The sequence below is a fragment of the Streptomyces sp. NPDC028298 genome (genome assembly GCF_055565895.1).
The window spans coordinates 171,264-228,308 of record NZ_JBVHTL010000008.1; the positions used below are offsets into that span (position 1 = coordinate 171,264).

Annotated in this window: 47 protein-coding genes (2 of these 47 running past the window's edge); 27 read left to right on the plus strand and 20 right to left on the minus strand. The window is 70.5% G+C overall.

All coding sequences use genetic code 11. The features are described from left to right. The 3 genes from ACZ4TO_RS31400 to ACZ4TO_RS31410 all read left to right on the plus strand — a co-directional run. Positions 1–741, plus strand: the 3' portion of a protein-coding gene (locus ACZ4TO_RS31400) for a hypothetical protein (RefSeq protein ID WP_468025995.1). Its footprint begins 141 nt before the window's first position; only the last 741 of its 882 coding nucleotides appear in the window; its start codon lies beyond the left edge, outside the window; the stop codon is at positions 739–741. 1,190 nt (positions 742–1,931) lie between these two features. Beyond that, the gene (locus ACZ4TO_RS31405; protein ID WP_468026144.1) at positions 1,932–6,719 is read left to right on the plus strand and encodes an RICIN domain-containing protein; all 4,788 of its coding nucleotides are present in this window, start codon (positions 1,932–1,934) and stop codon (positions 6,717–6,719) included. 119 nt (positions 6,720–6,838) lie between these two features. Continuing rightward, a complete protein-coding gene (locus tag ACZ4TO_RS31410; protein WP_468025996.1) occupies positions 6,839–8,173 on the plus strand; it encodes a hypothetical protein in 1,335 nt (444 codons plus the stop codon). On the opposite strand, the gene ACZ4TO_RS31415 is transcribed toward ACZ4TO_RS31410, so the two are convergent. Next, positions 8,161–8,511 carry a hypothetical protein gene (locus tag ACZ4TO_RS31415; RefSeq protein WP_468025997.1) on the minus strand — a complete coding sequence of 117 codons (351 nt, stop codon included), beginning with the start codon at positions 8,509–8,511 and terminating at the stop codon, positions 8,161–8,163. The two genes, ACZ4TO_RS31410 and ACZ4TO_RS31415, sit on opposite strands and share 13 nt — an antisense overlap. Positions 8,512–8,633: 122 nt before the next feature. On the opposite strand from ACZ4TO_RS31415, the gene ACZ4TO_RS31420 reads away from it, so the two are divergent. The 4 genes from ACZ4TO_RS31420 (at position 8,634) to ACZ4TO_RS31435 (ending at position 12,747) form a co-directional block, all read left to right on the plus strand. Beyond that, positions 8,634–8,831 (plus strand): hypothetical protein, encoded by a 198-nt coding sequence (locus ACZ4TO_RS31420; RefSeq protein ID WP_468025998.1) that lies wholly within the window; start codon positions 8,634–8,636, stop codon positions 8,829–8,831. A 564-nt stretch (positions 8,832–9,395) separates the two neighbouring features. After that, positions 9,396–9,581: a DUF4259 domain-containing protein gene (locus tag ACZ4TO_RS31425; protein ID WP_468025999.1), complete on the plus strand. Its 186-nt coding sequence runs from the start codon at positions 9,396–9,398 to the stop codon at positions 9,579–9,581. A gap of 378 nt (positions 9,582–9,959) precedes the next feature. Then, positions 9,960–11,144 (plus strand): DUF6236 family protein, encoded by a 1,185-nt coding sequence (locus tag ACZ4TO_RS31430; RefSeq protein WP_468026000.1) that lies wholly within the window; start codon positions 9,960–9,962, stop codon positions 11,142–11,144. A gap of 70 nt (positions 11,145–11,214) precedes the next feature. After that, on the plus strand, positions 11,215–12,747 hold the full coding sequence (locus tag ACZ4TO_RS31435; RefSeq protein WP_468026001.1) for a hypothetical protein: 1,533 nt from the start codon (positions 11,215–11,217) through the stop codon (positions 12,745–12,747). Positions 12,748–13,161: 414 nt separating this feature from the next. Here ACZ4TO_RS31435 and ACZ4TO_RS31440 read toward each other — a convergent pair whose 3' ends face one another. Together ACZ4TO_RS31440 and ACZ4TO_RS31445 are read right to left on the minus strand one after the other, a co-directional pair. Next, complete coding sequence (locus ACZ4TO_RS31440; protein WP_468026002.1) at positions 13,162–14,850, minus strand: protein kinase domain-containing protein; 1,689 nt, start codon at positions 14,848–14,850, stop codon at positions 13,162–13,164. 51 nt (positions 14,851–14,901) lie between these two features. Then, on the minus strand, positions 14,902–15,987 hold the full coding sequence (locus ACZ4TO_RS31445; RefSeq protein WP_468026003.1) for a DUF6215 domain-containing protein: 1,086 nt from the start codon (positions 15,985–15,987) through the stop codon (positions 14,902–14,904). Positions 15,988–16,196: 209 nt separating this feature from the next. Here ACZ4TO_RS31445 and ACZ4TO_RS31450 point away from each other — a divergent pair, with 209 nt between their 5' ends. From ACZ4TO_RS31450 to ACZ4TO_RS31460, 3 genes are all read left to right on the plus strand, one after another. Then, positions 16,197–16,637, plus strand: coding sequence for a VOC family protein (locus ACZ4TO_RS31450; protein ID WP_468026004.1), 441 nt, complete (start codon positions 16,197–16,199; stop codon positions 16,635–16,637). 210 nt (positions 16,638–16,847) lie between these two features. Further along, on the plus strand, positions 16,848–17,210 hold the full coding sequence (locus ACZ4TO_RS31455) for a MazG-like family protein (protein ID WP_468026005.1): 363 nt from the start codon (positions 16,848–16,850) through the stop codon (positions 17,208–17,210). A gap of 68 nt (positions 17,211–17,278) precedes the next feature. Further along, complete coding sequence (locus ACZ4TO_RS31460; protein WP_468026006.1) at positions 17,279–17,902, plus strand: SMI1/KNR4 family protein; 624 nt, start codon at positions 17,279–17,281, stop codon at positions 17,900–17,902. Between the two features lie 95 nt (positions 17,903–17,997). Here the strand turns inward: ACZ4TO_RS31460 and ACZ4TO_RS31465 are convergent, their stop codons facing one another. Further along, positions 17,998–19,620 carry a glycoside hydrolase family 76 protein gene (locus tag ACZ4TO_RS31465; protein ID WP_468026145.1) on the minus strand — a complete coding sequence of 541 codons (1,623 nt, stop codon included), beginning with the start codon at positions 19,618–19,620 and terminating at the stop codon, positions 17,998–18,000. Positions 19,621–20,122: 502 nt separating this feature from the next. Here ACZ4TO_RS31465 and ACZ4TO_RS31470 point away from each other — a divergent pair. Next, positions 20,123–20,683, plus strand: a complete 561-nt coding sequence (locus tag ACZ4TO_RS31470; protein WP_468026007.1) for a hypothetical protein — start codon at positions 20,123–20,125, stop codon at positions 20,681–20,683. Here ACZ4TO_RS31470 and ACZ4TO_RS31475 read toward each other — a convergent pair. After that, positions 20,619–21,938 carry a hypothetical protein gene (locus ACZ4TO_RS31475; protein ID WP_468026008.1) on the minus strand — a complete coding sequence of 440 codons (1,320 nt, stop codon included), beginning with the start codon at positions 21,936–21,938 and terminating at the stop codon, positions 20,619–20,621. The two genes, ACZ4TO_RS31470 and ACZ4TO_RS31475, sit on opposite strands and share 65 nt — an antisense overlap. A gap of 147 nt (positions 21,939–22,085) precedes the next feature. Between ACZ4TO_RS31475 and ACZ4TO_RS31480 the strand changes: the two genes are divergently transcribed. The 4 genes from ACZ4TO_RS31480 (at position 22,086) to ACZ4TO_RS31495 (ending at position 26,353) form a co-directional block, all read left to right on the plus strand. Then, the gene (locus ACZ4TO_RS31480) at positions 22,086–23,309 is read left to right on the plus strand and encodes a S1 RNA-binding domain-containing protein (RefSeq protein WP_468026009.1); all 1,224 of its coding nucleotides are present in this window, start codon (positions 22,086–22,088) and stop codon (positions 23,307–23,309) included. Between the two features lie 193 nt (positions 23,310–23,502). Continuing rightward, positions 23,503–24,015: a GNAT family N-acetyltransferase gene (locus ACZ4TO_RS31485; RefSeq protein WP_385047279.1), complete on the plus strand. Its 513-nt coding sequence runs from the start codon at positions 23,503–23,505 to the stop codon at positions 24,013–24,015. 123 nt (positions 24,016–24,138) lie between these two features. After that, positions 24,139–25,851, plus strand: a complete 1,713-nt coding sequence (locus ACZ4TO_RS31490) for a serine/threonine-protein kinase (RefSeq protein WP_468026010.1) — start codon at positions 24,139–24,141, stop codon at positions 25,849–25,851. Between the two features lie 142 nt (positions 25,852–25,993). After that, complete coding sequence (locus ACZ4TO_RS31495) at positions 25,994–26,353, plus strand: hypothetical protein (protein WP_468026011.1); 360 nt, start codon at positions 25,994–25,996, stop codon at positions 26,351–26,353. Between the two features lie 119 nt (positions 26,354–26,472). On the opposite strand, the gene ACZ4TO_RS31500 is transcribed toward ACZ4TO_RS31495, so the two are convergent. Both ACZ4TO_RS31500 and ACZ4TO_RS31505 read right to left on the minus strand, forming a co-directional pair. Then, positions 26,473–27,351 (minus strand): phosphotransferase family protein, encoded by an 879-nt coding sequence (locus tag ACZ4TO_RS31500; RefSeq protein WP_468026146.1) that lies wholly within the window; start codon positions 27,349–27,351, stop codon positions 26,473–26,475. A 230-nt stretch (positions 27,352–27,581) separates the two neighbouring features. Further along, positions 27,582–28,709, minus strand: coding sequence for an FAD-dependent oxidoreductase (locus ACZ4TO_RS31505; protein ID WP_468026012.1), 1,128 nt, complete (start codon positions 28,707–28,709; stop codon positions 27,582–27,584). Positions 28,710–28,904: 195 nt separating this feature from the next. Between ACZ4TO_RS31505 and ACZ4TO_RS31510 the strand changes: the two genes are divergently transcribed. Further along, the gene (locus tag ACZ4TO_RS31510; protein ID WP_382778621.1) at positions 28,905–29,513 is read left to right on the plus strand and encodes a TetR/AcrR family transcriptional regulator; all 609 of its coding nucleotides are present in this window, start codon (positions 28,905–28,907) and stop codon (positions 29,511–29,513) included. A gap of 36 nt (positions 29,514–29,549) precedes the next feature. Here the strand turns inward: ACZ4TO_RS31510 and ACZ4TO_RS31515 are convergent, their stop codons facing one another. The 3 genes from ACZ4TO_RS31515 to ACZ4TO_RS31525 form a co-directional block, all read right to left on the minus strand. Further along, a complete protein-coding gene (locus ACZ4TO_RS31515) occupies positions 29,550–32,861 on the minus strand; it encodes an NACHT domain-containing protein (protein WP_468026013.1) in 3,312 nt (1,103 codons plus the stop codon). Further along, positions 32,858–33,208 (minus strand): trypco2 family protein, encoded by a 351-nt coding sequence (locus ACZ4TO_RS31520; protein WP_382778623.1) that lies wholly within the window; start codon positions 33,206–33,208, stop codon positions 32,858–32,860. The genes ACZ4TO_RS31515 and ACZ4TO_RS31520 overlap by 4 nt, the downstream gene beginning before the upstream one ends. 160 nt (positions 33,209–33,368) lie before the next feature. Then, positions 33,369–34,112: an alpha/beta fold hydrolase gene (locus ACZ4TO_RS31525; protein WP_468026014.1), complete on the minus strand. Its 744-nt coding sequence runs from the start codon at positions 34,110–34,112 to the stop codon at positions 33,369–33,371. Positions 34,113–34,349: 237 nt separating this feature from the next. On the opposite strand from ACZ4TO_RS31525, the gene ACZ4TO_RS31530 reads away from it, so the two are divergent. Continuing rightward, positions 34,350–35,198: a GNAT family N-acetyltransferase gene (locus ACZ4TO_RS31530; RefSeq protein WP_468026015.1), complete on the plus strand. Its 849-nt coding sequence runs from the start codon at positions 34,350–34,352 to the stop codon at positions 35,196–35,198. A gap of 88 nt (positions 35,199–35,286) precedes the next feature. On the opposite strand, the gene ACZ4TO_RS31535 is transcribed toward ACZ4TO_RS31530, so the two are convergent. Together ACZ4TO_RS31535 and ACZ4TO_RS31540 are read right to left on the minus strand one after the other, a co-directional pair. Next, entirely contained in the window at positions 35,287–35,805 is a 519-nt protein-coding gene (locus ACZ4TO_RS31535) for a P-loop NTPase family protein (protein ID WP_468026016.1), read from the minus strand. 31 nt (positions 35,806–35,836) lie between these two features. Continuing rightward, positions 35,837–39,598, minus strand: coding sequence for a BTAD domain-containing putative transcriptional regulator (locus ACZ4TO_RS31540; RefSeq protein WP_468026017.1), 3,762 nt, complete (start codon positions 39,596–39,598; stop codon positions 35,837–35,839). A gap of 202 nt (positions 39,599–39,800) precedes the next feature. On the opposite strand from ACZ4TO_RS31540, the gene ACZ4TO_RS31545 reads away from it, so the two are divergent. Together ACZ4TO_RS31545 and ACZ4TO_RS31550 are read left to right on the plus strand one after the other, a co-directional pair. Beyond that, positions 39,801–40,493: a hemerythrin domain-containing protein gene (locus tag ACZ4TO_RS31545; protein WP_468026018.1), complete on the plus strand. Its 693-nt coding sequence runs from the start codon at positions 39,801–39,803 to the stop codon at positions 40,491–40,493. 4 nt (positions 40,494–40,497) lie between these two features. Further along, positions 40,498–41,424: a pyridoxamine 5'-phosphate oxidase family protein gene (locus ACZ4TO_RS31550; RefSeq protein WP_468026019.1), complete on the plus strand. Its 927-nt coding sequence runs from the start codon at positions 40,498–40,500 to the stop codon at positions 41,422–41,424. A gap of 30 nt (positions 41,425–41,454) precedes the next feature. On the opposite strand, the gene ACZ4TO_RS31555 is transcribed toward ACZ4TO_RS31550, so the two are convergent. Next, complete coding sequence (locus tag ACZ4TO_RS31555; RefSeq protein ID WP_468026020.1) at positions 41,455–42,987, minus strand: MFS transporter; 1,533 nt, start codon at positions 42,985–42,987, stop codon at positions 41,455–41,457. Between the two features lie 316 nt (positions 42,988–43,303). Between ACZ4TO_RS31555 and ACZ4TO_RS31560 the strand changes: the two genes are divergently transcribed. Together ACZ4TO_RS31560 and ACZ4TO_RS31565 are read left to right on the plus strand one after the other, a co-directional pair. Beyond that, positions 43,304–43,678, plus strand: a complete 375-nt coding sequence (locus ACZ4TO_RS31560; RefSeq protein WP_382778630.1) for a hypothetical protein — start codon at positions 43,304–43,306, stop codon at positions 43,676–43,678. Positions 43,679–43,863: 185 nt separating this feature from the next. Beyond that, on the plus strand, positions 43,864–44,898 hold the full coding sequence (locus tag ACZ4TO_RS31565; protein ID WP_468026021.1) for a helix-turn-helix transcriptional regulator: 1,035 nt from the start codon (positions 43,864–43,866) through the stop codon (positions 44,896–44,898). 28 nt (positions 44,899–44,926) lie between these two features. Here the strand turns inward: ACZ4TO_RS31565 and ACZ4TO_RS31570 are convergent, their stop codons facing one another. Next, a complete protein-coding gene (locus ACZ4TO_RS31570) occupies positions 44,927–46,438 on the minus strand; it encodes an MFS transporter (RefSeq protein WP_468026022.1) in 1,512 nt (503 codons plus the stop codon). Between the two features lie 246 nt (positions 46,439–46,684). On the opposite strand from ACZ4TO_RS31570, the gene ACZ4TO_RS31575 reads away from it, so the two are divergent. Together ACZ4TO_RS31575 and ACZ4TO_RS31580 are read left to right on the plus strand one after the other, a co-directional pair. Then, on the plus strand, positions 46,685–47,626 hold the full coding sequence (locus ACZ4TO_RS31575; RefSeq protein WP_468026023.1) for a helix-turn-helix domain-containing protein: 942 nt from the start codon (positions 46,685–46,687) through the stop codon (positions 47,624–47,626). A gap of 53 nt (positions 47,627–47,679) precedes the next feature. Next, positions 47,680–48,249 carry a DUF4760 domain-containing protein gene (locus ACZ4TO_RS31580; RefSeq protein ID WP_382778634.1) on the plus strand — a complete coding sequence of 190 codons (570 nt, stop codon included), beginning with the start codon at positions 47,680–47,682 and terminating at the stop codon, positions 48,247–48,249. A gap of 76 nt (positions 48,250–48,325) precedes the next feature. On the opposite strand, the gene ACZ4TO_RS31585 is transcribed toward ACZ4TO_RS31580, so the two are convergent. Next, complete coding sequence (locus ACZ4TO_RS31585) at positions 48,326–49,615, minus strand: hypothetical protein (RefSeq protein ID WP_468026024.1); 1,290 nt, start codon at positions 49,613–49,615, stop codon at positions 48,326–48,328. Positions 49,616–49,772: 157 nt separating this feature from the next. Here ACZ4TO_RS31585 and ACZ4TO_RS31590 point away from each other — a divergent pair, with 157 nt between their 5' ends. After that, positions 49,773–50,129, plus strand: coding sequence for a PRC-barrel domain-containing protein (locus ACZ4TO_RS31590; RefSeq protein WP_382778636.1), 357 nt, complete (start codon positions 49,773–49,775; stop codon positions 50,127–50,129). A 29-nt stretch (positions 50,130–50,158) separates the two neighbouring features. Next, complete coding sequence (locus ACZ4TO_RS31595) at positions 50,159–50,332, plus strand: hypothetical protein (RefSeq protein WP_468026025.1); 174 nt, start codon at positions 50,159–50,161, stop codon at positions 50,330–50,332. 102 nt (positions 50,333–50,434) lie between these two features. Here the strand turns inward: ACZ4TO_RS31595 and ACZ4TO_RS31600 are convergent, their stop codons facing one another. The 3 genes from ACZ4TO_RS31600 to ACZ4TO_RS31610 are packed head-to-tail and all read right to left on the minus strand — an operon-like array spanning position 50,435 to position 53,951. After that, positions 50,435–51,937, minus strand: coding sequence for a pyridoxal phosphate-dependent decarboxylase family protein (locus ACZ4TO_RS31600; protein ID WP_468026026.1), 1,503 nt, complete (start codon positions 51,935–51,937; stop codon positions 50,435–50,437). Next, a complete protein-coding gene (locus ACZ4TO_RS31605) occupies positions 51,934–53,301 on the minus strand; it encodes an MFS transporter (protein ID WP_382778639.1) in 1,368 nt (455 codons plus the stop codon). Before ACZ4TO_RS31605 ends, ACZ4TO_RS31600 begins: the two co-directional genes overlap by 4 nt. Continuing rightward, complete coding sequence (locus ACZ4TO_RS31610) at positions 53,298–53,951, minus strand: TetR/AcrR family transcriptional regulator (RefSeq protein ID WP_382778640.1); 654 nt, start codon at positions 53,949–53,951, stop codon at positions 53,298–53,300. Before ACZ4TO_RS31610 ends, ACZ4TO_RS31605 begins: the two co-directional genes overlap by 4 nt. A 224-nt stretch (positions 53,952–54,175) precedes the next feature. Here ACZ4TO_RS31610 and ACZ4TO_RS31615 point away from each other — a divergent pair, with 224 nt between their 5' ends. Both ACZ4TO_RS31615 and ACZ4TO_RS31620 read left to right on the plus strand, forming a co-directional pair. Next, the gene (locus tag ACZ4TO_RS31615; RefSeq protein WP_382778641.1) at positions 54,176–54,916 is read left to right on the plus strand and encodes a DUF4142 domain-containing protein; all 741 of its coding nucleotides are present in this window, start codon (positions 54,176–54,178) and stop codon (positions 54,914–54,916) included. A gap of 232 nt (positions 54,917–55,148) precedes the next feature. Further along, a complete protein-coding gene (locus ACZ4TO_RS31620) occupies positions 55,149–55,895 on the plus strand; it encodes a hypothetical protein (RefSeq protein ID WP_468026027.1) in 747 nt (248 codons plus the stop codon). A gap of 34 nt (positions 55,896–55,929) precedes the next feature. Here ACZ4TO_RS31620 and ACZ4TO_RS31625 read toward each other — a convergent pair whose 3' ends face one another. Together ACZ4TO_RS31625 and ACZ4TO_RS31630 are read right to left on the minus strand one after the other, a co-directional pair. Next, positions 55,930–56,583 (minus strand): nitroreductase family protein, encoded by a 654-nt coding sequence (locus tag ACZ4TO_RS31625; protein WP_468026028.1) that lies wholly within the window; start codon positions 56,581–56,583, stop codon positions 55,930–55,932. Continuing rightward, positions 56,580–57,045: the 3' portion of a hypothetical protein gene (locus ACZ4TO_RS31630; protein ID WP_468026029.1), read on the minus strand. The gene runs 434 nt beyond the window's last position; the window shows 466 of its 900 coding nt (coding positions 435–900); its start codon lies beyond the right edge, outside the window — the gene reads right to left on this strand; the stop codon is at positions 56,580–56,582. Before ACZ4TO_RS31630 ends, ACZ4TO_RS31625 begins: the two co-directional genes overlap by 4 nt.

Below are 57,045 nucleotides of genomic sequence, written 5' to 3' on the forward strand. Positions count from 1 at the left end.
CGGCGCTTGTGGAAGCGGCGCACCATCGGCCCTTTCCTCGTGGACTACCGCCAGGCGAAAGCCGGCCAGTCCACCGTGCGCCACAGCCTCCTCGATGGACCCCGGGACGAGTTGCTCTCGACGTCCGACGTGGCCAAGGCCCTCGGTCACAAGAGGACCGTCACCGTGCTGGCCTGGCTGAGGGACAAGCCCGGGTACTTCCCCGAGCCCGACGTCGCGGAGACGACCGAAGGCGGCCGGCTGCGCCGTCAGTGGTACCGGGGGACCATCCTCGACTGGGTCGGTCAGCGGCCGGGTCCGGGCAACACCCAGAACAAGGGCCGCTCCCCGGCGGCCGCGCCGGTGGAGGAGGGGAATCCCGAGGAGTTGCTGGACACCAAGCAGGCTGCGCCGATGCTCGGCTACAGCAGTCACCTGGAACTCAACCGTGCCATCGTCCGCGGCATGCTGCCGGAGCTTGCCGAGCCCGACGAGGTGGTGCGCAACGAGCGGGGCCTCACCAGCAACCGCTATGCCCGCCGGCGTGTGGCCGCCCTGGCGCGAGCCCGCCGTGAGGCGCCGTCCAGCCCCCAGCTGACGGAGCAGCGGCTGACCGCTGCGCGTGCGGCGTTCCGTGAGACCAGCGACCCGGACCGGGTCACCGTCGATGCGCTGGCTCAGGCGCACCCCGGTCACGGCAGCGCCACCACGTGGCAGAAGACGATCGATGAGGTCCGCCGCGAGGTCGGCCTGGCGGGCTGAGGAAGGAAGCCGCGGGAAGCGTCTCTGAGGAGGCTATTCTGGCGGTGTACGGCACCTGGCTGTGGGCTCTCTTCGTGTAGCCCCGGCGGGCCGGTGTGTCGGCCGATGGCCGGAGGAGGCTGTCAACCTCCTACCGGGGCCTCCGGGACCCGGGCCGGCCATCGCTTCAGCAGGTCCAGTACGGGCGAGAGGAAGCCGCCCGACAGCTGAACTAGCTGCGGCGCATGGAGCACAAAACGCAGTTCATGGACCTGGTCGCAGCCTGCACACAGTTCATCGTCACTGCGGGGAAGAATCGTGCCGAACATGCGCGGCGCCTTGCGACGACGCCGACCACGAGACGACCCCGCGGGCCTCGTACAGGTGCGGACATATTGGCGGACTGGTTCAAGGGCTCAGGCGAGTAGCGATGGAGCGGAGCGTTCCCGCTCACGTCCACGCCGAAGCCGTCCCGTCCGACCCGATGGAGGCCCGTCCCGCCAGTCTGACGATCCTCGGCTGCCTTTTGTGCGCCTGGGGCCCACGCAGACCACTCGGGCAGAGTCGAAAACCAGCCATATTTTGTCTGACGGCCGCTAACACACTCCACCTCCGGGGCACATGAAGCACGCAGGAAATCCATGCGGCGCCGGGCCGCCAGGCCCCCGCCCGGGGACCGTTGGGGCGGCACGAGGTTCCACGCCAACACCTCACGAGCGCATCGAATCTTTGTGCTGGTCTGTGTGTCCTGCATAAGGTGGAGCCGCGCATGACGTGGAACCTGACCAGTTTCGTGTTCGCGCATGTCATTCGGCGGCCGGGGGAACACCGTCGCTCACGGGGATGGGTTTATTTGCCATGCCGTCATACGGCTTGGCGCATGTATCGATGCGGTTGGTTCAGCGTGCTTCTGAGCAACCCTCAGGATCGGAATCATCGCTCCCCTTTCGTTCGACCGTTCCTCGGGCTCGTACCCCCCAGAGAACGCAGAAAGGGATGCCTTCTTGCACCCCAGACCATGGTTCCGGCTACCCGCGGCGCGAAGATCGCGGAAGCGCACCTCCGCCGTCACCTCAGCGGCTGCGCTGGCCGTTCTGGCCGCTCTCGCGGTGCAGCCCGGCTCGATCAGGCCCAACAGCGAGCCGGTAGCCGACTCCTATCCCTGGTACGACGACACCACTGCCGAGCAACTGCGCCAAGACCAGTGCCTGATGGCCGACGTGCTGCGTCTCGGTGGCCCGTCGATGGCCGCGACCGCCCAGGACGGCCTCAACCAGGCGCCCGACAAGCTCCACGTCCTGGCCGACCGCAAGAACTGGGAACGGACACCGCTGGCCGTCGCGTACAACAACGACCGCAACGCGGCGGGCAAGGAGATGGACGCCCTTTCCTCTCAGCGCGACGGGTGGAAGAAGCCTCTGGACGGTCTCGCGACTCCAGGCGGATTCACCGACACCGACTTCCACCAGCCGCCCGACGGCGACAAAAGCTTCTACTCCCAGACCGGCCTGTCCGCCTGGGTCGCCGACCGGTTCTGGAAGACCGACTCCGACTTCTACGACGACGCCACCCCGAAAGCTGACGACACGACCCTCAGGGCCGTCGACCAGATAGGCAACCCCCTCTACGGGAAGGACCCCAACCCCACCGGAACGACGCAGGCGGAGTGGAACCGCGCGCTCGCCGAGCGCAGCGCTTTTCAGTGGATGCACGGGGGTCCCGCGGCGAACGCCGGCACGGACGACGCCCGTCTCTTTCTGTCCTCCGGTGGTTTCCCGCACAGTGCGCCGCAGCCGGGCACGGCGGAGTACCGCATAGCCGTCGAGGACGTGAAGTCCCGCTTCGCCGCGTGTGGCTGGCGGGATCCGCTCGACCCGGACGGCGTGCTGGGCGACATCACCTCCACAGCGGCCGGCGAGTGGCAGCAGGAGGTCACTTCGCAGGCCGCGCAGCGCAACCAGATCCTGGGCGCGAACAAGGACGCGGTCAACGCCCTTTCCAAGGGTGCGAAGGCCTTGAGCGACATGCTGGGCCAGTCCTGGAGCGCCGACCGTCTCACCCGGTGGCAGGACTACTGGATGCCGGGCGGTCTGGGCTGGGTGGGCGACAGCCCCACCGTCATCGAAGTGCACGCCGCGAAGGACAAGTGCCTCGACGTCCAGGGCGGTAAGAAGGACAACGGCACGCCGGTCCAGGTCTACACCTGCAACGGCTCGGCAGCGCAGAAGTGGGTGCTCCTGGGCAGCGAGGACAAGCTGCACCTGCAGAACGTCAACTCGCTCAAGTGCCTGGACGTGGCCGGAAACGACACGGCGAACGGGACGAAAATCCAGATCTCGTCGTGCAAGGAGTCCACGTCGCAGACCTGGGCGTCCGAACTGCGCGGCGCCACCAGCCTGAAGAGTGTCGGCACGGGCAAGTGCCTGGACCTGCACACCTTCGACAACGGCAACGACGCCAAGCTCTACACCTGCAACGACAGCGCCGCGCAGCAGTTCGACATCAAGCCGTCCGGCCACAACGGCACCGGACAGCTGGACTACCCGGACAAGGCGCAGTTCGACAAGGCGAAGGCCGGTGTCGCCGCGGCGCAGGCCGGTGCGAAGAAGCAGCTCGCTGTCCTGAAGGCCCAGCTGGCCGCCGTGCAGAAGGCTTCGGCCACCTCGGACACGGCTGTCCAGGACGCCTACAGTATTGCTGACGCCAATGGTGCGCCGCGTGGGCGTGGTCTGCTGGTCGGGCAGCAGAAGGACCAGGTCACCAAGGGGGCCGCTGCCGCTCTCGCAGCGCTGGTGAAGGCGGGTGAGACGGCCGAGGCTGCCACCCGTGCCTCCGCCGAGGACAGTGCGACGCTCGCGCAGCGGGCGCTGGCACAGGCCGCCCAGTCGAAGGCGGAGTTCCGCAAGAAGGCCGCCGAGACGGCCGAGCTTCAGGCGAAGGCCGCAGCCGACGCCGCCAAGGTTCACCGGGACAACGCCAAGAAGGACAAGGAGACCGCGCAGGCCAGGCTCGCCGACGCACTGAAGGCCGAGGGGGACGCCAAGGCGGCGGCCGCCGACGCGCACGCCAAGCGGCTTGCGGCGGAGGCCGAGGAGAAGACGGCCAAGGCGGAGAAGGAGACGGCCGCCGTCAAGCGGGCCGAAGCCGCCAAGCACAGGAAGAACGCCGAGTCCGAGGCAACGAAGGCGAAGGACGCCAAGGACAAGGCGGAGACCGCGGAGAAGACCGCCGGGGACCGGCGCGACGACGCGGTCAAGGCGAAGGACCACGCCAAGTCCATGCGCGACGACGCCTGGGACGCCGAGCAGAAAGCCGACGCCGCCCGCGCCAAGGCCGACGCCAAGGACGCCTACGCCGACTCCCTGGATTCCGGTGACGCGGCGACCGCGGCCCGGGCTGCTGCGAACGACGCGGACGCGGCGGCCGACGACGCCGAAACTGCCGCGGGCAAGGCTCGCTCCGAGGCTAACGACGCCACCAAGGCGGCAGCCGACGCGGATTCTGCGGCCACCCGCGCCGAGGCCGCTGCCAAACGCGCTCGCTCCGACTCTGATGCCGCCCAGGCTGACAAGCTGAAGGCCGACGCGGCCGTCAAGACCTCCACCAGCGCGGTCGCCGATGCCATCAAGGCCTCCAAGGATGCCTCTGGCGAGGCCAAGGCCGCGGTCAAGCTCGCCGATGAAGCCGAACAGCACGCCAAGGATGCCAAGACCCAGGCCAAGGGTGCCAGCGCGGAGGCCGTCAAAGCAGTCGCAGCCTCGGCGAAGGCCGCCGGCTACGCCTACGTCACCGCCCAGGCCGCCATCGACGCCGGCGCAGCCGCCAAACGGGTCGCCGACCCGGCCAACGACGCCATCCAGCTCGGCTCCGCCTACGTCGACACCGACTCCGCCGCGGGCCTGGTCGTCCTGACCGGACAGGGCTCGAAGTCGATCGCCGACCAGCAGCAGGCGGTCGCCGAGGCGCACGCCACGAACGCTGCTGCCGAGGCCCAGGCCGCCAAGAACCTCGCCGACCAGGCCAAGGGCGACTCCAAGGAGGCGTACCAGCACGCGGCCGGCGCCGCCGGATACGCGGCGGACGCCCGCACCTACTCCAAGGACGCCCTCGGCTACGCAGCAGGCGCAGCCAAGGCCGCCTCATCCGCCGCGGCCTCACTGGCCCGCACCATCGACTACGACACGCAGGCGACCACCGACGCAGACGCCGCCGACACGGCAGCCGGCAATGCCGAGGGCTATGCCAAGGACGCCCGCGACAGCGCCGACGCAGCCGAACTCGACGCCTCCGCCGCCCGCTCAGCGGCCGCCCAGGCCGAAGAGGACGCCAAGGACGCCCGAGCAGCCGCCACTCGCGCCGACACAGCCGCGACCGAAGCCGAACAGGCGGCCAAGGACGCCAACAAATACGCCGAGGAAGCCCAAGAAGCGGCCGACAGGGCCGAAAAGGCGGAGAAGGCGAAGCAGATCAACGACGGAACCGTCCCCGACGAGAACGGCCACTCGATCGGCAACGTCTTCCACGTCATCGACCACATCGAGAAGATCGGCAATCCGGAGGTCATCAGCAAGAGCGGCGGCTGCGACCACTGGTGGGACCACCTCGCCTACAGGGGCAACTGCACGATCACCTCGAAGATCAAGTACAAGGCCGTTGTCGACCTGTACCTGTGCAGTGCCGAGGGCATCGACCCGCAGAAGCTCATGTGCCCGACCGAGGCCACAACGTATCTCGGCGAAATCACAACCGACGAACAGTCCCAGGAGGTCACGCACACCATCACGATCGCCGAGTGGCAGGACGGCGTCGATCCCATCGACATCCTCTTCGGCAGCTGGATCAAGTGCGCCCAGAAGTTCACCTCCGGGTTTCAGAGCGGCAGCTGGACCGGATGCGCCTGGGCATCCCTGGACGTCGCAAGCCTGTTCATCGGCAAGCTCATCGCACCCATCGCGAAAGCAGTGCGCGCCGTGGACGCCGCGTTCGTCACCGGCATCGGCGTCCGGGAAGCGTTCAATGCGCTCAAGGCCATCGAGGGCATAGACACGGCGGCAGTCGCGGCGATCGAGAGGGAGGTCGACCTCTACGAGGAGCTTGTGACCTCGTGCTCGCGCAACAGTTTCCCGGGCAGCACGCAGGTGCTGATGGCCGACAGGACACGCAGACCGATCGAAGACGTCCGCGTCGGGGACCTGGTGCTGGCCAGCGACCCTGGCTCCGGCAAGACACGACCGGAGCCGGTTACCGACACCTTTCGGCATGACACGAACCGTCTGGTCGACATCACCCTCGCCGGCGATAACACGCTGACGAGCACGACCGGACACCGTGTCTACGTGGCTGACCGTGGCTGGGTCCACGTGTCCGACCTGCGCGTCGGGGAAAGGCTGCGGGCAGCCGACGGCTCCCTGCGGACCGTGACCGTCCTGAACGACCGGCTCGGCATGGCCTCTGAGCGGGTCTATGACCTGACCGTCGAGGATCTGCACACGTTCTACGTGCGCTCCGAGGGTCCGCACGCGGCGGATCTGCTGGTCCACAACTGTGTGAGTCTGAGCGATGAAAAGCTCTTCCCGGAATCGGGTGCCCACACCCTTTCGAGGCACGTTGAGCGCTCCCCGGCAGGGGCTGTCGAAGACGCCGAGGAGAACCTGCGCAAGGGGCTGGCCCCGATCAGCACACTGTGGACCAACGCCGACATTGCACAGCAGGCCGTGGACCGGACCCTCGCCCAGTACTTCTTCCCCAACGGCAAAAAGAACACCGCCCGACGCGCGGCCTTGGACAACTTCTTGGCCAAGCGGGGACAGTGGGCCCAAAAGACCGAGTTCGTGATCACCGGCAAGTGGACCAAGTATGAATCGCTGGGCACCGTGTACAAGGCAAATGGCCCCGCTGAGGCCGCAGGGAACGGGGTGCGAGTGGTCCTAAAGAGGCTTCCGGGCAAGAACGGCCACGACGGCTTCATCGTGTTCGATTCGTATCCGTTGCCCAAGTAAAGGCACCCAACGCCCCAACAGGCACACGGTGTGAACGGCTTGAATCCACCACGGGTGGGTCCGTCCCGCAAAGGGACGGACCCACCCGCCAACGTCACTCGAAGGCAGGACACAGCACCATGGCGAGACAGCGTGAGCAGTACGGCATTCTCTACGAAGGCGACTTCGGCCTCAGCGCACTCGCCGAAAAGCTGTCCGAGACGACTGGATCGCCCGACGAGGCACAGAGACTGCACCTCGCGTCCGTAGTCGCGACTGCCGCCGAGGGCGAGGGTGCGGTCGAGTTGGGCATCGACGTGCACTGTCTCCTGGACTCCGCGTTGCCGGACGACATCATCCGCACCGCGTGGCTCGCTGCCACGCGCGGGCGCTTCGATCCGGCGGCGTGCGAGTCGGGCGTCCGAGGCTGGCTGGGCCGTCTCGCCGAGCGCTGGCCGCAGATCGAGCGCAGGAACGCACCCGGACACAGCGATGCCCGGCCGGACATCAAGGAGGAGGAACTACGTACGGCAGTCATCGCGGAGATCCGCGCATCGGCAATGGCGATCGACTCAAGCGCTGCCAGCAGCGACCAGGCCGCACTGCCGGCCAGCTCGGTCGCCGAGTCGCTGGAGGCCATCGCCCGACACGGCGACGGGGACCTCGGACTCCGGCTGTTCCTGCGCGTGTTGAAGGCCTACGACGTACCGGTCGGCAAGGAGCAGTACGACCGTCTCATGGCCTTGGACACCGTCCTCGGCTTTCCCGGACCGCTGGTGTACGACGGCCTGAACGTGCTCTGGCCCCCCATCGATACGGCGCGCAGCGATGCCTCGGGCGACTTCGGGCTCTCCGCTCTCACGTCGTGGTTCGAAGGAGACTGGCAGGAGAGCACCGCACACGAACGTGTCCGCCATGCCGCAGCCGCCGACGACAGTGCACAGACCCCGGGCTCGGCAGCGGCACTGCTGCTCACGGACGCACGCCGCCTGCGCCATTCCGCTCTGCGCACCGAGACGATCAAGGTGCTGTGGCTGTCCGCCACGGGCCGCGGCTACAACATCGACCACCTCGGTATCAACGCGCGGGACTGGCTCCGGATGATCGAAGGCATCTGTGAAGAGCGCCTGAGAAAGATCGCCTCCCAGTACCGCCCCGCCGAGCCACTTGACCGGAGCGACCTGCGGAGCGCCGTGCTACAAGCCGTCCGGGAGGCTGCACCGCTCCTGAAGGATGCGGTCATCAGCCCACACTGGGAACCGATTCCCGGCGCGAACGCGCTGGCCGCCGTCGAGGAGGTCGTCACCGACACGGATGCCGACCTCGGATTCAGGCTATTGCTGCGGTTGCTCGACCAGGTGTCCCCGTCTCTCACTCTGGAGCAGTACAGCCACTACCAGGCACTCGGCAGGCGGTTCGGCTACGGCGAGGACCACGTCACCGAGAAACTGGAACACCTCGTTCAGCAAGGCTGACCACCGGGCGGCGAGAGCGGGCATGTCCGCCCCACCCACTCGGTCAGCGGCTGTCCCGGCCCGCAGGCATCCTCTGCTGCCGTCTCTGCACGCCGGCTGGACTGACGCTGAAGATCCAGCAGTTCCGGGACGGGCAGTTTCAGGGCGGCCCCCAGCCCGGCCACCGTCCTGGCCGTCGGAACAGGGGCACCGTCCTTCAACGCTGCAAACACCGTGGTACGGGCGATGCCGACCCGCGCGACCAACTGCGCCTTGTCCAGACGCGCTTCGGCCAGACCATCCTGCAGACGGCGCCTCAATTCCGCCAACGCCTCATCCGGGCCCATGTATCCGTGCACCCCGCAGTCCCCCAACACCTCAGTGTCCGCAATCGTTCATCATCGTCCGATCCGAACCCCGACGTACTCCAAAACCGGCACAACGGTCGTGTCAACATCCCGCTCGCCCATGGGAGCCTGCCATGACCATCGTCCTCGTCCTCCTCATCACCACCCTTGTGATCACCCTGGCGCTGCTGGCCGCGATGACGACCGGGATTCTCGCCCGCATCGACGGCGCCACCTACCCGGCCGCCTTCATGCGGGGTGCCGCAACGTTCACCACCGTCCTCACACTGGCCAGCGCCGTCACCGCCGCACTAGCCGCGGCGACCCACTGAGCTGGCTCTGGCGAACCATCCCGGCGCATGCGGGTAGCAGATGAGCCGGTGGAGAAACAGACGGATGCGGGGAGGACCATCCCCGCGGGTGCGGGAAGTAGCGCTGGCAGGACCTGCAGACGTGGGCGCAGCCGGGACCATCCACGCGGGTGCGGGGAGCAGCTGGGGGCCCAACTCGCCTACAAACCACCGGGTGGGGCCATCCCCGCGCGTGCGGGGAGCAGGCTGAATGACCTGCAGCTTTACCCGAGCCGTAGTCGATTTCTGGGCACTTTCATTGATTCCGACATAAAGCTCGATTCGCGCGATCTGCCTGCCTCCGTAGAAGCCTCAGTAGCTCGAAGCCCCGCTCCACAGACGATAGTCCGCCCCTAGAAGCCAGGACGGCGCGGTGGCAACGCTGTTGGGAAAACAGGGGAACGAGCGCTGTCGGCCCTGCCGACTACCTGGACACCTCCGTCGCCGAGCAAGCCGTTGCCGCAGCGGCCCCTGGTGGTCGCGCAGCACCCTGACGGCGAGCCCGGGTGCTCAACGAACTACGGCCCACCGGAGCCGCTGCCGGAGATGCCCGCAGACCTTCGAACGCTCGCCGTCGACGCCCTGAATCGAGTAGTCGCTGAGCTTTCTGAACTCGTCGAGCTGTGGGGTGAGACCGCGGATGGGCCGAAATGGCGTCAAGGCATCACCCGCCTCCGCGATGTCCTCGACCCTCCGGTCCCACCACAAGAGGAAGTCCTCTTCGAGATCTAACTGGTGACCTGCAGTCACGGGCCGCAGAAGTTGAGTCAGGAGCCATGCTCGTGAGCGACGCCAGCCGGGTCGGAGCGAGAGAGGGAGGTCTGTCGGTGAAGGAGTCGCGTCCGATGGGGTTGACCTTCGCGAGGGGGCGGACGTCGCCTTCCGCTGGGGACTCATGATCGTAAATGCGGTCGGCTCGCTGATAAGCAGGCTCTGGTCGTTCCTCGGCGTCCGGGTGTCACTGCGGCCGGTGTTCCGCGTGTGCCTTGGTCCACTACGGTTCCCTGGCGGGACTGCCGAGGGGGCGGTCGTCGATCAGGAGTCGTCATGCTGCCGCAAGTCGGTCTGTACTACCCGTTCATCCACTTCCGCGACGAGCGATGGCTGTAGATGGCCGCTCTGTACTGGCGAGAACTGGCGCGAGTTGTGCCGGACGGCTACCGGTTGTCGGACTCGCGGACCGCCCGCGTCCTGAGTGAAGAACTCGGTTTCATCCAGCCAGTGAATCCAGCGGAACCCGCTCGGCAGGTGGCGCCCATGTTCCTCGAAGTCCTCACCCGTCATGCAGAGGCCTTACACGCTGCGGGCTACGGTGTGTCGCTGGCGTGGGACGACTGGGACCACCGTGCGAGGAATCCTTTCGATCCGGCCTCTCCGCCCTCGTTCGGGCACGGGTCGAGGCGCACCCACGGCGCGGGACCGGCACGCCCAGGCGTCGCAGCCGCCTACTGGGAGGAGTTCACCCCCGAACTGCGAGAGGCGCTCGTGGACTCCGGGTTGGCAACCGATGTGCGGCGCAGTCCGGGGCTTCAGGATCGGCGTTCCCTCGCGGACGGTCGCTGGATGGCGATGGATGCGGGGCTCGCCTGGGTCTACAAGTGTGCGTTCATCGAAGTACTCGCCCGCCAGGGCCGGTACACGCCCACGACGGACCAACCCGACGCGCACCTGGCGTCGGCCGGCTGGGATGCCGACCGGGTTGCCCAGACCTTGCTCGGCACCACGGCACCGGCAGTGACTGCCCGGCCGGACGACTTCGCCGACGCGGTCGGCCTGTTGGCCGTCCGCCTGGCCGTGCCGGCCGGACTGGACAACGTACCAGTCGAGAAGATCGTCAAGCTGCGGGAGAATCACCGCGACGAGTTCGCCGCATTCAACGCCGCCCTGTCGCAGACCGTGGACGAACTGCGCCAGGAACTCGCCGGGGTGACGCTGGCGGTGGCGCGTGAGCGCTACCTGCGGATGGCAATAGAGGACCGTTTCCATGCTCCCTTGAGGACCTTGCGCGACGCAATGAAAGCACAAGGCCTCAGCACGGCGTACGGTCTGGCCAACGTCAAATTCGAAATGCCTTCCGTGGTGGGCGCCTTGGGTTCTGCGGTCGCTGGCGGCTTGCTCGGCCAGCCTGCGGTGGGTACAACGATCGGTGCGGCGCTCGCCGTCGTGAACGCCCGCCACACGCACAAACAGCAGGTCAAAGAACTGAAAGCCGGGAATCCCGCCGCCTACCTGCTCTCGGTGCAACGGGGCCTCCAGCCACGGTCCCTCCTACGGAGGATCACCCGGCTCGCCTGACCGGGCACACCGACCAAACCTCCGCCACCCTCAGTCTTCCGCGTTCCGGCGGAAGCTGTGGATGTACAACATGGCTCACCACACCATCTGGACCAGCAACGGCACGCGCACCCTTCTCCATCAACCGCCCGGAGTCTCCTGGCCTTACGCCTCCACTAAGGAAGAACTGCGCTTCCTGCCCGCACGTGACCGCTGGCAAGCCACGCTCAGCTCGCGGCTCCAGAGCATCTCACCGAGGGAGCGCACCCAGGTCAAGGTCCAGACCAGGATCCTCGCCAGCGCGCTCACATCGGGAACCGTCGACCTCGCCTCGCTGGCCTTCGCTTGCGCCTTGAATCGCGTGCGCACGCACAGCCTCGCTTCCTTCCCCTACGACAGCTCCGACCTCGACCACAGGTACGACCTCATTCGCGTGTTGACCCTTGCCAGCGGCCTCGCCCGCACAATCGGCCTTTCGCACGCCCCCAACCACGGCCTCGCCCTTGACGTCAACCTCGACCTCGACCGCCCCGGCGCTCATGCCCGCGCCAGCAACCTCTCCAACGCACGTGCCCTCAAACTCGCCCACGACCTCGCCCGAGTCTTCGACTTCCATCTCGGTACACCCCTCGACCTCGCCGGCAACGGCACCCAGCCCGGCGCCCGCGACCGCGCCGTCGCACTCGCCCGCGCCCTCGAGCGCAACCTCGATCTCGTCAATGCCCGCGACCTCGCCCTCACTCCTAACCTCGCCCGCGACCTCGACCTCGTCCACGCTCGACACCTCGACCGTGAACTCAACCGAGCGCTCGCCCCATCGCACAACCACGACCTCTACCGCGTGCTCGCCGAATCCCTCAACCTCGACCGTGACCTCGACCGAGCGCTCGCCAAGTCCCTCGACCGAGCCTCCAGCAACGGGCGGGGCTCCGATCTCGACCTGGACCCGGGCTCCGATCTCGACCTGGACCCGGGCTCCGATCTCGACCTGGACCCGGGCTCCGATCTCGACTTGGACCCGGGCTCCGATCTCGACTTGGCCTTCGCTCTCGATCTTGGCCTCGACCTCGCCATCGACCTGACGCACGCCCTTGGCTCCGACACAGAGCGGCGCAACGCCGGAGGGACGGAGATATTGTTGGCGGCCTTCCGTATCTTGTTCAGCGTTGGGAAGCCGCGTTCACCCCAAGGCCAAGCATCCGTGCTCAATGGATTCGACGTTCTCCTGACCACCGAAGGAGCCAATTCCGTCCTTTTGGCGCAGCGGGAATCAGAAGATCCGGCCAGCCTTCTGCGCCAAGCCCTCTTTCGTCTTCCCCCATCACACAACGGTGGCCCCCATCAGGGATTGCTCGAGGCAGTACACGAGCTCGTGAACGGTTCCCTCGATCATCTGACTGCGCTACGTAATCGAACGAGTCCCGCGAACTCCCAAACGCTGGCCTGTACCCGTACGGCTCTGCTGATCGCCACCGCCGTTCTGCGCAGGACGGGCCACGAGCACCATGCAGCGACTCGGCTTCTGCATCTGACCTGGCTAAGCCTGACTACATACTCTCAGTCCAATCCTGACCGACCGTCTTCCAATCAGATCCTCCTGATCGCTCGTCGTTCCCAGCCCTGACAACCAGAGTTACTTCGGCACGGGAGCAGTTGACGTGCTGCCGGCGCGCCTATGAACGCCCGACGACCATCCCCCGGAGGCGCGGAAAGCAGAAGCTGACCAAGGAAATCCCCGCAGGCGCGAAGCAGAGTTGCGGTCAGTCATCGGTCCCGGGACCATCCGCGCGGGCGCGGGGAGTGAGGTGATCTTGCCGGCCTATCCCATGAGGTACGGACCATCCCCGCGGGTGCGGGGCGCAGGAAGTGTCGGTTGCACACCGACAGACACCGGCACCCGGACCAGCCCCTGGCGCCCCCACCATGTGGCGCTGGCAGGCATCGTCTACGCGCTACCTAGAAGGGGTGTGGTCTGGCGAGCGCTCTCGCCCCGGAGGGTGGCTGCACGGGCGTGATCGCATGGCGCCGCCTGTGCTAGTCACGACGGTCGTACTGCCTGACGAATCTGGGAGTCAACCGTCAGATCGTCAGCGAGGTGGCGGAAGTGAGCCGCTGACCTGGGGTGCTCGCGGAGAACTGCTGCAACGGCGGCTGCAGCCTCGTGTTGGAGGCTGGCCAGCCAGGAGCCGATCGGCCTTTGTGCGTTCCATTGATCCCACACGCCGTCCCAAGTGCACATCGCTTGCGTGGCCTCTTCGAGGAGGTCCCACTGTCGTTCAGAGGCTGAATAGGCGGCGATCTCATAGAGCCAGACCGTCACACGGGATGCCTCTCCGAATTGGACCCAGCGTCCAGTGGCGCCGTCTACATGCGCGCTCAGTGCCCCGAGGACCTCCTGCGCCTGGGCATCGTTCCGGGTGAGCGCTGGTCCGGCTTCGCGAGGGGTGAGCGCGGTGAGCGATCCAGTGTAGAGGTCGTAGTTGCCCGTGTGATCTGTGAGCAGCGTGAGGAAGGTGTCCGTAGCACCGGTAGCGCCGGCCTTGGCCTGAGCCAGAAGCGCAGCGGCTCGTTCGAGGGGATCCATCGGAACCGCTTCGTGTTCCCGGTTGATGAGATTCACAAGCTCGATGACGCTCTGAGGGCGTTGCACGGGATTCTCCTGTGATGCCGCTCTGACAATGTTGCGCCACGGGCCGGGGTCAGAAGCAGTTGTTTGTTCGGCAGTGGCATGTGGCCGGTCAGCGCCCAGGCAATCACTCTGCCGATGCTGTAGATGTCGCCGAATGCCTCGGGACGTTCCTGGCCGGCAAGTACCTCGGGCGCTGAGAAGCCTTCGGTGCCGATACCGACCGCAGTTCGGTCGACTTTGGTGGTCTGGCCACGAGGGCGTCGGACGGCTCCCCAGTCTGCTAGGACCCATCTGCCGCCCAGGCGGGGGATAGTTCGGCGGCTTGATGTCCCGATGGATCCATCCGTACTGGTGGGCCGCGTGCAGCACTGATGTCAGGGCGTCGACCAGGATGCGAAGCCCCTCGGGCTCTTTGAGGAGTTCCTTGTGCTCCTCAGCTGTGCCATCGGCCCAGGGCATCACGAACCATGTGTGATCGGCACCATGGTCCAGGATGGGCATGGCGTGCGGGTGTCCCTTGAGGGCAGTCCCCGCCTCGATTTCCCGCCTCATGCGGGCGATCTTCTGCTCCCGTGGGTACTTCTCGTGCAGCTGCTTGACCGCCACGGTGATTTCAGTGGTTTTGTGCATCGCCTTGAAGACGTCGGCCTGATTGCTGTCGGGCAGAGGGTAGGTGTCCCGCCGGTAGGCCTTGGGGCCACCGCACGCCTGGCTGCGCACTTGCTCGTATCCGTCCGGCTTGGCATTGGAGCTCCGGGTGCCAGTATCGGTCATCTCGTACGGGGCACCGCCCCGACCCTGTCGGTGGCCCGTAGGGTGAAGAGGTGAGCTGCCGGTTGTGGCGGTGGCGTCCACGCCCTGGCCGCCGGGCGTCTTCTGCTCCCGATGCCGGGTACCCGCACTGTCCACGTGCACGTCAGTTCGGTCCTGTACACGATCTCCCGAGAGGACATGCCTGATGCCTTCGCGGGATATCGCGACTACGGAATAGTCGGCATCCCTACGTTCGATGAGACTGCGTTCTTCCAGGTAGACGAGAGACTGGAGTTGTTCGCGCGATCGCATTGATCGAGTTGATCGCGCGATCGCCTTGACCACGTCCCCCGTCCTGGTGCGCACGTCTGTCCTTCAGGCGTGTCGCCCGCGGGCTCAACGGCCCCGTCGTTCGGGGATCTTCGGAAGGACCTTCTTGGCGATGTCGAGGAGAGCGGTGTCGTTCGGGAGGGCTCCGGACTCGCTCCACACGGTGATCTCGCAGTAGCCGCCGCGGTCACCACGGTCGAGGGCCACGGACAGCGTCCTCTCCAGGGGACCTTGTTCGACCGGTCCACCGGATCCGCCGCTGCCCCCGAGATTGAACTCGAGCTTCATGGTGTGGTCCGTCGAGAAGACCGCGGACCGGCCGTGAACCTTGAGCTTCTTGACGTCGGTCTCCTCCCCGTACTTCATCAGCTTCACGTACTGGTCGATCGACAGATCGTTGTACGTGGCCGAGACGTTCACGGTGTACGTGTCGAAGGCGACCTGGGCTTCCGGTCGGGCCACCTTCCCGTCCGTCAGCGGCGCGGTGTTGTCGCTGCCGGAAGCGGTGGTCGCCTTCTCGCCAGGGGTTCCGAGGAGCTCGGCCAGGTCCGGCCCGTTGAGCACCTCGCACAGCTCCTCACCGGTCACGGGCCGGGGCTTCTGCTTGAAGGCCTTCGGCAGTGCCTCGTGGGTCTCGTCCGAACACGAGGCGGGCGGCGTGGCGCTGACGTCGTCGGACGGCATGAAGCGCGGGCCCAGCCACAGCACCGCGCCGAGTACCCCGAAGAGGGCCACGGCGCCGACGGCCTGGGCCCACGGGTTGTGGTCCTTCTTGGGGGCGCCCGCGCCGGGACGCGGCCCGGTTCCGGCCAGGGCCTGCGCCTGCGCCTCCGCCTGAGACGGGGCCTGAGGCTGAGCCTGGGCCTGTGACATCGCAGGCTGAGGCCGATCCTGGGCCGGGGTGGCCGCATCGGCGGTCGCCCCGCCCGCGGCCGCCGCCGGGTTCGTGTTCCGACGCGCACGCAGCGCCTGGACCACCCCGTGGACACGTATCGCGGTGAACACGAGGAACACCAGACCGAACCCCGCCGCGACCAGACCGTGACCGGTCGCGGCGAGATACATGAGGCGTACGCCGAGAACGGAGCCGATCACGATGAGGAGGGGTTCGCGAACCCAGAACGGCAGGAGACGGATGAGGAAACCGAGCATCCGGAGATCTCATCAGACCATGATCGGATTCGCCATGACGGAAGCCACAATTCCGGGCATGTACAGGACCAAACAAGCGAGAAATGCCGAGCCGACGATCCCGAGGGGCGGGCTGGGCATCTGATCCGATCAGCGGGTGCGCGGACCGGCGCGGCCGTCGTCACGGTCGGTCCCGCGCCACCGCGTATCGAGTCGTTAGGCTGGGAGACATGACTGTTCTGCGGATGGACAACGTCGCCATCGTCGTCGACGACCTGGACGCGGCTGTCGCCTTCTTCACCGAGCTCGGCATGGAGCTGGAAGGCAAGGCGCAGATCGAGGGCCTCTACGCGGACCGCACCGTCGGACTCGACGGCGTCCGGAGCGACATCGCGGTCGTGCGGACCCCGGACGGTCACAGCAAGCTGGAGCTGACCAAGTACAACGCTCCGGCGTTGTCCGACGCCGGGCCGCGGAACCCGCCGCCCAACACCCTGGGCCTGCATCGCGTCATGTTCGCCGTCGACGACATCGACGCCACCATCGCCCGCCTGCGCGCCCACGGCGCCGAACTCCTCGGCGAGGTGGCCCAGTACGAGAACATCTTCCGGCTCTGCTACCTCCGCGGCCCCGCGGGGATCATCGTCGCCCTGGCCGAACAGATCGGCTGAGGCGGGCCCGTCGCGCGGAGGGTGTCGGCGGTCAGGACCGCTGCGACGCATGCGCGACAGAGGCAGTACGGAATGCTGTACGAGCCCGGGGTTCCGTCGGTGGACCGTTGCCGCGCAGGGTTCGTACGGTCTGCCGGTCGGATGCTGGGATCATCGGGCACGTGGCGGCCGACCGGTCCGGCCCGTAGCCCCCGAAGGAGACACCACGCCGTGGACGGCAACGTCTGGGACACCATCGAGCAACTCGCCCGCCGCTTCGAGGAACACGACACCGCGCTCGGCCTGGACCAGGCGGAGCAGTGGAGCCTGCAAGTGCTCAAGATCGCCGAGGAGACCGGGGAGGCGTCCCAAGCCGTCATCGGAGCCCGTGGCACCAACCCCCGCAAGGAGACCACGCCCTGGGCCGACGCCCACGCCGAGGTCGCGGACGTGGTCATCACGGCCCTGGTCGCCCTGGCGCGCATGCGCCCGGACGACGCCCCCGAGTACCTGGCCCGGCATCTGGCCGCCAAGTCGGCCAAGTTCCTCTCCCCGGGCCCCGTGGCGGTGCCGGCTCCGACGGACTCGGCATGACGGACGGACTGGCGAACGGAGGCGACGATGCCGCCGCCACGTCGCTCGCAGGACCAGGCGGCCACGTCATGACGACCGATTGGATCGCGGAAGCCCGACGCGTCGCTCGCGGAAGGCGCTTCGAGGAGCTCGGTTCTCCACCCGCGCGGCGGGATCCCGCTCCGCCGCCCCTGTCCGAAGCGGAGATCCGTGCCGCGGAGGCGGAGTTGGGCGTCACGTTCCCCGACCAGTACCGCGATCATCTGCTCCGGCACAGCGCCGGCGGTGCCGTGAACCGCCTCCGCCGATCCGCGGCGGGCTGGGGCTGGCAGGGGGATTCGACCACCAACTACGCCTTGCTCACGTCCGACTTTCCCCATCCCGACTCCTACCGCGCCTACGAGGACGAGCTGGACGAACGCGAGCCGCAGGCTCAAGACTTCGCGGATCCCGCCTGCCACCAGACGGCCTGGGACCAGTGGGACGCCGAGTACGAGGTGTTCCAGGAGCTCAAGACGTCCGGCGCCGTCTTCATCCAGGAGAACGGCTGCGGCTTCTCGACCCTGCTCGTCGTCACCGGTCCGCACCGGGGCTCACTCTGGTTCGACGGCCGGGCGACCTGCGACCGGATCCTTCCCATGAAGCTGGACGGCCGGCCCGTGTCGTTCACGGACTGGCTCCCGCGTCAGTGGCCGGACCTGGTCCAGTGGTGAACACGTCCGGCCCGGCACCGCGTTGAGCCGGACCGGCCGTCGGCTCACGGCAGGCCGGCCCGTGCACCGCGTACGGCGGCTGCTGGGACTCGGCGTCAGCCCGCGGCGGCGGTGAGTGCTCCGAGGGCGCTCGCCTGGGTCCGCCAGTCGGTCTGGTTGGGGAGGGTGCCGGCCCAGCGTTCACCGAGGGCGTTGAGGGAGGTGCGGTCCTGCGCCCACAGGGTGTCCGCCTGCTTCTGGACGTAAGCCTGGTAGGTGCTGGAACCGGTGGCCTTCGCGAGGTCGGCGAGGTTGCGCATGAAGATGCCCTTGAACTGCTTCTGGTTGTCGTCGCAGGAGGCCGAACCGAGGTCGCAGGACTCGGTGAGCACGCCGTCCCGGGTGAGCGCGGGGTTGCCGATGGCGGCATCGGCCAGGGTCCGCGCGGTGGCCAGCAGTGAACTGTCCCCGGTCGACTTCCACAGCTCGGTGAAGGCGCCGATGGCCAGTCCCTGGTTGTAACTCCACACGGTCCCACCGTTGTTGGCGCAGGCGGAGGTCAGCCCGTCGTTCACCAGCCCGGATGAATCGATCATCCCGCTGGACCTGTACCAGGCGGCGGCGGTCCTTGCTCGCTGGAGCCAGACCGTGTCGCCCGGGATGCGCTGGTGCAGCGCGGTGGTCAGCCAGAGGTACTGGCCGTTCGTGACGGCGTTCTTGTAGGTGCGTTCCCGGTCCCACCACACGCCGCCTCCGCAGGTGCCGGTGTCCCAGTACTGCTGGACGTACCCGGCGATGGTCACGGCCTCGTCGAGATAGCGGGAGTCGCCCGTGTGGTCGTACGCGTCGATCCAGGCGATGGCCCACCAGCCCGAGTCGTCGATGGAACGGCTGATGAAGTGGCCCTCGATCGTGTCCGAACTGCGCACGCCGGCGGCGAAGTTGCCCTTGTTCTGGTCGAAGGTGCGCGCGACGGCCCAGTCGTAGTCGTGTGTGCCGGTCGTCCTGGCGAAGTCGACGAGCGCGGTGAGCGTGGCGGCGGAGTTCCACCAACTGCTGGGCCACCAGCCGTTGTAGGGGTCGTACGAGGACATGAGCGCGTCCGCCGCGGCGCGGGCCCGGGTCGGCGCGGGCCTGACCCACGCGGTGCAACTTCCCTCCTGATGGCCGGCCTCGCGGCCGCACGCGCGGACCGCTCCGCCGTAGAGGAGGCCGCGTGGATCCCGGGTGGCGTACATCGTCGTACGGATGCCGGTGGCGCCCTGCGGCACGGCGGTGCGGCCGAGGGAGGAGCCGTCCGGCCAGGTCGAGCCGCCGTTCCAGGATCGGTCCAGCCAGATCTCGTCGCCGCCGGCACCGGATTCGATGCTCGCCCAGGCCATGGAGTTCTTCTGGTCGACGTGCAGGCGGATCGTACGGCCGTAGAGGGTGGCGGACGGCACGGGTTGGCCGTCGCCGGCCGCCTGGCCCGCGTCGGTGCGGTCGCAGAGCGTGTCGCATACGGTGGGGTAGACCCAGTCGGTGCAGCCGACGGCGGCGGCGTCGCCGCAGGCCCGCACCAGTCCGCGTCGGTGGTTGCGGGGATCGGTGATGTTGTACATCAACGTCCTGGTGCCGGTCCACGTACCGGGTATGGCGGCCTTGCCGAGCAGTCCGTCCCAAGTGGCACCGCCGTCCCAGGAACGGTCGAGCCACACCGAGTCGCCGGTCACGCCGCCGTCGATGCTGGCCCACGCCATGTCGTCCGCGTCGGAGACGTGCAGTTCGAGGCGGCGGCCGTTGAGGTTCTTGGCCGGGACCGGAAAGCTCTCCTGCCGCGCCTGCGAGGGGTCCAGGGTGTCGCAGGCCAGTACGCACACCTGGGTGGCGGCGGCCGCGGGAGACGCGGCCGGGAGGAGCACCGCACACGCGAGAACGGCCGCCAGGAGGAAACTGAGGAACCGCGATCCGACAACGATGTCGGCGCTGCGCAAGGTCACCGGAACTCGCCTCGATTTCACGATGGGGGATGCCGGGCGGCGGGCTCGCCCGAGGCCGACGGCGGCGTGGCGAGCCGTGCGGGCGGCGGTCGAACCTGGTCCGTACCTTCTTCAAGGAAGTGAATCCAGTTGGCGCGTTCCTGTCAATGTCACCAACAAGGCTTTCCCGTAAGGGAGTTCATGATGTCGGCGACCTCGACTCACGACCCACGGCCGGAGAACCGGGAGCCCGCGATCGGCGAAACGCCTACCATCACCTCCCATGCTCACCATGATCGTCACTGTCGGGCTGGCATTCCTCGGCTACCTCGCGACGTACGCCAACGGCCTGCGCCTCACTCAACGGCAGGCCCGACTGGACCGGGTCAACGCGCAGTTGAACAACTTCTACGGCCCTCTGTTCGCGCTGATGGAGTCCAACAGCCGCGTCTACGACACCTTTTCGGCGATGTACGCCCGCGAGGACGGCCGGGACCCGTTCGACCACGACATACCGCCGACCGAGGAGGAGCTCGTCCAGTGGCGCACCTGGGCCACGAGCGTGTTCATCCCCAACATCCGGGCGATGCGGGACGTCGTGGTCACCAGGGCGGACCTGCTCATCGAGGAGGAGATGCCCGAGGCGCTGCTGGACCTCTGCGCGCACGTGTCCGGCTACGAGATCACCGCCGCGCGCTGGGCACAGGGCGACTTCAGGGAGCATCTGTCGGTGGTGACCTTCCCCGGCCGCGGGCTGCGGGAGTACACCCGCGATCGCTTCACGCGGTTGAAGAGTGAGCAGGCCAGGCTGTTGGGGAACACCGCCCGTCGGCCGCGTCGGTGACCACGGGGGTGTGCGCTCCTGCCGCCCGGAGCAGCCGGATCGCCGCGATCCGCTGGTGGCGCGGACGATCCTCGGTCAGTCGTGCGCGGAGCAGTTCCAGCGGTACGCGGTCGGCCCACGGAAGCAGAGCCGCGGTCGCCTGCCTGACCACGACCGCCGACGGGTCGTCCAGCAGCGGCCGTACGTCGTCGATACGCACGGCGTCGAGCGCTCGAAGTCCCGCCACGGCGGAGGCACGCACCCCGGGTGCCGGGTGCGTGAGCAGCGGCCGGATCAGCTCCGCGTCCTCCCGGACCCCGCACTCGCCGAGTCCCGCCGCGGCGGCGGGACGGTTCGCCGGGTCGGCGCAGAGGGCGCGGTACAACGGTGCCGGGTCGGTGCCTTCTTGCCGCAGCACCCACCGGGCGCACGCCCGGACCACGGCGGACCGGTCGGTGAGATACGGCTCGGCGTCGGGGTGCCGCCCGGTGCGGCGCAGCGCCGTCACCCCCGCCGACCTGACCCGGGGCTGCCGGGACTCCAGCAGCGGCGCGACGACCTCGGCGGACCCCTCGGAGGTGCCTTCACCGAGGGTGGCCACGGCGGCTTCGGCGCACAGGGTCTGCACCACGACGTCAGGGTGGTGGGCGGCGGTCCGAGCGAGCCGCGGCGCGGGGAGCAACCGTCGCTCGACGGCGACCCGGTGCGCGAGGCGGGAAGTGGCCCGGTCGCGGCTGTCGAACAGCGCCTCGGTTCGAGCGGCCGGGCCCCCGCGCAGTGCGTCGGTCAGGAGTTCCTGGGCGAAGCCGCCCCTGGAGCGCCGACCGACGCGCAGGATCAGCGGGGCGTGCGCGGCCAGCCGGTCCGGGGGTGTCTCGGCCAGGATCCCGCGAGCCCGTTCGCGTACCGGTCCCACCCAGTCCGCGCAGCGGATGACGATCAGCGAGAGCAGGGCGGGCCGCCCCTCTGCACGGCTCAGCGCGGCGTCCCGGATGAGGCCGCTGGGGTGGCAGAGGGCGATGGCGATCTCGGCGTCGCCCGGCTTCCGGGACCACGTGACGGTGGGCGCGGACGACTCCGGGTCCCAGTACATCCGCCGTCCGGAGGGCGACGCGTTCGAGTGGAACAGCTCCGGCCGCCGCCGGGCCAGTCCGCGGACCTCGACGTCGAGATCGATCCAGGAGTCCGGCTCCGTCGCATCGAGCACCTGGTCCAGAGCAACCCCGGCAGCCAGTCGCCTGGCGCTCTCGTACGACTCGACGTCACTGGTCAGCATGGCCGAAGCCTAGACACCATCCAGTTGATCATGGTGGGGAGTGTGCCGGGGCACACTACGCTCCTGCCTGCTGCCAGGTCGATACGCTCCTGCTGCCAGGTCGATCGCCAGCCGGCCGGCTTCGTGAACGACCACAGGAGCATCATCGTGCCGCCCTTCGCCTACCGGATCACCAAGTACGATCCCGCCGACCGCGACGAGCAAGGCAGCTACGTCGGCGCCGAGGACACGATCAGTGACCACGGTCCGGTCGAAGCGGCCTATCTGCAGGCGGTCGCGGCCTTTGCCGAGGACACGGGGGTCGACCGGCTGCACATCCGTGAGCCCGGGGTCGTCGGCCTTGCGCACTTCGGGCGGGAGCCCGTCGTCGACGGCCACGGCCTCGCGGGGCTCTTTCCCTCCGATCTCCGTGGGTATCACGACGGCGCCGAGGTGTCGCTCTCCGTCAGTCTCGAGCTGGTCCGGGGCATGCTCCGGGACAACGGCGCCTGGTGCCGTCTGGAGGCCGAGGACAGGTTCGCCGTGCACGTCGGATGGGATCAGTACCTCTACGTCACCAGCGAGAATCCCTGCGAGGGCGCCCTCGTCCGCACCCGGGCGCTCGGACTCTTCCCGGAGCGGCTGGCGGTCTCTCCCTACGCTGCGGATCTCGACGAACCGGGCGTGCAGCAACCCGCCGACGAGGTCTTCTGGGCCCGGCTGCGCCGGTCCGTCGCCACGCGAGGGGCGGCCATCCTGGAGGAGGGACACGTCTTCAACGCATCCCGCTGGCACCGTCTCACCGAGGACAACCTCGACGCGGTACGCGGCACACTCGCCCCTCGCGCCCGACTGACCGTCTGGCCGGACCTGTCCGACGACGTCGACGCGGTCCTCGCCGCGCTGCCGGACGACGAGACGGTGGAGTTCGTCTGGGAGGACGAGGACGGGGTGATCTCCAGCGTCGTCGCCGACGAGACCGAGCATCGGGAACTGACCGCCCGGGTCGCCGGAGCCCGGGCCGCCGCGGCGCTGTCCCTGTACGTCGACGAACGCCACCCTCTGTTCACCGCGGTCCTGCCCGACAGCGACGGCGTCCTGCGTGCCCGATGGAGGACCGAGCCGACGCCGAGCGACCTGAACTGGGCGTTCCTGAAGACGCTCCGCCCTGGTGACACCTGCACCGGAACCGTCACGAGGATCGCCCCCTTCGGCGTCTTCGTGGACATCGGGGGCTTCACCGCGCTGATCAACATTCCCGAGCTGTCCCGGCGGCCCGTCCAACACCCCTCCGAGGTCGTCGGCCTCGGTCAGCGGATCTCGGCCGTCATCCTCGGCGTCGACCTGGTGACGGAGCGGGTGACACTGTCCCTCAAGGCGCTGGAGCGCTGACACGGCTCAGGATGCACTCCGCCCCGCCGGTGCCGGGGAGTCACGCCGCTGGCCCACGTACCGCGTTGTCGTCCGTCACCTCGTACACCTCGATCCGCAGCACCTCACGGACGTGTCCCGGAACCTCCTGCCAGGGGCCTCCGGCATCGTGGAATCCAGCGACGTGCTGCCGGTCGCACTAGGGTCGTGGCCCATGACCGTGCTGCGTGGCGCCTCCGTCGTTCTCCGGCCCACCGTCCCCGAGGACATCCCCGCCCTGGCCGCCATCCGGGCGACTCCGGAAGTACGTGCGCGATGGCGGGGCGGGGACGATCTCGAGGCGGAGCTCGCGACCGATCTGCAGGACCCGGACACCCATTGCCTGACGGTGGAGCACGACCGGCGGATCGTCGGCATGATCCAGTGGTACGCCGAGGAGGAGCCGGACTACCGGCACGCCGGCATCGACCTCTTCCTCGATCCCGCGGTGCACGGCAGGGGCCTGGGCACCGACGCCGTACGAACCCTGGCCTGCCATCTCGTCGATGTCCAAGGCCACCACCGGCTCATCATCGACCCGGCGGCCGACAACGACGCCGCGATCCGCTGCTACGCCAAGGTCGGCTTTCGCCCGGTCGGCATCATGCGGCGCTACGAGCGTGGCCTGGACGGCAGTTGGCACGACGGCCTGCTGATGGACCTTCTGGCCGACGAGGTGGTGCGCTGATCGCCGTCGGCCGTCGGCCGGGCTGTACAGGCGCCCGGGGACCGCGATAGCGTCGCACTGACGAGAATTCTCGTCAGTGCGACGCTATCTGTTGCGCGGTGTTACTTGTTTCGAGGGGGAGCCATGACACAGGCACTGCTCGCCGGGCGGTACCGGCTCAAGGACGTGCTGGGGCGCGGCGGCATGGGGGTCGTCTGGCGCGCGGAGGACGAGCGGATCGGCCGGACGGTCGCGCTGAAGGTGCTGCCGTCCGCGTACGGCGTGCCGGCCGCGCAGGAACGGCTCGCCTCGGAGGCCAGAGCGCTCGGGCGGATATGGGATCCGCGGGTGGTGGCGGTGCTCGACTACGGGCAGGACGCGGACGGCACGGTGTTCGTGGTCATGGAGCTGGTCGCCGGTCACACCCTGGACCGGGCCGCCGCCGGTGCGCCGGTGCCCTTGATCCTGGACTGGGCCGGGCAGATCTGCCGGGCCCTGGAGGTCACGCACGCCGCCGGACTGCTGCACCGTGACATCAAGCCCGGCAATGTGATGGTCACCCCCACGGGGACCGTCAAGCTCCTGGACTTCGGCATCGCCCGGTTCGTCCGGGAGCCGGACCAGGCGCACCCGCTCACCCTCGCCGGTCAGGCCGTCGGAACACCCGCCTACATGGCACCCGAACAGCTCGGCGCGCCCGGAACCACCGACGGCAGGGCCGATCTGTACGCCCTGGGCTGCGTGTTGTACGAACTGCTGACCGGCGCCCGCCCCGAATGTGGCGGCCTCTACGAGAGGAAGCTGCCGTCCCCGCCCTCCCTGCACTCCCGCGAGCCGCTGCCTCCCGAGGTGGACGGACTCGTCCTCGCGCTGCTCGCCCCGGAGCGGGCGGACCGGCCCGCCGACGCGGGAACGGCGTGCGCCATGGTCGGGGCCGCGATGGACGCGTGGAGCAGGACGCACGGACCGGCCGGCCTCGGGTCCGACGCCCCCACGCCGCCCGGCGGGGGCGCCGGTGGCCCTGGGGACACGCCCGGCACCCCGTCCCCGTACGACTCGACCGTCCTGCTGGACGGCGTGGCGCCCTCCCCCGTGCGGGGCGGCGCGGTGGCCCGGACACGGGTCATGCCGATGTCACTGTCCGGCCTCGACCGTGTCCGCGAACTGGCCGACTGGCAGCGCGGGCACCGGGAGGCGTGCCGCGACCCGCGTACACCCGCCGTCAAGGAACTGCGCCACCTCGTCGAGGACCTGGTCTACCTCCCGGAAGGCCTGCTGGCCCACATCGACCTGTCCGGCCTGAACCTCGACAGCGCCGTCCTCATCCAAGGGAGGCTGGCCGGAGCGCGCCTGACGGGCACTCAACTCTCTTTCGCCCTCATGCCGTTCGCCGATCTGCGGGAGGCCCACCTCGCCGGTGCGGACCTCGCGGGCACCTACCTCGGCTCGGCGAACCTGGTGGGCGCCGACCTGTCGAACGCCCAGCTCTACACGACCCACCTCACGGAGGCGAACCTGGCGGGGGCCCGTCTGACGGAGGCCAACCTCGTGTCCGCGGTGCTGTCCGACGCCGACCTGAAGGGCGCCGACCTGCGCGGCGCGATCCTGCACGGCGCCTCACTCCGCGACGCCCGACTGAGGGGAGCCGATCTGTCGGGCGCCGACCTGCGGGGCACCGACCTCGCGGGCGCGGACCTGAGCGGTGTGCACTGGTCCGTCGAGACCTGCTGGCCGTTCCCGTCGACCGCCCTGCGGAAGCTGTCGTACTCCTCGCAGGCCCCGGGCGGATTCGTCCTGCCCGACCCGGGCACGTCGTGGAAGCTTCGGCGACTGCTGGACGGGGACGACGGGCCGTAGCGCGCGGTGGCGCCCCGACCGCCGCCGGCCCCCTCGGCTGCCGCCCCGGCCTCAAACCGGTGTGAGCCGGCGGCGGCCGTCTGCCATTCTGCGGGGCATGCCCGCGCGCGATCGAAGACTGCCCCGCCACCGTTCCTGGCCCTTGAGCACCACCGACGTCGAGGAATGCCTCGGCCCGTACATGAGCCGCGTGTCGGACCTGCGTTTCCTCACGGGGCAGGGCGGTGAGCCCATCGTCCTGGGCGTGGCATGGGTCGCTCCGCTCTCGCGCAACCACGGCCGCGGCATCCATCCGGACACGGTCGGCTTCCGTATAGACGTCCACCCGGTCGATGCCACGGAACGCGCCGCCACGCGCGCCCTCCTGAAGGCCCGTGCGCTCCCCCAACTCCACGCATGGATCGCGCGGGCCAGCGCCGCCGACGAGACCTGGCGACTGACGCCGCACGAGCACCACTGGCGCCTTGCCGACGGGCGTCTCACCCGGCACGACGAGGAGTGACGTCCGGCTCGGCCCGGGACGCGCGGCGCTGCGTCCGCGTCCCCACTCCCCCGGTTCGGCGTCCACCGCCATGCCGAACGTTCGAACCCTGACGTGCGGGTGGGCGTCGGGCAGGGAACCTACGCGTAGCGCTCCAACAGAGCGGCGATGTAGGCCTCGAGCCTGGAGGTCAGCAGGGCCGGGGTCAGATCGGTGCGGCCGAGTTCGCGCCAGGGGACGGCGACCTTCTCCGCGTCCGGGGCGAAGGCCAGGGCGTCGAGGAGCCGCCAGTACAGATGCGCGTCGTGCCGTTCGGCAAGTCGCCCTCCCACGGCGAGGTACCGGTCCGCGAAGCTCATCCCCAGGGGAACACCGTGCAGCAGGGCCAGGGCAGTCGAGCAGTGGGCCACGTCGAGATCGGCCGGGCCCCATGAGGTCTCCACCCAGTCGACCACACCGCTGAGGCGTACGTCGTTCCCCTCGCCTTCGAACAGGACGTTGCCCGGGTGGAAGTCACGGTGCAGGAAGCACGGTTGGTGATGCGGAGGATCCTGCCGGATGACGTCGACGGCCCGCTGCCACAACTCCGGCCGCACCGTGGCCTCAGGGAGCGTCACCCGCTCCGGTGAGGTCCAGGCCTGCCAAGTCCGCGGTCTCGACTCCGCGGAGACTTCGATCCGATGGATGCGCAGCAGTTGCGCGGCCAGCAGATCGGCCCGGCGCTCGGCGCCCCGGTCGTCCAGACGGACGGCCCCGGGCAGCGACGACATCAGCAAGGACGGGTGATCGCAGTACGTGCCGGCCGCGTCCACGTCCACGAGCTCGGCCGCGGGGACGGACGTGGTTCCGAGCAGGCGCAGCATCGCGGCTTCGCGGGAGAGCAGACCGTTCGCGTGCCGTACGAAGAAGGGCTTCTCGAAGGAGCGCAGGACCAGGTCCCGTCGGCCGTCCGGCCCGGAAACGCGGAGCCTGCGCATGTGCGAGGTCCAGCCGCCGCGCAGGCGCTCGGCACCTTCCATCCGCTCGCCGGGGGCTAGTCGCTTCTCCACCCACGCTCGTGTCGCACCCCACCCGTCCGCCTCGTTTCGGTCACCGTCGCCGTCGCAGTCTCCGTCTCGAGCGCTGTCCTCACTCCTGATCACACAGGCGAGGCTATCGGCACCGTGGGAGGCCGATCCTCCGCACGGGGGCCGTCACGACAAGGTGATGGAGTCCGTCCTTCACGAATGTTCAGCGGTGCGAACGGCCGTCAGTGGCCGTCGGGGCCGTGCGGTTCGTCGGACAGCAGGTCGGCGGCGTGGCCGTCGAGTGCCTGCTGCATGTCGGCGGAGCGGGGCAGCATGGTCTTCTCGTAGGCCAGGACGGCGTCGCCGATGGTCTCGTGGTGGGCGAGCGCGAGGGCGAGTTCGCAGGCGTCGAGCATGGCGAGGTTGACGCCGACGCCCAGCGGGGGCATCAGGTGGGCGGCGTCCCCGAGCAGGGTGACGGTGGGGTCGTGCTCCCAGCTGTGCGGGACGGGAAGCGCGTACAGCGGACGGTCGACGTAGAGCCCGTTGTTGTGACTGAGCATCCGCCGCAGGCGGGGCGACCAGCGGCGGTAGCGGTCAAGGAGGAGGTTCCGGATGCCGTCGGTGTCCTCTGCGGTGAGGCCGGCGGCGGTGATCCAGTCGGCGGGGACGCGCTGGATGACGTAGACGCGGATGTGGTCGCCACTGCTGCGCTGGGCGAAGAGCCCGCGCTCGCCGTCGGCCGCCGCGGCGCTGCCCTGGCCGACGAGTGCGGCGATGTCGGGGTGCCGGTCGTCGACGTCGTGGAACCACGCTTCGAGGAAGCTGATTCCGGTGTACTGGGGGGTCGCATCGGAGAGGACGCGGCGCACCTTGGACCAGGCGCCGTCGGCGCCGATGACGAGGTCGGCCTCGACGGTCGTGCCGTCGGTGAAGCGCAGCAGCCGGGGTCCCTCAGAGGGGCCGTCGACGGAACGCAGGGTGTGGCCCCAGCGCACGGTGCCGGGCTGGAGGGAGTTCAGGAGAAGGTCGCGCAGTTGCCCGCGGTCGATCTCCGGCTTGAACCGCTCGCCCGCCTCGGGGACGTGGTGGAAGCCGATCGTGCCGGCCGCGTGGTCCAGTTGCCGCATCTCCTGCCCTTCGGGGCGGGCCATACGGAAGAAGTCGTCCAGCAGCCCGGCCTCGCGCAGCGCGATCTGGCCGTTGTCCTCGTGCAGGTCGAGCGTGCCGCCCTGGTTGCGGGCCTCCGGGCCGGTCTCGTGGTCGTAGACCGTGGCGCCGATGCCGTACCGCTGGAGGATGCGGGCGCAGGTCAGACCGCCGGGACCGGCTCCGACGATGGCGATGCGGGGGGTGCGTTCGGTGTTCATGGTGGTGCTCCGTTCATGAGAGAGGGGATCCGCCGCGGGCGGGACTGATCGCTCCGTTCGCACAGCGGGAAACGCGGTGCGGGTGTCGGGGCCGGGCACTGCCTCACGGCCACCACAACAGAAAAGCACACCGAGTCCATAAGTGCAACGACTCAACTTTTTGAGCGAGGCAACCAATGATGCTAGATTTGCTCCATGCCTGAAGCCACCCGCCCGAGCGATGGCGCTGCTGCCCCCGTGGGGCGTCGCGAGCGCAAGAAGGCGGCCACCCGCCAGGCCATCGCCGATGCCGCCCTGCGCCTGTTCCTCGACCGCGGGTACGACGACGTCGGCATCCGTGAGATCGCCGACGCCGCGGACGTGTCGACCACCACGCTGTTCAAGCACTTCCCCGTCAAGGAGGCGCTGGTCTTCGACGAGGAGGCCGATCAGGAGGCCGACCTCCTCGCCGCCGTACGCGAGCGGACCGCCGGTCAGTCCATCCCGAACGCCCTGCGCGAGCACGCGCTGCACCACCGCAGAGCGGGCGCCGACAGCGATCCCCGCTTCACGACCTTCCTCGCTCTGGTGAACAGCACACCGGCGCTGCGCGACTACCACCAGGCCATGTGGCTCCGCCACACCACCGCGCTCGCCGAGGTGATCGCCGAAGAGAGCGGCCTCCCCGCGGGCGATCCGGCCTGTACCGCCCTGGCCCACTTCGCCCTCGAAGCACCACACGCCGCCCGCTCCCATGACGACCCTCAGCAGGTCATCACGAGAGCCTTCGACCTGCTCGACAGCGGCTGGCGGGAACTCACCTGAGACCGCGATCTCACCGGAGGTGAGGCGCCGACCGCGTCAGCCCCATTTGATGCGGTCCTTCGGGAAGTTCTCGGCGCCACGGACACCGGGGTGGTTCCGTGGCGTGCCGACGCATTGGATCCGCAGGTCCGGCATGCGCTCGAGCCCCGTCAGATCGGCCTCCCAGCCGAGGCCCGTGACCCCGAGCGTGAGTCGGCGCAGGGCCGGAAACACGGTCGGCAGGTGGGTCAGGTCGATCTCCTTGAGCCCGTGATCCGCGTGCACCATGAGCCCGAGGTGGTTCACTCCGCCGTGGCCGAGACCCGAGGGCAGGCTGAACTCCCGGGCCTCGCAGGAGACGGACAACTGTGTGAGGGCGGGCAGTGCCTCGAGCATGCCGATCCCTTCGACCGCGGAGCCGGTGAGCCAGACCTGGCTCAGACTCGTCCACTCGGTCACGTGGGCCTGCCAGTCGAGCGGCATGGACGTGAGCGCCAGATCCCGTACCCCGGGCAGCGCGGGCAGGGTGAACCGGAGCTTCTCGTACTCCCGATGGGGTCTGAGGATCATGGAGGCGAGGAACAGCGGGTCACTCGTGGTCGGGGCGATGCCGAGAAGGAGGCTGGTCAGCCCCCGTACCTCGCCGAGAAGATCGAAGGACTTGGTGTACCTGAGGGCCGTGGGCGTCCAGTTCAGCAAGGTGGTCCGATGACGGTTGGCGAAGTCGACGACCTCTTCGAGCGGCACGGCCACACGTACGGTCAGACCCTCGACCGAACCCAGGACGCGGGCCTGGCCGAGCTGCGCGGTCGAGTCGGCCACCAGCCGGGAGACGTCCAGACCGGCGAGCACGGCATCGGCGTATTCCTGACCCGGACAGTTCTCCCAGATGCCGACGAGGACCGAGGCGAGCTTCTTCCGCTGCTCGAACGGCATCTGGGACAGAAAGGCGAGGGCCTCGGAACCACCCAGTCTGCCGGCCAACTGGGCGGCGCTCCGGCAGAGGTCCATGTCCTGCCAGTCGAAGTCGCGTTGCAGAGCGGAGAGCAGGTCGGGGCCGACCGAGGCGTACCGGTCGGTCTTGTGCGGGAGCCCCTCGTCCGCGGACCCCGTGGGTTGTGACGGAGTCTTCTCCGGCCCCGCTGTGAGTGCCATGCTCTCCTCCTTCGCCGCGGCCCGGAAGGCCTTGGCGACGCCCGCGATCAGGGCCCCGCGGTCCTCCTCCTCCATCTGCACCGCGTAGGGAATGCACGACGCCGCGGCCAGCCGCATGCGGGCACGCTGATCCCGGTTCGTCACCAGTCGTGCCTTGCGCCGCAACTGGGCGACGAACTCGCGGGTGTCGGCGAGGTTGCACTGGCTCATGGCGAAGCGCAGTACGTCGTCCCACATCTCCTCCCCGGCGTGACCGGCGAGTTGACCGAAGGATCGCTGGGCGACCAGATCCGTGGCCGCGAGATAGTCCTGGAAGGTGCGGTGGCTGAAGCGCAGCGTGTCCTCGGCCGGGGCGACGAGAAGCCCGCTCCGCTCGTGCAGGGCCTTGCGGATCTCGCCGGGCGTGTGGGCGCCGGGCTCCCGTCCCAGACTCGGCAGCCGGCTCCGCACCTTCTCGTCGAAGCGCGACAGGGTGATCTCCCGTTCGCCCTCCGCCGTCAGGTAGCCGGCGATCCAGGAGAGAACCGCCCTGCGTTGATCGATGTCCAGGCCCGGCAGCGGCTCGGGCACCTCGCGGTCCGCGTCGCGCAGCCCGAGCATCATGTCCACGGTCCGCGCGTACAGCTCCTGCCGGAACCGCGGGAGCCGGGTGCCGTGGACCTCGTGCAGTTTGCACAGCACGGCGCAGAGCAGCGGGGTCGCGGCGAGCGCGGAGAGATCCGACGACGCGTTGATGTGACGGGTCAGGGAGATCTCGTACCGGGACAGACGGTCGATGCGCCGGTCTCGCTCCTCGTCCGTGAGCCGCGAGGCGCTGACCCCGAGGATGGCCGCCCGGTGCCATTTGTGGATGAGCTCCGCCCGTTGGTCGGCGTCGAGTTCGACGAGCTTCAGCTCCACGAAACCGAGGCTGGCGGGCGGGTACCAGTTCTCCAGCGCCTCGGGGCGTCCCGTCACGATGACATGCAGGGCGGGGAACTCGCGCAGGAGATCGCCGATCCAGCGCAGCACGCCGTCCCGGTGCCCCTCCAGCACCTCGTCGAGGCCGTCCACGAGCAGGAGCGCCCGCTCCTGGCCGAGCATCCGGCGAATCCACCCGTCCGGCGGGGCGACGTCACTCGCCATCCCGCTGAACTCGAGGAACTGCCCGATCCTCGGTGGAACCCCGTCGCGTCCCTCGACCCGTTTCCATCGCGGCGCGTACATGTCCCGCAGGCGCAGCAGGAAGGGAATGCGGTCGTTGAACGGCGCGAGTTCGCCCTTGCACGAACCGCGCGCCATCGAGACGGCGAGCCACTCGAGGAGGGTGGACTTCCCCGCTCCCGGGCTGCCTCTCAGCAGCAGCCTCGAGTTCTTCGCGATCAGGGGCTCGACCGGTCTGGTCTGCTCGGCGTTCGACGACAGGCGGAGCGACGGAACGCCCGCGCGCAGGCTCACGTACGCGTGGTCGATGCCGATGTCGTCCTCGAGGTGGCCCTGGAGGCCGAGCCCGAACAGCTCGATGTGCCCGTAGCGGCGGATCGTGTCGCTGCGGTACGTGTCGAGGAACGCGGCGTCGCGTGCGTCCGACTCCGTGAGCGGCGGTGAGGGCCGGACCCGGAACAGTGCGTCGGCGAGCGGCGCTCCCTGGAACAGGGCGCTGATGGGGCTCGCCTCCAGCCGGGAGTGGTTCCAGCCCGTCGAGTCCCGCACGACCACGCCGATCAGCCAGCGGCCCGCGTGGAACACCGGCGCGCCTGACATCCCCCTCCAGGGTTCCTGGCCCGTCGGCGCGTGTCCGTCGAGTTCCAGGGAGAGGTAGCCGTGGTTGTCCCCGCTGTTGGGCGCCACCTTGAACGCCGCCTCGAGCGGGGCGACTCCGGCGGTCGCGCGCGTCATGACGGCCGGCAGACCGAGGGCCGAGCAGGAGTCGAAGTGCGCGTCCGCCGCCAGCTCGCGCAGCGGCACGGCGGTCAGTTCGTCCGGTGCGGCGAGATCCTCCGCCGTGAGGAGTACGGCGATGTCCTTCTCGATCCTGACCACTTCCGCGGTCGTCACGCGCAGGGTGTGCAGCCGGCACACGCGGAGGTCCTCGGCCGGAATGTCGTCCACCACGTGGCCGGCCGTCAGGACCACACGGCTGTTGAGGAGGTATCCGCTGCCGCGCACCTGGTCGTCTCCCGTCATCAGGGCGACCAGGTGGAGGCGGCTGGGGTGCCGGACGGCGGCCGTCATCGGACGATGCGGTGGACGGAGTCGGTGTTGCGGATCTCGGGGCTCTCGCCGGTGGCGGCGGACACCGGCGTGAGGTTGAGCGTCACCCGATGAGTGTGCGCCGCGGACCGCTTGCGCTCCGCGTCGGCGGAGACGACCCACGCCCTGACCCCGCCCTTGGCGGTCCGGTCACGGGTCAGCGTGACGGTGAACTCGAGTTGGATGGGGCCCACTTGGAATCGGACGTCCGAGTCGGGGTCGGACGCGGCCGCCTCCGTGATCTGCGTACGCAGCGCCTCCACGGCGGCCACCAGCTCGACGGAAGTCCCGGCGGGACCGTCGTCCGGTCTGCCACGAGAGAACCACATCTCGCCAACTCCTCCCCCGGACACAGCATTTGGGACACATCATGATGAGCCCCGAGGCGTGGCCGAGCAAGACCGTCTTCCCCGGCGCCCCCACCACTCCCGGTGCTGCCCCGGTGCTCTCCGTCCGGCCCGGTGACGGTTCGGAGGCCGATCTCGGCGCTCAGCCTTCGTACAGGCCGACGCCCTGTCCGATCGCCGCCCGCGTCAGTACGTCCGCCAGTTCCTCCGGGGTGGAGAGCATCGGGTAGTGGCCGGTGGGCAGTTCGAAGAAGGTGACTCCGGGCTCGGCGAGTTTGGCGAACCGTGGCAGGCCGGTGCCGTGCAGGGTGCGGGCGAGCTCCAGGCTGAGGCCGTTCGCGAGGCAGAAGACCCCGGTGGTCGGGAGCTTGAGCCAGGCGCCGGTCAGCTCGATCGGCTCCGTGACGGTCCGGACCGGCTGCGGGGTGGCCAGACGGTGGTAGCGCTCCCGCTCCGCCGGCGGGACGGCGTGCAGCGCCGGGATCTCCTCGGGCACCGGGACGACGCCGCCGAGGGCGCGGTCGAGCAGGCCGAGCTGCGGCATCTGTGCGACCACCGACTCACCCGGCTCCGGGAAGCCGGTGTCCACGAACACCACCCGGGCGACCTGTCCGGGGTACCGGTCGGCCGCCGCGAGGGCGGGAAAGATGCCGTAGCTGTGCGCCACCAGCACGATCCCCGGGCCCTCGGCGTCCAACAGCGCCGCCACGGCGTCGGCGTGCTCGCCGAGTCCGACGCCCGCGGGGTCCTCCTCCCCCGCCCGCTCAGCCATGCCGGGCAGGGTGACCGGAAGCGCCCGGTGCCCTCGCGCGGTCAGCTCGGCGGCCACGGCCTCCCAGGCCCAGCCACCCATGAAAAGCCCCGGCACCAGCAGAAACGTCGTCATGACAGACCTCTTTCGAAACGTCTTGTGTGGTCGGTCAGGACCGTAGGACCTCCCCTGGGGGGAGATTCCAGCCGTTGCCGGCGCGGCGCGGGGCGCCTGTCGAGACGGTCGGTGCCCGGCAGGCACGCGGCCTTCGCACCCGGGCGTACGGAACGGGATGGCCGGGCCGTGCCCTCGACCGTGCGGACGGAGGGAAATGAGTGGCGTCGGTGACGCCCTGTTGTTTGGATGCCCGGCGTGACTTCTGCTGAATTCGACGATCATCCCGAGCGGGCCTCGCTGGACCGGCTCGAGGGGTACTACGACGCGGTCCCACGCCACGGCGCCCGCGCCGAGGACTTCGGGCCGCTCACCTTGTTCGTACGGGAGGGAGAGGGCTGGCCGTTCTACGCACGACCCGCACGGGGATGGTCCGGACCCGTGGAGACCGCCGACGTGCGAAGGGTCCGTGCCCGGCAGCGGGAGCTGGGGATCCCGGAGAGTTTCGAATGGGTCGCCGAGACCACGCCCACCCTGCGGCCGGCAGTCGAGGAGTCGGGCCTCGTGGTCCACGAGCATCCGCTGATGGTGCTCGATCCCTTCACACCGGCAGCCCCGGTGGAGAGGTCGTCCGGTACCGCGTCGGTACGGATCGTGGGCGCGGACGATCCGACGCTGCCCAGCGCCCTGGCCGTTCCTCACCTCGCTTTCGCCGAGCCCGGAACCCGCGTCGGTCTCGCCGGAACAGCGCAGTTGGCGGAAGCGGTCGAGGCCTGCGCCGCCGACGGAACGGTGGAACGAGCGATACGGCGTGTCGAGGCAGGTCTGACCGTGGTCGCCGCGGCCGTCGAGCAAGGGGTCGCGCTGTGCGCGGGACAGCACCAGCCGCTCGCGGGAATCAGCGAGGTCGTCGGCGTCGGAACGCTTCCCTCGGCCCGCCGCCGCGGGCTCGCCCACGAGGTCACCGCGGCCCTGGTGACCGACGCCCGGTCGCGGGGCGTGGACACCGTCTTCCTGTCGGCCGGTGACGACGACGTCGCGCGAATCTACGCCCGACTCGGCTTCCGCAGGATCGGTACGGCACTGATCGCCGAACCCGCCTCATAGGTCCGCTCCGGCAACTCCCGCTCGGGCGCGGCCCCTCGATCGCGGAACTCTCTGACGTGGGGGCGGTGAGAAGCAGGACCGCCGGACGTCAGAGAGCCGCGAGCCAGGCGGCGGTCTCGTCCGGGTGGGCGAAGCGCAGAGTCGTGAGCGGGGAGAAACGCGGGTCACGGGTTCGGCGTTCGAGCTCCTGGCGGCGGGTGGCGTACTGCGACCAGGACCACCAGACCGGGTGCTCCCGGCTCAGCCACCCCCGCCAGGTCTCCCGGTTGCCACCGAACAGGGTCTCCCGACGGGCGGAGCGGCGCAGCGAGCGGCGCACCACGCGGGGCGCGACCACGTGCCTCGGATAGTCGAGCCAGACCACCGTGTCCGCCCTGCCCCACAGGAGATCGCGCACCTCCGGGTGGCCGAGGGAGTCCACCACCCAGCGGGGCTCCGCGCTCAGCCGCGCCACGTCCTCGGCGAACGTGCCGTTCACGGACCAGCCGGGGCCGTCGTAGTAGAGCGCGTCCATCTCGTGGTACACCAGCCCCAGCCGCTCGCCGAGCGCACGCGCGAGCGTGGACTTCCCCGCGCCCGTGACCCCCACCACCAAGATCCGCTCCACGACGGCAGCCTATCCGGCACCTCCTGGTGTCCTAGAGGGTGCGTCGGCGGCTGTGTTCGGCCGACAGGTCCGCGGCGGCGCGGGCGGCGTGTTCGGCGAGATGGGCCGATCCCCAGGCGCGCGCCGTGCGCTCGGCCAGGGCGTAGGCGTCCGCCGCCCGTCGGTGTTCGCCGAGGAAGCGGTGGAGGTCGGCGAGGGCGTGCGCCAGGGGTCGGCTCGCGTAGGCGACGCCGACCGCACCCGCGAGCTGGTTCCGCAGTGGCTCCAGGTGAGCGGTGAGCGCCACCGCGCCCTCGTGGTCGCCGAGGAGCACGGCGAGCTGGGCACGGAAGTCCAGTTCGAGACCGTAGAGGTGGTCGCGCATCGGGTCCGGGGGCACGGGTACGGCTCGCGCCTCGTCGAGCCGGCCGAGGCGGGCCAGGACCAGGGCCCGCGCCACCGAGACCGAGCTCCCGGCCGACTCGTACACGGCGTCCACCAACGGCTCGATGTCGGCCGCGCGGTCCTGGAGGAGTCGCATGCTGATCAGGCCGAGCGTGCGCAGCCCGGCCGCGTGATGGGCTCCGACCCGCTGGAGCAGGGTGTCGGCCTCCGCGTAGGCGGCCTCCGCCGCGTCGAAACGGCCGGTGACGGCGGCCAGCATCGCGGAGGCGGCGGCGTTCAGCCCCTGCGCCCACACCAGACGGTAGCGGCGGGCGAGCACCAGCCCCTCGGCGGTGTGGCGGCGCACCGCGGCGGGGTCGTTGCGGGCGGCGGCGGTCATCGCGTCGAGGTGCTCGCAGACCCAGCGGTAGGCCGGCAGGTCATGGGCGTGCGCGAGGCCGCGCAGCTCCTCGGTGAGCGGGGGCCGGACCTCGGCGTGGGCCTCGTGCGGCAGCAGCCTCGCCGACGTCATCAACGCGGCCGCCATCAGCCGTGGTTCACCGTCCGTGCGGGCCAGGGCGAGCTGGTCGCGGGCCGCCTCCCGAGCGCGGGGAGCGTCCTCGCCCGCGACCGCGTCGACGAGTACCTGGAGGACCCGGGCTCGCGTGGGCCCGTCCAACTCCTCGTCGCGCGCGAGGCGTTCGAGGCGGGCCAGGGTCGTCCGGTCGTAGGGTCCGTCCAACCGGCTGCGCCAGGGAGTGGGTTCGGTCCAGGCGCCGTAGACGGCCGCCACCAGGTCACCCCGGTCGGCCTGCTCGGCGAGTTCGACCGCACGCCGCCGGGTACGGCGGGCGGCGTCCGTGGCGCCGGTACGGACCTGGGCGCCGAGGAGGCGGACCAGCAGCTCGATCAGCCGGTCCGGCGGAGTGCCTTCGCCCGCCGCCGTCGTGTGGGTGTCGATGGCCTGCTGGATCAGGGTGACGGCGACGTCGTGGGCGTACCGGCGTTCGGCGGCCTCGGCGGCCCGCAGCGCGTAGTCGACGGCGAGCGGGGCGTCCTCCGCCCTGCCCGAGTGCGCGAAGTGATGAGCCAGGGCGGCGAGTTCACCGGGGCGGTGCCGGCGCAGCAGCCGTGCGACGCGGGCGTGCAGCCGCGCTCGTCGTACGCCGGACAGGTCCGCGTAGACGGTGTCCCGCACGAGGGCGTGGACGAACCGGACACGGCCGGGGCGCGGTTCGGCCAGCAGTCCGGCAGCGAGTGCCGCGTCCAGTCCGTCCAGGACCTCGTCCTCCTCCCCGTCGGAGGCGTCGACGAGCAGACCGGCCTCGGCCTCCAGGCCCAGCACGGCGGCGAGTTGTACGACCGTCCGGGCCGCGCCGGGCAGCAGCGCGAGGCGCCTGCGCAGCACGTCCCGTACGCCCTGGGGCACCTCGGAGACGGCGACCAGAGCCCCTTCGTCGGCCAGGAGGCGCGCGCTCTCCCGGACGTAGAAGGGGTTCCCCCCGGTGCGTTCGGCGAGCGCGGCCATGGTCGGCTGGTCAACCGGTCCTCCGCAGACCGCTTCCACCAGGGTCGCGGTGTCCTGCGGGGCCAGACCTCCGAGCGCGATCCGGTGCGGGGCGGCGGGGGCCAACTGGGCCAGGGTCTTGAGGAGATGGTCGCCGCCGTCCGAAGGGCGGTAGGCGGCGACGGTGAGCAGCGGGACGCCCGTGACCGCCGCGGCGGCCTCGACGAGGGCCAGCGTCTCGGCGTCGGCGCGGTGCACGTCCTCCAGCAGGACGGCGAGCGGCGTCCCGCCGGCCGCCTGGCGCAGCCAGGCGGTGAAGGCCCGGTGCATGCGGAATCGGCCGGCCGCCGCCTCGTCCCCGGGGACGGCCGGGCCGTCCCCCGACTCCCGCAACAGGACCGCGAGTTCGTCCGGTGCGGCCGGGGGCACCTCCCGGGCGAGCGCGCCGAGCGCCTCGACCCAGGCCCAGGCGGGCGGGGCGCCCTCGTACTCGGGACAGCGCCCGATCACGACGCGCCAGCCGGACCGCCGCAGCCGGGCGGCCGCCTGGTCGAGGAACGCGGACTTGCCCGCACCGGCCTCACCGGTGACCAGCACGATGCCACCGCGCTGCCACGCGGCCCGGGCCGCGGCGTCCAGGGCACGCAACTCCGCGCCCCGGCCGACGAACAGGCCGGGTCCGGCGGACGGTGGGGCGATACGGGCGGGCGGCCGCACCGCGGGTGCGGCGGCGCGTGCGGGCGGCACGACGGCGGGCGCCGGCAGCCCGCCAACGGATCCGGGCGGCAAGGCGCCCGCTACGGACGGAGCGGCAGCGGTCATGAGCTTCAGAGCGGCCGGTGCGAGAGGCAGAGCGGCCGGTGCAGGCGGCTGGGCCGTCGGTTCGAGCGGCAGAGTGGCCGGGACGGGCGGCTGGACGGTCGGTCCAGGCGGCTGGACGGCCCGTACGGGATGCTGGAGGTTCGGCGCGAGCGGTAGAGCGGCCGGTACGAACGGTGGATCGGCCGGCGCGAGCAGCGGGACACCCGGTACGGGCGGCTGGACGGTCGGCGCGAGCGTTGGAGCGGCCGGTACGAACGGCGGATCGGCCGGCGCGAGTCGCAGGACACCTGGTACGAGCGGCTGGACGGTCGGCGCGTGCGGCTGGGCGGCTTCCGGGGTCGCCGCGCGCAGGAGGTCGAACCGTCCGGTGAGGACGGCGCGTTCCAACTCCCGCAGGGCGGGGCCGGGATCGCAGCCGATCTCGTCGCGCAGCACGGCGGTGGCACGGCGCAGCGAGGCCAGGGCGTCGGCCTGTCTGCCGCAGGCCCACTGCGCCAGGGCCAGCAGCCGCCAGCCCTCCTCGCGCAGCGGACTCTCCTCGACGAGCCCCTCCGCGTCGCACGCGGCCTGCGCGGCCCGGCCGGTGGCGAGCTCGGCGGCGACGGCGAGTTCGCGTGCCTCGGCGCGCAGTCCGTCGAGCCGGGCGACCTCTGTGGCGGCCCAGGGTTCGTCCGCGTGCCCCGCGAAGGCCGGCCCCCGCCACCAGCCGAGCGCCTCGGCCAGCCGTACCCGCGCCTCCTCGGCCGGAGCGTCGCGGGCCCGGCCGACCCAGGTCTCGAACCGCCACGCGTCCACCGCGTCCGCGGGCAGTGTGAGGGCGTACCCGGGCGAGGCCGTGACCAGGGCGGTGGCCGGGGTGCGGGGCGGCCGTCCCGGCTCCAGGCAGCGCCACAGGTTCGACAGATAGGCGTGCAGGGACACCAGCGCCTTGGCCGGCGGTTCGCCCCGCCACAGCGCGTCCGTCATACGGTCCACGGGTACGACGCTGCCCCGGGCGGCGATCAGCAGCGCCAGGACGGCGCGCTGTCGTGGAGCACCCAAGGCGACCGGTTTCCCGGCGACTTCGGCGCCCAGCGGACCCAGGACTCGCAAGCGCAGCACGCCCGCCGAATTTACCCGAGACCTGCGTGTCTTCCGTCAACGGACGATAAACGCCCGCCGCTTCGGATGCCTGTCAGGCCCGGCCCCGGGCGGCAGAAGTGCGCGGAGGCGGACCGCCAAGACCGGCGCCAAGTGAACGCCAAGCGGAGCAAGTGACGCTGGGGCGGCCTTCGTACCCATCCGATCGTTGGAGCAAGTGAGCATGTCCGTCAACAGCAGCCACGGCGCGTCGTCCACCGCCGAGCGTCCTCATACCCACGAAATGGTCGTGGTGCACCGGGTGTTCCGCCGCGAGTCGGCCACGCTGCCACGGCTGGTGCGGGCCGTGCCGGACGGGGACACGGCCCGTGCGACGCGGATCGCCGGGGCGCTGCGGGACTACACCATGGGCCTGCACCACCATCACCACGCCGAGGACGAGCTGATCTGGCCGCTGTTGCGGACCCGTGGTCCGCACGACGAGGAACTCGTGGGCCGGATGCGGCTCCAGCACGAGGAGATCGACCGCACGCTCGCGGTGGTCGCCGAGTGGCTCCCCGTGTGGGAGCGGTCCGCCGACCGGATCTCCGGGGAGGAGCTGGCCCTGGCCCTGGACGCGCACCGGGCGGCCCTGCTGGTCCACCTGGACGAGGAGGAGCGGTCGGTCCTGCCGCTCGTCGCCGAGCATCTGACCGTCGCCCAGTGGGACCTGGTCGGTGAGCGGGGCATGGACGGCATACCGAAGAACAAGCGGATGCTGGCGTTGGGCGCCATCCTGGAGGAGGCGACGGCCGAGGAACAGGCCTACTTCCTGATCCGGGTTCCGCTGATCGGCAGGCTGCTGTGGCGGGCCCTGGGACGGCGTCAGTACGCCGCCTACCGCACCGCCATGCGCGCCCCGCTGGCCGGGGAGTAGCGCGATGTCACTCCTCGACTCCGCACCGCTCGACGTCCTGGACGCCTACCGGACCTGCGAGTTCGCCACTCTGGGCCGGGACGGCACCCCGCTCGCGTGGCCGACGGCCGTACGCCGCCGCCCGGACGGGACGCTGCTGCTGAGCACGTCCCTCGCGTTCGCCCAGAAGGCGCTGAACATCCGCCGGGACGGCCGTGTCGCGCTGCTCTTCTCCGAACCGACCGGCAGCGGGCTGAAGGAGCCCCGGCAGATCTTCGTCGGAGGGCGCGCCGAGTGTCCCGACGAGATCATGACGGGTCCCCAGGGCGCCGAGGACTACTGGCGGATGCTGTTCGAACGGCAGCCGCACAGCAGGTCGTACGTCCTTGCTCCGCTGAACCTGCTGATGGACTGGTACTACCTGCGGTTGCTGATCACGGTTACCCCCGACCAGGTCGTGGTGCGGCCGCCGCTGCCGGCCGCGGCACAGTCGCCGGACCGGGAGGACGGTCCGCTGCCCGGCGCCGGGCTGCTCGCGCGCTACCCGACGGCGGTCCTCGCCGCCCGTGACGCCACCGGCGCGCCGGTGCTGGCGCGCACCCGGCCCGTGCCCGCCGACGGCGGCTTCGCCGTGGACGTGCCGGCCGACTGCGCGGCCGTGCCGGGCCCCGCCTCCCTGCTGGTGCACCGGCACGACGAGCGTCTCAACAACATGCACAACGCGCTCGTACGGGGCGAACTGCGTGTCACGCAGGGCGGGTTGCTGCTGGTTCCGGCCGGCGTGGTGGAGCCGATGGGCTCGGGCCGCGCGAGCGAGGCGGTGTCCGTGCTGCGCACGACCCGCCGGGCCACGGCCCGCTATCTGCGCCGCCGCGGGCTCGAACGGCCCCAGGTGCGCTGGGAGGAGTTCCGGGCCCTCGCCCGCCAGGCACGCCGCGGCGACGGCGGCTGACCCGCGCGCCCGCCGCGCCCCGAACCTCCCTCAAGCTCCCTCTGGCGGAGTGGTCGCGGGTGATCGTGTCGTTCCGCCCGGGGCGCGGCGGGCCCGCGTGATGCCCCATCCCACCAGCGCCGCGGTCAGGAGCGTGAGGGCGAGGCCCGCCCAGGTGATCGCGTCGCGGAACTGTGCGGTCTGGTGAGTGCTCCAGTGCGATGTGGCGATGTCGCCGGTGAAGAGCGCCGCCAGGATGGTCCCGCCGACCGCGATGCCGATGCCGGTGGTGACCTCACCGGCGGTGTCGACCAGCGCCGAGCCGATGGTGGTGCGGTCGGCCGGGAGTCCGCGCATCACGTTGGTCCCGGCGACGACACCCACGACGCGCATCCCGGCGGCGACGAGCATGAGGGCGAGCGCGATCCACCCGTAGCCGAAGCGGCCCAGGAGCCCGTAGACGGCGAGCCCGCAGACGACGGCTCCCGCGCTCAGCCAGGCGGCCTTGTCGAGCCCGACGCGCGTGACCAGCGGACCGATGAGCGCACCGCCCGCGACGAGCACCACGACCTGCGGCAGCATGCCCAGGGCCGCCTGGGCCGGTGTCCAGCCCAGGTCGAGCTGGAGTTGCAGGGTCACGAGGTAGCCGAGACCGGCCGTCGCGAGACTTGCGGCCGCCTTGAACGCCAGGCCGCTCGACACGAGGGGACGGGCGACGAGTTCGAGGTCGAGCAGCGGATGGCGGGCGGACCGCTGGCGGACGACGAACAGCACGGCCGTCACGACGGCCGCCGCCGTCGTCAGCCACGGGAGCGGCGACGCGGCACCCGCGTCGAGGAACAGCGTGGGCGTCACGAGCGTCAGGACGATCGTGGCCGTGCCGAGCAGGGCACCGGCACCGTCGATCGGGGCTCGGTGCAACTCGTCCGCCGTGTCGGCGGGGATGCCGCGCCGGATGCCGACGAAGGCGAGTGCGGCGATCGGCACGTTCACCAGCAGCAGCATCTGCCAGGGAGCGAACGCGAGCACGAAGCCACCGGCCGTGGGTCCGACGGCGAGTCCGACCAGGCCGACGGTCGAGATCAGCGTGGTCGCGCGGACGCGGAGCCCGTCCTCGTCGAAGAGGCGGAACGCCAGCGCGAGGGAACCCGGTGTGGTCATCGCTGCCGCGACGCCCATCGCCGCGCGGACGGCGATGAGTTGGCCCGCGGTCGTGACGAACGCGGTCGCCAGGCTCGCCCCGCCCAGCAGCACCAGCCCGACCAGCATGACCTTGCGGCGGCCGACCCGGTCGGCCAGCGCGCCGAGGGCCAGCATCAGTCCGCCGAAGACGACGGCGTACACGCCCGTGACCCACTGCAGAACGGTCGTCGACGCCGACAGCTCACGACCGATGGTCGGCAACGCGACGTTGAGGATCGAGTTGTCGAGCATCTCGAACAGGAACACCGCCGACAGGCCGGCGAGGGCTACCGCGGCGTCACGGAGGGAACGTGGTGAACCCGCGCGGAGGGGGCGTGGTGAGCGGGAGGTGTCGGGGGGAGCAGCGGCCTTCTCGGCGGCTCCGGGACGACGGGTATGCACGGCGCACTCCTTCGATGTGAAGAAGTGGCGGCCCGTCCGGTACCGCGTATGCGCGTGTGTCCTCGGCTCGGTCGACCTGCGTCGACGGCCGGAAGCGAACACACGTTTCTACTTCCAGTGCTCCGACAGTACACCCGGCCCGGAGGTCACGTCACCGCGCTCCTCGGACCGGCAGGCTCATCCGCGTGCGCTTGTCACCCCCCGATTTCTGGGGGATTCACGCGGTTTTCCGTCCAGGGCATCGTCCTGGGTGTGCTCCGGACCACGGTGCACGAGCCCGGCACCACAGTGCCGAGGAACGATCAGGGGGAAGCACATGATGAAAAGGGTCCTGCCGCGTCGTGGCGCCGTCGTCGCGGCGCTGAGCGCCGGCGTGTTGTTCCTGGGAGTCGGCAGCGCGTCCGCCGCGAACGCGCTGATCCACGTGGGTGACAGCGCGGGCGTCTTCAAGACCCCGCACACCCGCAACGGCAAGGTGGGCGTGCCGGACCTGCGGTCCGGAGACGCCATCGTCGCCGACTGCTGGGACCGCGGTGACAACATCAGCAACCGCGGGAACGTCTGGTACCACACGGTGTCCGAGCGGTACACCGCCACCACGGGCCAGGAACTCTTCGTCACGGGGTGGACCTTCGGGGCGTACGTGGACGGCAACGAGGCATTCCACGACGGGGCGATTCCGGAGTGCTGACGGAATGATCCCGGTCGCCCGGTCCGCGGTCGTGCGGACCGGGCGGCCGCGCCGAAAGGGCGGGAACGGAAACCTCCAATTCCGATGTCCGATGAATTTGGCGTATACGCGCCAAGGAGTGTCACCTCTCGGCCAACGTGGGGCGAATCCATGCTCGTCGAGCGACCCAGATCCACACTCCTTCCATGAATTCGGACGTGGAACAGGCGGCCCGTTCCCTGGCGCCCGCGGTGGCGGAAGCGACGACAATCCCTGAACTGGGTGCCGTGATCTCGCGGCAGATCGCGCCCCTCGTACCGCACGACGGATACATGCTGAGGGGAGTCGATCCGATCACGGGCGCGGCATGTTTTCTTACGAAAGAACATGGTTATGCGGCGGCCTTCTACCGTGAACTGGAATCGGCGGAAATCCTCGGCCACGGGAAGCACACCTTGACGGCGTTGGTCGAAAACGGCCGGCCTGTCGCGGTCCTTGAATCCGACCCGCCGAGTGGGCGGCACCGTGTCCGGCACCAGGAGATCATGAGCACGACCGACGTCGGCAGCGAGCTGCGGGTGGCGCTGGCCCTCAAGGGGCTGACCTGGGGCTTGCTGGTACTGCTGCGGGCGAGAGCCGGCAGACCCTTCTCGAAGACCGACGCGGTGAACGCCGGCCGACTGGCCGCCCCGCTGGCGGAGGCGCTGAAGCGGTATGTCGCCGGTCGTTTCCTGCGTCCCGTTCGCAGCGCACCCCCGCCCGGAATTGTGGTGATCGACAGCAGCGACCGGATCAGGGCGGTGACGCGGACCGGCCATGAATGGGTGAGTAAACTCGTCCAGGACGCCGAGACGGCCGACGAGAGCGAGATATTCGCGCATGTCTGGAACATCGCCCTCATGGCACGGCAGCCGGGCCGTCAAGCACTGAGCCGTATTCCCGGCCCCGACGGGTGGATCGTGCTGGAGGCCCAGCGGCTCGACGACGCGGATCTCGGCGGTGTCGCGGTGACCATCCAGTCCGCCTCGTCCGAGGTACTGCTGCCCGCCGCGGCCGTTCTGTACGGGATCACCTCGCGGGAACAGGAGGTGATCCGGCGGGCTCTCGACGGTCTCGCCGTCAAGCAGATCGCGCGCAGTCTGAACCTTTCCCCGCACACCGTCAACGATCATTTCAAAGCGATCTACCGAAAGACGGGGGTCAACAGCCGCGAGGAACTCCTGTCGAGCCTTTCGCTGTGATCCGGCCGTCCCGTGTCGCCCTCTCCGGTCAGCCGCGGGGCAGGAGGAGGCGGGACAGCGCGGCGGTGGCGGTGAGCAGGGCGGCGACGGCGAGCAGGCCGGTCCGCATGCCCGGCAGCGAGAAGTCCGCGCCGGATCCGGCGAGCAGCCCGCCGAAGAGGGCGACGGCGAGCGCACCGCCGGTCTGCCGGAAGGAGTTGAGCAGGCCCGACGCCGTCCCCGCCCGCTCTCCCGGGACCGCGTCCATCAGCAGTGCGGTCAGCGCGGGCACCACGAGCGCACCGCCGACGCTCAGCGGCAGCAGCAGGAGAAGGACCAGCGGGACGGGGGTGTGCGCGGCAAGCGGCAGCATGGCCAGCATCGCTCCGGTGAAGATCACCTGTCCGGCGACGATCACCGGCCGCCGTCCGATGCGCTCCGCGAGTCGCGGTGAGACGAGGTTGGTCGCCGTGACCACCGCGGACATCGGGACGAACATCAGCCCCGCCTCGATCGCGGACATTCCGCGCAACTGCTGGTAGTACAGGCCGAGGAGGAAGATCCCGCCGTAGAACGCGGCGTTGACGGCGAAGCCGACCGCCAGCGGGACGGCCACCCGGCGGTCCGTCAGCATGCCCAGCGGGACCATGGGCGAACGGTGCCGCGCCTCCACGACGACGAAGGCGCACCCCGAGGCGCCGGCGAGCGCGGCGGCCGCCGCGACGGGACCACTGGTCCAGCCCAGGTGGCCGCCCTCGATCACCGCGAAGGCCAGCCCGGCCAGGGCCAGTACGGCGGTGAGCTGTCCGCCGGCGTCGACCGCGGCGGGCCGGCGCGCGGAGCGCGGCACCCGGACCAGCAGGCCCAGGATCACCGCGCCCACCGGGAGGTTGAGGAGGAAGACCGCCCGCCAGCCGGCCGAGTCGGTGAGCAGGCCGCCCAGTACCGGACCCGCGGCCATCGCCACCGAGCCGCCGACGGTCCACAGCGCGATGGCGCGGGCGCGGGCCCGGGCGTCGTCGTACGCCTGCCGGATCAACGCCAGCGAGGCCGGCATCACGATCGCGGCGGCGCCGCCCTGCGCGACGCGCGCGGCGACCAGCGCGCCGATGCCGGGCGCCAGTGCGCAGCCGAGGGAGGCGAGGGTGAACAGGGCCACGCCCCAGCCGTAGGCGCGACGGGCGCCGGCCCGGTCGGCGAGGGCGCCGGCGGAGATCATCAGGGCCGCGAACATCAGGGTGTACGCGTCCACCACCCATTGCAGTCCGGTCATGCCGCCGCTGAGGGACGTGCCGATGGCGGGCAGGGCGATGTTGACGGCCGAGACGTCGATGGTGATCACCGTGAAGCCGAGCAGGGCCGCGATCAGGGCGACGCGCCCACGCGGCGGCTCGGTGGCCGCGTCGGCGGCCGGGTTCGCTGGTCGGGACCCGTGCGGACGTTCTCGCCTCAGCGTGGACGCCGACGACCGCGGGTCGCGTCCGCGGGCGGTCGCGGCGGCCGCTGAAGGGACGGAGGCCGAAGAAGGAACGGAGGCCGCTGAAGGGGCAGGGGTGCGCATGATGAACTCCTCGGCAGGCAGCGGGAATCGGTCGTGGTCGGGGAGGGTCGGCGGGCGGCTCCGGACCGCCGGGGCCGCGGTCCTGTGCCTCGCACACCCTGGGCCTCGGCGGTCGGGCCGCCCGCTTCGAGTTCAACTCTCCGCCTCCGCGCGGCGGTCCGGCAGACCGGCCTGTTCCCGGGGTGCGGCGTTCCAGGGTCTGACAGGGCCCCCCACGTTCCCGGCCGGCCTGCCAGAATGGGCCGAATGGCAGCGACGGACGCGCGGGGAACCGAACTCGGCAGATATCTGAAGGCCCGCAGGGCACAGGTCCGGCCGGAGGACGTCGGCCTGCCGGTCGGCGCGGGTCTGCGCCGCACCCCCGGGCTGCGCCGGGAGGAGCTGGCCGCGCTGGCGGGAGTGAGCGTCGACTACTACATCCGTCTGGAGCGCGGCCGGGAGACCAATCCCTCCCCCGCCGTCGTGGACGGGCTCGGCCGGGCCCTGCGGCTGCGCGGCGACGGCTACGAACGCCTGCACGAGCTCGTGGAGTTGGCCTCCGGGCGGGCCGGCGAGCTGCCCGCCTCCGCCGATCACACGGTGCGTGAGTCGGTGTCGCGGATGCTGGAGTCGATGCGTCCGCTCCCCGCCTACGTGGTGAGCCGCTACAACCGCGTACTGGCCGCGAATCCACCCGGCCGGCGGCTGCTGCCGGGACTCTGGGACTGGCCCGAGGAGCAGCGCAATCTGACCCGCTACCTCTTCCTCCACCCGGTCGGCCGGACGCTGTACGAGCCGTGGGAGGAGACGGTCGCGCTCTCGGTGGCGCATCTGCGGGCGGTCGCCGGAGCGGACCCGGACGACCCCGAGCTGACCACGCTCGTCGGTGAACTGGTGCTGAAGTCACCGGAGTTCGCCGGGCTCTGGGAGCGGTACGACGTCTGCGAACGCGGGGGCGGGCAGAAGTCCTTCCGGCATCCGAGGGTCGGAGCGATGACGCTGACGTACGAGGTCATGCGGCTGGCCCGGACGGGCGGTCAGCGGATGGTGGTCTACCAGGCCGCACCCGGCACCCCGGACGAGGCGGCCATGCTCCGCCTGGACCCCGCGGAGACGCGACCGCGGTCGGCCCGCTCGGACCATCCGGAGCCGGCCGACGATCCGTATCTCACCGACACCCCGGCCCCGGCCCCCGCCTCGGCCGGCTGAGCCCCCGCCCCCGCACTCTGGCCGGGCTGGGGCCGCGGCTCTACGATGCGTTCGTGGACGGGGCCACCCTTTTGAATCTGCTGGCCATTTCGATCTCTGTGATAGCCGTCGTCGCCTCGATGTGGTTCGGGGCTCGGCAGGTGCAGATCGCCCGGCAGGCCAACTACATACCCGCGCTGATGGATCTGCTCGCCGAGTTCCGCTCCGCGGAGCTGCACGAGCAGTACGCCTACGTCCTCCGCGATCTCAACCGTGAGCATGCGCCGGACGGCGGACTCCGAGGACTGTCACCCGCCGCCAAGACGGCGGTGTACAGCGTCGCCTACTTCTTCCAGACGCTCGCCGGTCTCTACGCGCTGGGCGTCATCGACGAGACCGCCGCCATCGTCATGGCGCGGGCCCGGATCACGAAGGTGTGGGAAGCGATCGCACCGTTCGTGGAGCGAGAACGCCAGTTTCCGGACGTCGACCCGAACCTCCTGAGTCTCCTGCAGGCCTACGCGGGCGTCTCGCAGCGGTTCAACGGTCCCTCCAACGAGGAACTCATCTGGGCACGGTGGCACGAGAGGCGCTCCCCGTTGCGGCATCGCCTGTTCGGGCGTCGCGGACCCTGGCCGAGGTGAGACGACACCGCCGCTTTCCGAGGCCTCCGCGAGCCGCCAGGGCCGGTCCCGTCGGGGCCGGCCCTGGCGGCGGGGGTCAGGAACCGTCCGCGTGGACCGCGTACACGTAGCGCTTGTTGACGTACTCGCCCACGTTCCAGATCACGGACTCGCCGAACGACCAGTTGGACGCTCCGCTGCTGTGGTAGCTGAGGTCCTCGCAGCCGATGACGAGGTCGCACACCGCGCTCGCCGTCGAGCCTCCGGAGGTGAAGGTGCGCAGTGTCCCCTTGGTGGAGGGCCCGTCGCTGGCGGAGAGGTAGTGCTTGGTCTTGCGGGACACGACGCCCTGGATCTTCTGCTGGCCGACGGTGACGGCCTCCGTCGCGGTGAGCGAGGCGAGCTGCCGGTCGGTGTAGTCGAGGTCCCAGCGGACCACCTTGGGCGTGGTGGTGCTCACCCCGGTGCCGTTGAAGGTGCCGTCCGTGTAACTGACCGTGCCGGACAGGGAGTACTCGCTGATCACCAGGCTGTCGGGGGTGCTGGCGCGGTCGAGACCGATGGCCGTGTAGCGCAGGTACTTCCCCGCGTTGTCGTAGGCGTGGCTCTGCGGCAGGACGTACTGGTACCCGTACCCGTAGTACTGCCCGTCGGTGTGCAGACCGCACACGTCCTTCTCGGTCAGCGGCACCTTGAAGAGGGTGTTGAGGTCGAACACCCTCAGGCCCTTGTAGGTGTCCACCACGTAGAGCAGGTTGCCGTACCACATGATGCCGCCCGCGTGCTTGCGGATCGGGTTGAACGAGAACTCCCCGGCCGCGGTCTTCACGGGCTCGACCAGCAGCACGTGCCGGTACTTCGGCGCCGACTCGTTGTTGTAGTTCACGAACGTGAGGCGCAGGCCCTTGTCGAGCGCGTACTTGGGCTTCGGGGTCCCGTCGGGGTTGGTGTCGCCGTCGGGGTTGTCCTCGAAGTACCAGGAGGCGAGGACGACGCGGTCGGTGCCGCCGTCGGGGTAGGTGCCGTCGCCGTAGGCGTCCGCGCTGGTGGTGACACCCTGCGGAATCCAGTAGTCGACCGCCTGGTCGTCGGAGTCCCAGGCGAAGCCCGTCTGGAAGGCCTCGGACGTGCTGGGGGCGCTGGTCAGGTGGGTGGCGCTGCGGTTCATGTCGGCTATGACGGTGGTCGCGTCCACCGTGGGCAGCTTGGTCGCCAGACCCGCGCTCAGCTCGGCGAACTCGCCGTAGCCGTTGGAGGTCCGGGCGGTGAGGCTGAACTGGCCGGCGTCGATGGTGGCCGCCTGGGCCGGGGAGGCGGAGAGAACGCTGCCCGCGGCTCCGACGAACGGGGCGGCGGCGAGTCCCTTGATGATCGCTCTGCGTGTCATGGTCACAGCAGGGGAAACTAGGGGTTTCTTGATCATCAACGCAAGCGGTCCGACGGGCGAACACCGGGGCCGCCGCGCCGCCGGGCATCGGGGCCCCGGGCATCAGACCCGCGATCGGGGGTACCCCGGCAGAGAAGCCCCGTATCGGAGGAGCAAGATGTTCGAGGCAGGCGACATCCGAGAATGGCGTGGTCACGACGTGGTGGACCCCGATGGTCACAAGATCGGCACCCTGGAGTCCGTCTACGTCGACACCGCCACCGACGCCCCATCGTTCGCCACCGTGACCGTGGGCCTGCCCACGCGCCGTCGCCTGGTGTTCGTACCCCTGGACCACGCGACCGTCGGTCCCGGTTACCTGCGCGTGGCCCATGACCGGAACCTCGTGAAGAGCGCCCCCTCCATCGACACGGACGGCGTCCTGCCCGCCACGGACGAACCGGACGTCTTCGCGCACTACGAGCTCAAGTACACGCCGGGGCTCCAGGGCGAGCGTCGTCTCGCCCGTCGCTGATCCGCGCCGCCGAAGCCCCGGGAGAACCGATGAGCCTGTTCCTGTTCCTGATCCTCGTGGCCGTCGTGCTGGGCATCATCGGAGTCGCCGCCCACGGCCTGTTCTACCTGCTGGTCATCGGCGTCGTCGTCCTTCTCGCCGCTCTCGCCTACGGCATCCTGCGGCTGCGCCACGGCGGCCGGAAGCAGCGCGTCGCGCGCTGAGCGCGGCACCCGCCCCGGCCGGCGCGGACCGTTCACCGTGGTGAGACGGTCCCCCGCGTCGCCCCGGAGCGGCTGGTCACCGGCGTCGCCGCGGCGCGGCGGTCACCCGCCCAGGTACGGGCTGTAGAGCGCGGACAGGAAGCGGGTGACGATGACCTCGCGCGTCGTCGCCGGGAGGGCGTCCAGAAGACGGTTGACCGGGGCCATCCGGGCCGCGTCGTCGCCGCTCAGGTCGACGCCCGCGGCAGGGAGCAGTGCCGCGAAGGAGGCGTTGTCGAGTTCGGTCAGGTCCACCTGCCCGAGCAGGTCGACGATGTCCGCGGGCGGTGCCGGGGGTCCGAGCGGCCGGACGACGTCGACGCACTCCCGCAGGACGGCGAGCAGGTCCTCGACCCCTCGCTCGCTGACTCCGGTGAGCGTCAGATGCAGGTTGGCCGGCAGGCCGTCGAGACTGAGCTGCGGCTGGAGGAAGAAGCCCCGGGCACGGGTCTCGTCGGCGAGGGCGAAGAGGTCGAGCGGGGTCCCGGCCGCCGGGTCGGTGCCGATCGCGACGAGGGTGGCCTCGGGCGTACCGAGGACGGTGAGGCCGTCGATCTCCTCGACTCCGCCGATCAGTCTGCGGGTCGCGGACAGGGCGGCGCGGCCCAGTTCGCGGTAGCCGTCGGCGCCGAGTGCCTGCAGGGTGGCCCAGGCCCCGGCGAGCGGCCCGGCCCCCTTGCTGCTCTGGATCGTGGAGTTGACGACGCTGTAGCCGGGCCAGGTGGCGCAGGCGTAGTAGGCGTCGAGGCGCAGGGCCTCGTCACGGAACAGCAGGACGGAGGCGCCCTTGGGGGCGTAGCCGAACTTGTGCAGGTCGCAGGAGAGGGAGGTGACGCCGGGGACGGAGAGGTCGAAGGGCGGGACGGGCGCGCCCGCCTCGGCGAGCCAGGGCAGCAGCCAGCCCCCGACGCACGCGTCGACGTGGCAGGGGATGCCGCGGGCGGCGGCGTCGGCGGCTATCTCGGCGACGGGGTCGATGACACCGTGGGCGTAGGACGGCGCGGAGGCGACGACGAGGACCGTGTTCTCGTTGCAGAGTTCGGCCATCGCGGCGGGGTCGGCGCGGTAGGTCACGGGGTCGACGGGCGCGCTGCGCACGGTGACCCGCAGATAGCTGCCGGCCTTGTGGAAGGCGGCGTGGGCGGTGACGGGGACGACGATCTCCGGGGCGAGGACGTCCGGGCGGGCGTCCCGGGCGGCCTTCACCGCGAGGATGATCGACTCGGTGCCGCCGCTGGTGAAGATGCCGGGCGTGGCGTCGTCTCCGCCGAGGCGGGTGGCGGTCGCGCCGACGACCTGGCGTTCGAGGGTGACGATGCTGGGGAACGCGGTCGGGTCCAGACCGTTGACCTCCATCATCGTCAGGTACGCCTGTTCGGCGGCCTCGCGTACCTCGGGGCGCCCGCTGTCGTAGACGTAGGCGGTGGTGTTGCCGCCCCGCGTGGGCAGGTCGGCGGCGGTGAGGACGGCGAGTTCGGCGAGGAGGTCGGCGCCGGAGCGGCCGGTCTCGGGCAGGCCCGGGTGGGCGGCCGGAGCACCTGTGGTGGTCTGCTGAGGAGTCGTCATCGAGGAGTTTCCGTTTCTCGTACGGCACGGCGGCGGCCGTAGGCGCGCAGGGCCGGCAGGGAGAGCAGCATGAGCAGGGCGGGCACGAGGCTGAAGCCGAGGAGGATTCCGGTGCGCGCGGTGGCGGTCTGGGCGACCGGGTGGTCCAGGGTCGAGGAGACGAAGCCGGTGGCGGCCAGGGCGATCGAGTAGGCGCCGGGTCCGGCCGCGAGGCCGACGGTCTCCCCTGCCGTCCACAGTCCGGTGAACGCGCCCGACTGGACCTGTCCGGTCCGTGCCGTGTCGGCGTGCACCGTGTCGGGCAGCAGGGCGAGCGGCAGGACCTGCAGGGCCGCGTAACAGACGCCGAGCAGCCCGCAGAGCGCGAGGGTCGCGGCGACCGCCGCGGTTCGGCTGCCGCTTCCGGCGGCCGGGAGCAGGGCGGCGGCGCCGAGGGCGTAGCCGCAGGTGGCCACGGTGAGGCAGCGCAGTCGTCCCCACCGTCCGGCGGCCTTGGCCCACAGCGGGACGGCGACGGCGCTCGGTGCGACCAGGCAGACGAAGAGCATCGAGGTCAGTCCGTAGCCGCCGAGGCGGTAGGTGGCGACGTACGGCGCGGCGGCGAGCATGATCGCGACGGCGGCGGCCTGGAGCACGAAGGCGAGGAGCAGCGCGAAGAAGGAGCGGTTGCCGCGTGCGGTGCGGAAGGCGGCGACGAGTCCGAGGGGTTCGGGTCCGGGCCGTGAACGCACCCAGCGGGTACCGAGCGCGGGCACGAGCAGGACCACCGCGATGACGAGGCCGACGGTCAGGCCCATCGTCGCGTACCCCTTGCGGCCCCCGCCCGCGGCGTCGACGACGAGGGGTGCCGCGCCGCCGGCGACGAGGATGCCCAGGGTCAGGAAGACGATCCGCCAGACCATGATCCGGGTGCGGACGGACGGCACGGAGGACATCTCGGCGGGCAGGGCGACGTACGGCACCTGGAACAGCGAGAAGGCGCTGGCGGCCAGGACGAAGGTGACCGTCACCCACACCGCGGCGCCCGTGCCGGTCATCGGGGACAGGAACATCGCGGCGAACGCGGCGGGCAGGGCGAGGCCGCCGGCGACGAGCAGCCGGGTCCGCCGGCCGGTGCGGACGGCCTCGCGGTCGCTCGCGGCCCCGACCACCGGGTTGAACACGGCGTCCCAGGCCTTGGGCAGGGCGACGACGAGCCCGGCGATGCCGGCGGGGACGCCGAGCGCGTCGGTCATGAAGTAGAGGAGGAGCAGGCCGGGGACGGTCGAGAAGAGACCGGTGCCGACCGAGCCGAGTCCGTAGACGAACAGGCGGCGCCGGGTGAGTCCGCCGACGGCGGCCGGGGGGACGAGGGCGGTCGTCATCGGCGCTCCTGGTCGCGCGATGCGGGGACCCCGAGCCCGAGGTCACGCAGGACCAGGGCGCGCAGATGGGCGCGGAAGCGCGGGACCTGGGCACGGATGCCGGAGCGGCAGAAGCCGTGGGTGTTCCACAGGACCGTGTGGACGGTCATCTCGACGTCCGCGGATTCGGTGGACCGTCCGGCGGGGACGACCTCGCGGACGGTGTCGCGCACCGACTCGATGAGCGGCCGTGCGTAGGCGGCCTCCAGGTCGGCGAACTCGGCGGCGTCCGAGAGCCAGCGGCGCATCCACAGGGCCGGGATGTGCGGCTGGTCGAGACAGAAGTCGAGGTACCGGTCGACCAGGCCGGTGACGGCCGCGACCGGATCGGTGGGCGCGAGTTCCCGGAAGGCGGCCAGCGCGTCCGTCAGCACCCGCTGTTCGGCGAGGTGGGCGCGGAGCATGACCTCCCGGTAGAGGTCCGGCTTCCCGCCCACGTGGTAGGCGACGGTGGCCATGTTCAGCCCGGCCTCGGCGGCGATCCGCCGGGTGCTCGTGCCGTCGTAGCCGTGGTCGGCGAAGAGGGTGGTGGCGGCGGCGATGATGCGTTCACGGCTGGCGTCGGCGGGCGGTGGGGCCGGGGCCGGTGGGTCGGGCGGAGAGTCGGGCATGGCCGGGAGACTATGCCGCCGGACCGCGTCTATCAATCGATTGATGGAGACGATTTCCCGCGTGTCGGGGGGAGCATGTTCTCCGGCTGCGCCGGGCCTTCGCCCTGTGCGTCGACTGTGATGCACGACACATGAAAACGGTCAGTTTTTACCCTGCGGAATGATCAATGGGGCCGTGGCGTCCGTACCCCTGGTGACATCTGATCGATACGGCAGGAGGCATCATGCCCGTCTCACGCAACTTGGCAGGAACGGTCTTCGTGGGCGGCGCGGTGACCCTGACTCTCGCCGCTCTGGCATACCCGACCATGCTCGGCTACCAGACCACGTCCAGCGCCCAGACCCGCGTCATCGCGGACACCCAGTGGGGTCCGCTCACCGAAGGGGACCGCGACTTCGTCGTGAAGGTGCGCGCCGCCGGACTGTGGGAGTACCCGCTGGGCGAGATCGCGCTGAAGAAGGGGTCGACTCCGGCGATGCGGGAGGCCGGCAAGCACCTGATCGTGGGGCACGCCCGCCTCGACGAACTGGACCGCAAGGTCGCCATCCAGCTCAACATCACCCTGCCCAACCAGGCGTCTCCGCAGCAGCAGCAGTTCGTGGCGACCTCCGCCGCCCTGAGCGGCAAGGACTTCGACAAGACCGCCGCCAACATCCTGCGCGTCACGCACGGTTCGATCTTCTCGGTGATCGCCAAGGTGCGCGCGACGACCAACAACTCCCTTGTACGGGAGCTCGCGAACCTCGCGAACGACACGGTGCTCGACCACATCACGATGATGGAGAAGACCGGCACCATCGACTTCGACCAGGTCCTCGCCCAGCAGAGCGCCCCGCCGACGCTCCCCAAGGACCAGCTCACGCCGCCCGCCCCGCAGCCCGGTGCCCCGATCGTCGTCCTGACAGCGCGCCCGGACCTGAACGTGCACACGGACACCCCGAGCCCCAGCCCGACGGTCGGCTGAACCCCGCACCGAACCCCGGTGCGGAGCAAAGGCCTTCGGCCGCCTCTCCGCGCCGGGCGACGAGGAACGCCGCGATGGTCACGCCCTCGGCGGCGCGAAGTTCCCTTTCGTGAGTCACCCGTTGACGCTCGCACGTTCTACGGGGTCGTCCGGGCCCGGTTAGTTGACCGGTTCCCCGGCGCGCGCTACCTCTGACGACAGTCGCGGATGCGCGGTCGCGGAAGGGAGGCACATGATCCTGCTGGGGTGGGTCGTCGCCGTGACGGCCCTGGGCGTGTGGTGGGTGCTCTGGCGGCTCGTCCGGTACCCGGGGGGTTGGACGTACGCGTTCCACGAGGAGCACCGGGAGGCGCGGCGTGCTCTGGAGGGTGCCCGGGGTGCCGTACGCGCGCTGCGCAGAGCGGCTCGGCGGGAGAAGTGGCGGGCCCATGGTGCGGTGAAGCGGGCCGAGTGGGCGTACCGGCGCCGGGTTCGCCGGGCGGAGTCCGAGCTGGAGCGGCTCGGCACGACGCGCCGCGGGGCACGCGTCGAGCAGTTGGGCGAGATCACCTTGCACGAGCATGCGGTGGTCGTCGGCAACGACGAGGTCGCGCTGGCCGGCCTGAAGGTCCGGCTCGAACCGGGTCGCTTGAAGGCCACGTCGTACGTGTATCTCACGCAGCCCGACGGACGTGAGCGTATGGAGCGTTACGCCGGTGCGGACTACGCCGAGGACGCGGTGCGCCGCTTCGTCGTCCGGATCCAGAACGCCGTCGCGGCGGCGGACCGGCTGGAGGAGGAGCGGGTCGGCAGCATCCGTGCGGTCAAGGCCGAACTGCGGGAGGCACGGTCGGCGACGGATCAGGTGGAGGCGGCGAAGGAGCGGCTGGAGGAGACCCGGGCCCGCCATGACGCGGACGTCAGGCTCCCGAAGGCACGCATGGCTCTGGACGACGCCCGGAGCACCTGGCACGGGCTCACGGGCCGCCGTCCTCGCTGACCCACGACCCAGCGGCACTGTTCGGCTTCTCGGGTCAGTGCGGGTGGGCGGGTCGCCAGTGGTTGTGGTGCAGGACCTGCTCCAGGGGTTGTCTCGGGCCCGGGCGGAACGTGGTGCGCAGGGGGTGGGCCGTCGGCAGCAGGGCGCCCTGGCGGACCGTCGGCGGCAGGCCCAGCAGATCGGCGACCTCCCGTTCCCGGTCCAGGTGCACGGTCGTCCAGGCGGTGACCAGGCCGCGGCTGCGGGCGGCCAGCGCGTAGCTCCAGGCGGCCGGCAGCAGCGAACCCCACACCCCGGCCTGGTTGCCCGGGGGCAGTCGTCCGCCGGGCAGTTCGAGACACGGGATGACCAGGGCCGGTACCCGGTGCATCCGGTCGGCCAGCACCCGCGCGCCGGTGAGGACCGAGCGCGAACCCTCGGGCAGCTCCCTCAGCCGGTCGAGGCCGGCCGCGTTGCGTTCGTAGAACGCGGTCCGGTACACCTCGGCGACGTCCGCCCGGACGCGCGGGTCGGTGAGCAGGATCCAGCGCCAGTTCTGCCGGTTGTTGCCGTTCGGCGCCTGCAGGGCGATGCGCAGACAGTCCTCGACCAGAGCCGGCTCCACCGCCCGGTCCAGGTCGAGGCCGTACCGGACCGACCGTGTGGTGGTCAGCAACTCCTCGCAGGTGAGGGAGAGTCGGCCGGTCACGGCAGCAGCACCGCCAGGACGGCCGACGCGAGGTAGGTGGCCACGACGAAGGCGATCGCGGTGGGCAGCGGCCACCCGCCGCGCCCGGCGGCCAGGAACCGCCGGGTGCCGTGGGCGGGAAGGAGGGCCGCCAGGCAGGGCAGCAGCGCGAGCGGACCGCGCGGGGCGAAGAGCAGGACCTCGCAGACGACGGCACCGGCCGCGAAGCCGGCCGTCACCGCCGCGGCGCGTCCCGGACCGAGCCCGGCCGAGTACAGCCGGGCGCCTGGGGGTGCCTCCCAGGCGGTCTTGCGGGCGAACTCGAAGTGCAGGACGACACAGGCGCACAGGGCGAGCAGCGCGGCGCCGCGCCAGTCGGCGGTGACGGTCCCGGCGGCGACGAGCGACCCGTAGACGTAGACGCCGAGCAGGAGTTGGACCGGGTAGGCGACCGCCAGGCCGAGCAGCGGCCGGTCGCCCACC

Bases quoted from the DNA above. Each gene is read 5' to 3' on its own strand.
- ACZ4TO_RS31405 (WP_468026144.1), top strand. From the start codon at position 1,932: ATGGCCGACGTGCTGCGTCTCGGTGGCCCGTCGATGGCCGCGACCGCC.
- ACZ4TO_RS31410 (WP_468025996.1), top strand. From the start codon at position 6,839: ATGGCGAGACAGCGTGAGCAGTACGGCATTCTCTACGAAGGCGACTTC.
- ACZ4TO_RS31420 (WP_468025998.1), top strand. From the start codon at position 8,634: ATGACCATCGTCCTCGTCCTCCTCATCACCACCCTTGTGATCACCCTG.
- ACZ4TO_RS31425 (WP_468025999.1), top strand. From the start codon at position 9,396: ATGCCCGCAGACCTTCGAACGCTCGCCGTCGACGCCCTGAATCGAGTA.
- ACZ4TO_RS31430 (WP_468026000.1), top strand. From the start codon at position 9,960: ATGGCCGCTCTGTACTGGCGAGAACTGGCGCGAGTTGTGCCGGACGGC.
- ACZ4TO_RS31435 (WP_468026001.1), top strand. From the start codon at position 11,215: ATGGCTCACCACACCATCTGGACCAGCAACGGCACGCGCACCCTTCTC.
- ACZ4TO_RS31445 (WP_468026003.1), bottom strand. From the start codon at position 15,987: ATGCTCGGTTTCCTCATCCGTCTCCTGCCGTTCTGGGTTCGCGAACCC.
- ACZ4TO_RS31450 (WP_468026004.1), top strand. From the start codon at position 16,197: ATGACTGTTCTGCGGATGGACAACGTCGCCATCGTCGTCGACGACCTG.
- ACZ4TO_RS31460 (WP_468026006.1), top strand. From the start codon at position 17,279: ATGACGACCGATTGGATCGCGGAAGCCCGACGCGTCGCTCGCGGAAGG.
- ACZ4TO_RS31465 (WP_468026145.1), bottom strand. From the start codon at position 19,620: ATGGCGTGGGCCAGCATCGACGGCGGCGTGACCGGCGACTCGGTGTGG.
- ACZ4TO_RS31470 (WP_468026007.1), top strand. From the start codon at position 20,123: ATGCTCACCATGATCGTCACTGTCGGGCTGGCATTCCTCGGCTACCTC.
- ACZ4TO_RS31475 (WP_468026008.1), bottom strand. From the start codon at position 21,938: ATGCTGACCAGTGACGTCGAGTCGTACGAGAGCGCCAGGCGACTGGCT.
- ACZ4TO_RS31485 (WP_385047279.1), top strand. From the start codon at position 23,503: ATGACCGTGCTGCGTGGCGCCTCCGTCGTTCTCCGGCCCACCGTCCCC.
- ACZ4TO_RS31490 (WP_468026010.1), top strand. From the start codon at position 24,139: ATGACACAGGCACTGCTCGCCGGGCGGTACCGGCTCAAGGACGTGCTG.
- ACZ4TO_RS31500 (WP_468026146.1), bottom strand. From the start codon at position 27,351: ATGGAAGGTGCCGAGCGCCTGCGCGGCGGCTGGACCTCGCACATGCGC.
- ACZ4TO_RS31505 (WP_468026012.1), bottom strand. From the start codon at position 28,709: ATGAACACCGAACGCACCCCCCGCATCGCCATCGTCGGAGCCGGTCCC.
- ACZ4TO_RS31510 (WP_382778621.1), top strand. From the start codon at position 28,905: ATGCCTGAAGCCACCCGCCCGAGCGATGGCGCTGCTGCCCCCGTGGGG.
- ACZ4TO_RS31515 (WP_468026013.1), bottom strand. From the start codon at position 32,861: ATGACGGCCGCCGTCCGGCACCCCAGCCGCCTCCACCTGGTCGCCCTG.
- ACZ4TO_RS31520 (WP_382778623.1), bottom strand. From the start codon at position 33,208: ATGTGGTTCTCTCGTGGCAGACCGGACGACGGTCCCGCCGGGACTTCC.
- ACZ4TO_RS31525 (WP_468026014.1), bottom strand. From the start codon at position 34,112: ATGACGACGTTTCTGCTGGTGCCGGGGCTTTTCATGGGTGGCTGGGCC.
- ACZ4TO_RS31545 (WP_468026018.1), top strand. From the start codon at position 39,801: ATGTCCGTCAACAGCAGCCACGGCGCGTCGTCCACCGCCGAGCGTCCT.
- ACZ4TO_RS31550 (WP_468026019.1), top strand. From the start codon at position 40,498: ATGTCACTCCTCGACTCCGCACCGCTCGACGTCCTGGACGCCTACCGG.
- ACZ4TO_RS31560 (WP_382778630.1), top strand. From the start codon at position 43,304: ATGATGAAAAGGGTCCTGCCGCGTCGTGGCGCCGTCGTCGCGGCGCTG.
- ACZ4TO_RS31565 (WP_468026021.1), top strand. From the start codon at position 43,864: ATGAATTCGGACGTGGAACAGGCGGCCCGTTCCCTGGCGCCCGCGGTG.
- ACZ4TO_RS31570 (WP_468026022.1), bottom strand. From the start codon at position 46,438: ATGCGCACCCCTGCCCCTTCAGCGGCCTCCGTTCCTTCTTCGGCCTCC.
- ACZ4TO_RS31575 (WP_468026023.1), top strand. From the start codon at position 46,685: ATGGCAGCGACGGACGCGCGGGGAACCGAACTCGGCAGATATCTGAAG.
- ACZ4TO_RS31585 (WP_468026024.1), bottom strand. From the start codon at position 49,615: ATGACACGCAGAGCGATCATCAAGGGACTCGCCGCCGCCCCGTTCGTC.
- ACZ4TO_RS31590 (WP_382778636.1), top strand. From the start codon at position 49,773: ATGTTCGAGGCAGGCGACATCCGAGAATGGCGTGGTCACGACGTGGTG.
- ACZ4TO_RS31595 (WP_468026025.1), top strand. From the start codon at position 50,159: ATGAGCCTGTTCCTGTTCCTGATCCTCGTGGCCGTCGTGCTGGGCATC.
- ACZ4TO_RS31600 (WP_468026026.1), bottom strand. From the start codon at position 51,937: ATGACGACTCCTCAGCAGACCACCACAGGTGCTCCGGCCGCCCACCCG.
- ACZ4TO_RS31605 (WP_382778639.1), bottom strand. From the start codon at position 53,301: ATGACGACCGCCCTCGTCCCCCCGGCCGCCGTCGGCGGACTCACCCGG.
- ACZ4TO_RS31610 (WP_382778640.1), bottom strand. From the start codon at position 53,951: ATGCCCGACTCTCCGCCCGACCCACCGGCCCCGGCCCCACCGCCCGCC.
- ACZ4TO_RS31615 (WP_382778641.1), top strand. From the start codon at position 54,176: ATGCCCGTCTCACGCAACTTGGCAGGAACGGTCTTCGTGGGCGGCGCG.
- ACZ4TO_RS31620 (WP_468026027.1), top strand. From the start codon at position 55,149: ATGATCCTGCTGGGGTGGGTCGTCGCCGTGACGGCCCTGGGCGTGTGG.